General features: G+C 38.7%; 52 protein-coding genes and 1 other RNA gene (1 of these 53 running past the window's edge). 14 read left to right on the top strand and 39 right to left on the bottom strand.

Features of this window, described 5'->3' with window-relative positions; translation table 11 throughout:
* From ACW6QP_RS11345 to ACW6QP_RS11275, 15 genes are all read right to left on the bottom strand, one after another.
* Window positions 1-2664, bottom strand: partial view of an Ig-like domain-containing protein gene (locus tag ACW6QP_RS11345; RefSeq protein ID WP_457910990.1) — the 5' portion only. It extends 1620 nt beyond the left edge of the window; 2664 of the gene's 4284 nt are visible here — the first part of the coding sequence; its start codon is at window positions 2662-2664; its stop codon lies beyond the left edge, outside the window.
* A gap of 229 nt (window positions 2665-2893) precedes the next feature.
* Window positions 2894-3619 carry a response regulator transcription factor gene (locus ACW6QP_RS11340; RefSeq protein WP_457910989.1) on the bottom strand — a complete coding sequence of 242 codons (726 nt, stop codon included), beginning with the start codon at window positions 3617-3619 and terminating at the stop codon, window positions 2894-2896.
* A 4-nt stretch (window positions 3620-3623) separates the two neighbouring features.
* A complete protein-coding gene (locus ACW6QP_RS11335) occupies window positions 3624-5192 on the bottom strand; it encodes a sensor histidine kinase (protein WP_457910988.1) in 1569 nt (522 codons plus the stop codon).
* Window positions 5193-5271: 79 nt separating this feature from the next.
* Entirely contained in the window at window positions 5272-5850 is a 579-nt protein-coding gene (gene coaE / locus ACW6QP_RS11330; protein ID WP_457910987.1) for a dephospho-CoA kinase, read from the bottom strand.
* Window positions 5847-6803: a YbbR-like domain-containing protein gene (locus tag ACW6QP_RS11325; protein ID WP_457910986.1), complete on the bottom strand. Its 957-nt coding sequence runs from the start codon at window positions 6801-6803 to the stop codon at window positions 5847-5849. The genes coaE and ACW6QP_RS11325 overlap by 4 nt, the downstream gene beginning before the upstream one ends.
* Window positions 6787-7803, bottom strand: coding sequence for a glycosyltransferase (locus tag ACW6QP_RS11320; protein ID WP_457910985.1), 1017 nt, complete (start codon window positions 7801-7803; stop codon window positions 6787-6789). The genes ACW6QP_RS11325 and ACW6QP_RS11320 overlap by 17 nt, the downstream gene beginning before the upstream one ends.
* An 85-nt stretch (window positions 7804-7888) precedes the next feature.
* On the bottom strand, window positions 7889-8710 hold the full coding sequence (locus tag ACW6QP_RS11315) for an enoyl-ACP reductase FabI (RefSeq protein WP_457910984.1): 822 nt from the start codon (window positions 8708-8710) through the stop codon (window positions 7889-7891).
* Between the two features lie 78 nt (window positions 8711-8788).
* Window positions 8789-10441 carry a DNA repair protein RecN gene (gene recN / locus ACW6QP_RS11310; RefSeq protein WP_457910983.1) on the bottom strand — a complete coding sequence of 551 codons (1653 nt, stop codon included), beginning with the start codon at window positions 10439-10441 and terminating at the stop codon, window positions 8789-8791.
* Between the two features lie 62 nt (window positions 10442-10503).
* Window positions 10504-11391 (bottom strand): type IX secretion system protein PorD, encoded by an 888-nt coding sequence (porD, locus tag ACW6QP_RS11305; protein ID WP_457910982.1) that lies wholly within the window; start codon window positions 11389-11391, stop codon window positions 10504-10506.
* 28 nt (window positions 11392-11419) lie between these two features.
* Window positions 11420-12643 carry a bifunctional phosphopantothenoylcysteine decarboxylase/phosphopantothenate--cysteine ligase CoaBC gene (gene coaBC / locus ACW6QP_RS11300; RefSeq protein WP_457910981.1) on the bottom strand — a complete coding sequence of 408 codons (1224 nt, stop codon included), beginning with the start codon at window positions 12641-12643 and terminating at the stop codon, window positions 11420-11422.
* Between the two features lie 6 nt (window positions 12644-12649).
* Entirely contained in the window at window positions 12650-12976 is a 327-nt protein-coding gene (locus ACW6QP_RS11295; RefSeq protein ID WP_457910980.1) for a DNA-directed RNA polymerase subunit omega, read from the bottom strand.
* A gap of 12 nt (window positions 12977-12988) precedes the next feature.
* Window positions 12989-13813 (bottom strand): outer membrane protein assembly factor BamD, encoded by an 825-nt coding sequence (locus ACW6QP_RS11290; RefSeq protein ID WP_457910979.1) that lies wholly within the window; start codon window positions 13811-13813, stop codon window positions 12989-12991.
* Window positions 13814-13942: 129 nt separating this feature from the next.
* Entirely contained in the window at window positions 13943-14818 is an 876-nt protein-coding gene (gene dapA / locus ACW6QP_RS11285; protein WP_457910978.1) for a 4-hydroxy-tetrahydrodipicolinate synthase, read from the bottom strand.
* The gene (locus tag ACW6QP_RS11280) at window positions 14815-15285 is read right to left on the bottom strand and encodes a DUF6913 domain-containing protein (protein WP_457910977.1); all 471 of its coding nucleotides are present in this window, start codon (window positions 15283-15285) and stop codon (window positions 14815-14817) included. Before ACW6QP_RS11280 ends, dapA begins: the two co-directional genes overlap by 4 nt.
* Before the next feature lie 118 nt (window positions 15286-15403).
* A complete protein-coding gene (locus tag ACW6QP_RS11275; RefSeq protein WP_457910976.1) occupies window positions 15404-16102 on the bottom strand; it encodes a hypothetical protein in 699 nt (232 codons plus the stop codon).
* A gap of 176 nt (window positions 16103-16278) precedes the next feature.
* Here ACW6QP_RS11275 and ACW6QP_RS11270 point away from each other — a divergent pair, with 176 nt between their 5' ends.
* Together ACW6QP_RS11270 and ACW6QP_RS11265 are read left to right on the top strand one after the other, a co-directional pair.
* Complete coding sequence (locus ACW6QP_RS11270; RefSeq protein WP_457910975.1) at window positions 16279-17037, top strand: 5'-nucleotidase C-terminal domain-containing protein; 759 nt, start codon at window positions 16279-16281, stop codon at window positions 17035-17037.
* A 4-nt stretch (window positions 17038-17041) separates the two neighbouring features.
* Window positions 17042-17947 (top strand): bifunctional metallophosphatase/5'-nucleotidase, encoded by a 906-nt coding sequence (locus ACW6QP_RS11265; protein WP_457910974.1) that lies wholly within the window; start codon window positions 17042-17044, stop codon window positions 17945-17947.
* A 258-nt stretch (window positions 17948-18205) separates the two neighbouring features.
* Here the strand turns inward: ACW6QP_RS11265 and ACW6QP_RS11260 are convergent, their stop codons facing one another.
* The 8 genes from ACW6QP_RS11260 to ACW6QP_RS11225 form a co-directional block, all read right to left on the bottom strand.
* Window positions 18206-18463, bottom strand: a complete 258-nt coding sequence (locus tag ACW6QP_RS11260; protein ID WP_457910973.1) for a uroporphyrinogen decarboxylase — start codon at window positions 18461-18463, stop codon at window positions 18206-18208.
* A 6-nt stretch (window positions 18464-18469) separates the two neighbouring features.
* Window positions 18470-20269: a translational GTPase TypA gene (gene typA, locus ACW6QP_RS11255; RefSeq protein WP_457910972.1), complete on the bottom strand. Its 1800-nt coding sequence runs from the start codon at window positions 20267-20269 to the stop codon at window positions 18470-18472.
* Window positions 20270-20378: 109 nt separating this feature from the next.
* A complete protein-coding gene (locus ACW6QP_RS11250) occupies window positions 20379-20576 on the bottom strand; it encodes a hypothetical protein (RefSeq protein ID WP_457910971.1) in 198 nt (65 codons plus the stop codon).
* Window positions 20577-20615: 39 nt separating this feature from the next.
* Complete coding sequence (locus ACW6QP_RS11245) at window positions 20616-21101, bottom strand: DinB family protein (RefSeq protein ID WP_457910970.1); 486 nt, start codon at window positions 21099-21101, stop codon at window positions 20616-20618.
* Window positions 21102-21201: 100 nt separating this feature from the next.
* Window positions 21202-21888 (bottom strand): inorganic diphosphatase, encoded by a 687-nt coding sequence (locus ACW6QP_RS11240; protein WP_457910969.1) that lies wholly within the window; start codon window positions 21886-21888, stop codon window positions 21202-21204.
* Window positions 21889-22000: 112 nt separating this feature from the next.
* The gene (locus ACW6QP_RS11235) at window positions 22001-22975 is read right to left on the bottom strand and encodes a hypothetical protein (RefSeq protein ID WP_457910968.1); all 975 of its coding nucleotides are present in this window, start codon (window positions 22973-22975) and stop codon (window positions 22001-22003) included.
* A gap of 41 nt (window positions 22976-23016) precedes the next feature.
* Window positions 23017-24441 carry a hypothetical protein gene (locus ACW6QP_RS11230; protein ID WP_457910967.1) on the bottom strand — a complete coding sequence of 475 codons (1425 nt, stop codon included), beginning with the start codon at window positions 24439-24441 and terminating at the stop codon, window positions 23017-23019.
* Window positions 24442-24479: 38 nt separating this feature from the next.
* Window positions 24480-27281 carry a TonB-dependent receptor domain-containing protein gene (locus ACW6QP_RS11225; protein WP_457910966.1) on the bottom strand — a complete coding sequence of 934 codons (2802 nt, stop codon included), beginning with the start codon at window positions 27279-27281 and terminating at the stop codon, window positions 24480-24482.
* A 253-nt stretch (window positions 27282-27534) separates the two neighbouring features.
* Here ACW6QP_RS11225 and kdsA point away from each other — a divergent pair, with 253 nt between their 5' ends.
* The 4 genes from kdsA (at window position 27535) to ACW6QP_RS11205 (ending at window position 32156) form a co-directional block, all read left to right on the top strand.
* Entirely contained in the window at window positions 27535-28353 is an 819-nt protein-coding gene (gene kdsA, locus ACW6QP_RS11220) for a 3-deoxy-8-phosphooctulonate synthase (RefSeq protein WP_457910965.1), read from the top strand.
* Window positions 28354-28500: 147 nt separating this feature from the next.
* Window positions 28501-29640 carry a hypothetical protein gene (locus tag ACW6QP_RS11215; RefSeq protein WP_457910964.1) on the top strand — a complete coding sequence of 380 codons (1140 nt, stop codon included), beginning with the start codon at window positions 28501-28503 and terminating at the stop codon, window positions 29638-29640.
* A gap of 24 nt (window positions 29641-29664) precedes the next feature.
* Window positions 29665-31287 (top strand): BCCT family transporter, encoded by a 1623-nt coding sequence (locus ACW6QP_RS11210; RefSeq protein WP_457910963.1) that lies wholly within the window; start codon window positions 29665-29667, stop codon window positions 31285-31287.
* Window positions 31288-31298: 11 nt separating this feature from the next.
* Window positions 31299-32156, top strand: coding sequence for a universal stress protein (locus tag ACW6QP_RS11205; RefSeq protein ID WP_457910962.1), 858 nt, complete (start codon window positions 31299-31301; stop codon window positions 32154-32156).
* A 96-nt stretch (window positions 32157-32252) separates the two neighbouring features.
* Here the strand turns inward: ACW6QP_RS11205 and ACW6QP_RS11200 are convergent, their stop codons facing one another.
* The gene (locus ACW6QP_RS11200; protein ID WP_457910961.1) at window positions 32253-33083 is read right to left on the bottom strand and encodes an endonuclease/exonuclease/phosphatase family protein; all 831 of its coding nucleotides are present in this window, start codon (window positions 33081-33083) and stop codon (window positions 32253-32255) included.
* A gap of 99 nt (window positions 33084-33182) precedes the next feature.
* Here ACW6QP_RS11200 and ACW6QP_RS11195 point away from each other — a divergent pair, with 99 nt between their 5' ends.
* From ACW6QP_RS11195 to ACW6QP_RS11180, 4 genes are all read left to right on the top strand, one after another.
* On the top strand, window positions 33183-33818 hold the full coding sequence (locus tag ACW6QP_RS11195) for a hypothetical protein (RefSeq protein WP_457910960.1): 636 nt from the start codon (window positions 33183-33185) through the stop codon (window positions 33816-33818).
* Window positions 33815-34117, top strand: coding sequence for a winged helix-turn-helix domain-containing protein (locus ACW6QP_RS11190; protein WP_457910959.1), 303 nt, complete (start codon window positions 33815-33817; stop codon window positions 34115-34117). Before ACW6QP_RS11195 ends, ACW6QP_RS11190 begins: the two co-directional genes overlap by 4 nt.
* 100 nt (window positions 34118-34217) lie before the next feature.
* Window positions 34218-34502 (top strand): hypothetical protein, encoded by a 285-nt coding sequence (locus tag ACW6QP_RS11185; RefSeq protein WP_457910958.1) that lies wholly within the window; start codon window positions 34218-34220, stop codon window positions 34500-34502.
* Window positions 34503-34513: 11 nt separating this feature from the next.
* Complete coding sequence (locus ACW6QP_RS11180) at window positions 34514-35281, top strand: oxygenase MpaB family protein (RefSeq protein ID WP_457910957.1); 768 nt, start codon at window positions 34514-34516, stop codon at window positions 35279-35281.
* Between the two features lie 125 nt (window positions 35282-35406).
* Here ACW6QP_RS11180 and ACW6QP_RS11175 read toward each other — a convergent pair whose 3' ends face one another.
* Window positions 35407-36615 (bottom strand): NAD(P)-dependent oxidoreductase, encoded by a 1209-nt coding sequence (locus ACW6QP_RS11175; RefSeq protein WP_457910956.1) that lies wholly within the window; start codon window positions 36613-36615, stop codon window positions 35407-35409.
* 137 nt (window positions 36616-36752) lie between these two features.
* On the opposite strand from ACW6QP_RS11175, the gene ssrA reads away from it, so the two are divergent.
* Window positions 36753-37152: a transfer-messenger RNA gene (ssrA, locus tag ACW6QP_RS11170) on the top strand.
* Window positions 37153-37410: 258 nt separating this feature from the next.
* Entirely contained in the window at window positions 37411-38667 is a 1257-nt protein-coding gene (locus ACW6QP_RS11165; protein ID WP_457910955.1) for a site-specific integrase, read from the top strand.
* Between the two features lie 392 nt (window positions 38668-39059).
* Here ACW6QP_RS11165 and ACW6QP_RS11160 read toward each other — a convergent pair whose 3' ends face one another.
* The 14 genes from ACW6QP_RS11160 to ACW6QP_RS11095 all read right to left on the bottom strand — a co-directional run bounded on the left by ACW6QP_RS11160 (window position 39060) and on the right by ACW6QP_RS11095 (window position 55271).
* Window positions 39060-41600 carry a TonB-dependent receptor gene (locus ACW6QP_RS11160; protein ID WP_457910954.1) on the bottom strand — a complete coding sequence of 847 codons (2541 nt, stop codon included), beginning with the start codon at window positions 41598-41600 and terminating at the stop codon, window positions 39060-39062.
* 238 nt (window positions 41601-41838) lie between these two features.
* Window positions 41839-42576 carry a GLPGLI family protein gene (locus ACW6QP_RS11155; protein ID WP_457910953.1) on the bottom strand — a complete coding sequence of 246 codons (738 nt, stop codon included), beginning with the start codon at window positions 42574-42576 and terminating at the stop codon, window positions 41839-41841.
* A gap of 64 nt (window positions 42577-42640) precedes the next feature.
* Window positions 42641-43342 (bottom strand): GLPGLI family protein, encoded by a 702-nt coding sequence (locus ACW6QP_RS11150; protein ID WP_457910952.1) that lies wholly within the window; start codon window positions 43340-43342, stop codon window positions 42641-42643.
* Between the two features lie 63 nt (window positions 43343-43405).
* Window positions 43406-44125, bottom strand: a complete 720-nt coding sequence (locus ACW6QP_RS11145; protein ID WP_457910951.1) for a GLPGLI family protein — start codon at window positions 44123-44125, stop codon at window positions 43406-43408.
* 60 nt (window positions 44126-44185) lie between these two features.
* The gene (locus ACW6QP_RS11140; RefSeq protein ID WP_457910950.1) at window positions 44186-44380 is read right to left on the bottom strand and encodes a hypothetical protein; all 195 of its coding nucleotides are present in this window, start codon (window positions 44378-44380) and stop codon (window positions 44186-44188) included.
* Between the two features lie 433 nt (window positions 44381-44813).
* Window positions 44814-46076, bottom strand: a complete 1263-nt coding sequence (locus ACW6QP_RS11135; protein ID WP_457910949.1) for a type II toxin-antitoxin system HipA family toxin — start codon at window positions 46074-46076, stop codon at window positions 44814-44816.
* Window positions 46076-46396: a helix-turn-helix domain-containing protein gene (locus ACW6QP_RS11130; RefSeq protein WP_457910948.1), complete on the bottom strand. Its 321-nt coding sequence runs from the start codon at window positions 46394-46396 to the stop codon at window positions 46076-46078. Before ACW6QP_RS11130 ends, ACW6QP_RS11135 begins: the two co-directional genes overlap by 1 nt.
* A 281-nt stretch (window positions 46397-46677) precedes the next feature.
* Complete coding sequence (locus ACW6QP_RS11125; protein WP_457910947.1) at window positions 46678-47223, bottom strand: hypothetical protein; 546 nt, start codon at window positions 47221-47223, stop codon at window positions 46678-46680.
* Window positions 47224-47426: 203 nt separating this feature from the next.
* Window positions 47427-47714, bottom strand: coding sequence for a hypothetical protein (locus ACW6QP_RS11120; protein WP_457910946.1), 288 nt, complete (start codon window positions 47712-47714; stop codon window positions 47427-47429).
* 606 nt (window positions 47715-48320) lie between these two features.
* The gene (locus ACW6QP_RS11115) at window positions 48321-49724 is read right to left on the bottom strand and encodes a TlpA family protein disulfide reductase (RefSeq protein WP_457910945.1); all 1404 of its coding nucleotides are present in this window, start codon (window positions 49722-49724) and stop codon (window positions 48321-48323) included.
* Between the two features lie 178 nt (window positions 49725-49902).
* The gene (locus tag ACW6QP_RS11110) at window positions 49903-52557 is read right to left on the bottom strand and encodes a carboxypeptidase-like regulatory domain-containing protein (RefSeq protein ID WP_457910944.1); all 2655 of its coding nucleotides are present in this window, start codon (window positions 52555-52557) and stop codon (window positions 49903-49905) included.
* Entirely contained in the window at window positions 52544-53368 is an 825-nt protein-coding gene (locus ACW6QP_RS11105) for a GLPGLI family protein (RefSeq protein ID WP_457910943.1), read from the bottom strand. The genes ACW6QP_RS11110 and ACW6QP_RS11105 overlap by 14 nt, the downstream gene beginning before the upstream one ends.
* Window positions 53369-53373: 5 nt before the next feature.
* Complete coding sequence (locus tag ACW6QP_RS11100; protein ID WP_457910942.1) at window positions 53374-54201, bottom strand: GLPGLI family protein; 828 nt, start codon at window positions 54199-54201, stop codon at window positions 53374-53376.
* 221 nt (window positions 54202-54422) lie between these two features.
* Complete coding sequence (locus ACW6QP_RS11095) at window positions 54423-55271, bottom strand: GLPGLI family protein (RefSeq protein ID WP_457910941.1); 849 nt, start codon at window positions 55269-55271, stop codon at window positions 54423-54425.
* Window positions 55272-55402: 131 nt separating this feature from the next.
* Between ACW6QP_RS11095 and ACW6QP_RS11090 the strand changes: the two genes are divergently transcribed.
* Window positions 55403-56887: a sensor histidine kinase gene (locus ACW6QP_RS11090; RefSeq protein WP_457910940.1), complete on the top strand. Its 1485-nt coding sequence runs from the start codon at window positions 55403-55405 to the stop codon at window positions 56885-56887.
* Window positions 56880-57563, top strand: a complete 684-nt coding sequence (locus ACW6QP_RS11085; protein WP_457910939.1) for a response regulator transcription factor — start codon at window positions 56880-56882, stop codon at window positions 57561-57563. Before ACW6QP_RS11090 ends, ACW6QP_RS11085 begins: the two co-directional genes overlap by 8 nt.
* The last annotated feature ends 108 nt before the right edge of the window (window positions 57564-57671 follow it).

Genomic DNA, 57671 nt, shown 5'->3' with positions numbered 1-57671 from the left:
ATAGCATAAATCGAGATATTCCGGGCCATCAAAAACTTCTATTTCAACAAAAATTTCATCATCTATACGTTCGAAGTTTTGCTTAAAATTGGGAGTATTTTCAAAATTGGAGGTGCTTATCAGCCCGGTATAATTGGGCACCTGAAAATCGCAATTTTCATCCAACACAATGGGGTCAATATCGCTCTCATCGGGACAGGTGAAGATAGGGCCGGCTTCTTCGGATAATTCAACCTGGAAACTGCAGGGAGTGGAATTGTTACTGGCATCGGTCACGGTAAAACTCACCGTATAGGTATCGGGCGTATCCCAAATTGTACCGGGAGGCGGATTCTGCGTTACTATAAGGTCTTCTTCCTCTGTACAATTATCTGAAATTCGGCCGGCATAAAATTCGGGGACTTCGAAACTTTCGCCTTCGGCAAAACTTCTTTGAATTGGAGCAGAATAGCAATAAATCACCGGCGCCGAAGTATCTACCACGGTAACTTCTACCACACAACTGTCTTCTTCGCCGGTATCGGGATTACGGGCAGTGATGGTAAGATTATAAGTACCAATATCGGCGCAGCTAAAAACCTGGGTTTCCTGGTCAAATTCCAGATTCGAAGTATCTCCCTGAATAAACTCTGAGGTGGAAATATTAACCGAAGTCTGGTTATTGGAGAGTTCGATAGTACGGTTTTCTACGCAGGTGATTTCGAAGGGTTCCTGTTCTTTGGTTACAACAATTTCAATACTACATTGATCTTTATTTTCTGAAGCATCCTCAGCTTCAAAAACAACCGTATAGATTCCTTCAGCTTGTTGAGTTCCCGAAGCCGGTCCCGAAATACGGCTGTAAGTAGCACCTTCACAATTATCACTAATGGTGGGTGCAGGGTAGCTGATTTCTACTGTAGTCTCCCCTGTCGGGATTTCGAACTCTAAATCATCGGGACAGGTGATAACGGGGCTTTCATTATCTCCTACTCTTATGGTGTAACGACATTCTACGGGATCGTTCACGCCATCATCGGCTTCGAAAATAATTTCATAGATGCCTACAGGAAAAAATTCGCCAGATTCCGGCCCATTATCGACACGGTTAACATAGGGTCCCCCATTATCATCAATTGCAGTGGGGGTTTCAACTATTACTATTGCGCCACATTCTCCGGAATCATTGGGGATAATAACTGTAGATTGAGGGCAATTTTCAAATTGAGGAGGGAGATCTTCTTCTCCATCATCGAAAACAATGCTAAATTCACCATCAGGTTGGGGCCCACATTTAAAAAGATTTTCACCATTTAGTTCTACCTCGACCAGGCCGGGACCGTCCGGAAAAACATCAGCGGTGAAATTATCCTGGCGTTGGAATATTTCGAGATCGAATGTGAAATCAACATCTACATTTGTTGGATAACCTAGTATGAAATTTTCAGCAGTACCAGAAAATTGCATGTCTAGGACATATAAATTTCCACAAGCATTAATATTTAAATCTAGGGGAATATTTAAATTTTCATTGATTGAGGTTATTTTTTCAATTTCAGGAACTGGACTAAATACATCTATTTGATAATTTGCATTCTGAAAGCTATTAAAGTTTGTTAGTAGAACCTCCGGATTTTGATAAATATCAGTGAAATTGAGCTCTCCCAAATAATTTATCACATATAAATAACCGAATTCATCAACTATAATACTTCCTGGGGAATCTTCAGCAGAGTTTGCTATAATTTTCTCTAAATTATCAGTATTGTCAAAAACTACTATCCTTCCAGAATTTGAATTTCCACCCGCATCACTTACATACAAATTATTATTTTTATCAACAGCTATTCGGTAGGGATCATCTAAAATTTGATCGCCATATCTTCTTATAAAAACTGCATCATCTTCTTCAATCCGATATATTTTAATTTGGTCTAAACCACTGGGATCATTTCCTAAAAACGCATCGGCTACATATAGTAAATTGTCTTTATTTACCGCAAGACCTGTTGGCCCGTAAAATTCATTCCCATCCTTTCCTTGGGCCCCACCAATATCATATAAGTGATTTCCTAAAGAATTAAAAATTCTTACACGATAGTTTTCAGGGTCAGCTATAATAAACCTATTAGAATTATCTATAGTTAAATCCAAGGGTGAGGCGAAATTTTCTCCATCTATAATTGGGTCTTCTTCTCCCAATTTGAAAACACCATTACCATATGTTAAATAAAAAATATTGCCATTTGAATCGAAATCAAATGCAATAATAACATCAGCTAATTTACCAGTTAAATACTCTGCAAGTTTTGCTGGATTTGTTAAATCAAAAAATGTATAACCAGAATTAAAAAAATCTACGGAATTGGCTATAACTTTAAAACTGTCCAGATTAATTTTTTCTATAATCTCGAACCCCGGTACTCCTCGTTGCAAATTTTGTAGCGCCCCATTGGTTACCTCAAAATCATCAGAAGTCAATTCATCAACTCCGTCTTCAAAACTAATATTGATTGGAATAGGATTGGCCTGAGTAGGTCCTGGTTCTTCAGGACTGGAAATCTCAACTCCCTGCCCAAACCCCTTCAGAAAAAAAGCAAAGAAAAAAACAACAAAAAACACCACCCAATTGGGAGCCTGGAGACGGCCCGGGAAAGAAGTAATAGGGGGGTAATGGTTTTTCATAGCAGTTGTTTTCACGCGGCAAAGGGAGGTATCCTTCCCCACCCGGGTAAATATACTTAATTGAACAAAATCCTGTTAAGCCTTAAATCTGAAAATTTGATCCCGGCCTGCTATGAATTGGAGGAATAATTTTCCTCATATAAGGGTTCCCCAAAGAGAGGACTTCGTGCGCGCCTTTGCAGCCCGCACGAAATCATCTTTCAGAAACTGAAAAAGTTTATCTACTTCTCTATGAAGCCTCGGCGTTCTCGCTGTTTTTTACAACCAGTCTAAAGCCTTCACCGTGGATGTTTAAAATCTCCACGTTTTCGTCCTTTTTCAAATATTTACGCAGCTTGGCGATATATACGTCCATACTACGGGAGGTAAAATAGTTATCATCTCTCCAAATCTTAGTAAGAGCAAGCTCTCTTGGCATCAAATCGTTTTCGTGAAGCGCCAGCAGTCGTAGCAATTCGTTTTCCTTTGGAGATAGCTTTTGCGGCTCCTCGTTCTGGAAAGTTAAGAATCTCAGTTTTGAATTAAGGTGGAAATCCCCAATCTGGAATTCAAACTGCTTGCTATCGGCCACACTGTCGGTTGCCTTGCGCTGCATAATCGCCTTGATCTTCATAAGCAACACTTCACTGTCAAAGGGCTTATTCAAATAATCATCGGCTCCAACTTTATAGCCTTTAAGTACATCTTCTTTCATCGCTTTGGCGGTAAGGAAGATGATTGGCACTTCTTCGTTCTTTTCACGAATTTCCTTGGCCAGGGTGAATCCGTCTTTGTATGGCATCATTACATCCAGGATACAAAGATCGAAATCGTCTTTTTTGAATTTTTCGAAGCCTTCCATACCATTCTTGGCGTGGGTCACTTCGTAATCGTTCATAGCCAGGTAATCTTTTAAAACCGTTCCGAAGTTCGGATCGTCTTCAACTAACAGAATTTTCTTGTTTTCAGTTTCCATATATTTAAGATATTAGTGGTAATTTAATAATAAACGTACTTCCTTTTCCTTTTTCGCTATCTACGGTGATGGTCCCGTGATGGTCGTCTATAATACGCCTGGCATAAGCCAGACCCAACCCGTGTCCCTTCACATTGTGAATATCACCGGTATGTTCACGATAGAATTTTTCAAATATTTTTCGCTGTACGGGTTTGCTCATTCCGGCACCCTGGTCCCGCACCCGCATCACTATATAGTTTTTTACATTTTCAGTATAAATATCAATTTTGGGAGCGTCGGTAGAATATTTCACCGCATTATCCAAAATATTCACGATCACATTGGTAAAATGATCCCGGTTCCCTAAAATACTGGAGCGAAGGGCTCCAAAATGAGTTTGCACATAACCGCCGCGATCTTCCACGATTAGATCTACGTGTGCAATGGCTTCTTCAATCAACTCGTGCATAGAAAGCCGCTCTTTTTTAAGATCCAGCTCGTTTTTCTCGAGTTTTGAGATTTGCAGCACATTCTCAACCTGGGCGTGCATACGTTTATTCTCTTCCCGAATCATTCCCAGATACCTACTCACCTTTTCCTGATCGCTATTGATCTTCGGATTCTTAATCGCATCAAGAGCCAGGTTGATGGTAGCTATAGGAGTTTTAAACTCGTGGGTCATATTATTAATGAAATCGGTCTTGATCTGCGAAATCTGGCGCTGTTTAATTAGCTGAGATAATGCGCTCGAATAGGCGATGACTATAATTAAGGTGAAAATTATAGATAAGGCCGCCATTAGGGTAACCGACGATAATACCAGCTTTTTCTTATCGGGAAAATTCACCAGTAACTGATAAGGCGTATTCCCTGCAGCATCTATAAAAAGCGGCACCGCATAGGTCGCGGGGTCCTTAATGTCGAAATCATCTGAAGTAAGATTGGTAGCTATAGAGTTGCTAAAAACCGCATACTCGAAGCTACTTTCTATATCATTCTCTCTTAATTCTTCTGAAATTAATCGCTCTATGGTCTCTTTGCTCACCCTATCGTGCACAGGCAAACGACGGGTATATTCCGCAATTTCGTTTTTCAGGATATTTTTTTCGTATTCATCCATACGCACGATACGTTGAATGCGCTGTTCAGCCGAAAGGCCGTCGCCATCAATATTATTATTAACTATATTGGTAACCTTACGGTTAATTAGTTTTGTAAAATTGAGGCTATCTCCTTCTCTATTTTGCAAACTACCCGACTCAACCTTATATTCTTCTTCCAGCACCGCATCGCTGCTAAAGTAGGACTGGTTTTTAAATCGATCTTCATCTACAAAGAAATACTCGGTAAGGCTCACGCCTTCAAGAGTACTGTTTGTGGTATCTACATCTTTAAAACTAAACCAGTAATTTTCTATTTCCTGATTTTCTATCTTGTCGGCGACCGATAGTAAAACCTGTTTTGCGTTATATGAAAATTGTTCTTCTTTGTCGTCTACGGTGCTCTTAATCCAATACCCCTGAACGAAAATAATTCCAATAAGGGACAAACTCATCAAAATTACGAGTAGGAAAAAAAGCTTTCTATTCATAGCCCCAAAAGTATGATTTTAACATTTAGAGCATTATTGGTTTAACCAAAAGTTAACAAAAGAATCCGGAATTTTTAAATCACTTTAAGAGAATGCCGTGTAATTCGGCAACCTTAGATTTGGTAAGGCTTAGGCTGGTATTTTCTATGACGAAATCGGCGAGTTTTAGCTTTTCTTTATCAGACCATTGATTGGCCATTCGGGCTTCAATTTCTTCGATTTTGCTTTTATCCCGTTTCTGAAGTCTTTTTACCCTCTCCTTTTTAGGAGCAGTTACCAGAATATTGTAATCGCATTTTTTATATCCACCGGTTTCAAATAAAATAGCGGCTTCATAGATCACATAAGGTGAGTTTTGCGCGGCAATCCAGGTCTCGAAATCCCTGGCCACGGCAGGATGAATTACGGCATTGAGAGCTGCCAGTTGTTCAGCATCTTTAAAAACCCGGGAAGCGATATAGGCCCGGTTAGGTGCTATACCATTATAGGCCTGTTCACCAAAAATATCAATAACTTCCTGTCTTATTGCTTTTGAAGTGGCCAGCAGTCGTTTCCCCGCTTCATCGGCTATATAAACAGGAATACCCAATTCTTTAAAAAATCCGGCGACGGTAGTTTTTCCGCTCCCAATTCCTCCAGTTAATCCAACTACCTTCATCGCTTAATCACGAATTGAATTTTGCGTTCGCTTAACCTGATGTTATTTACAAACTCGGGCTTTTTCACCAGTTCGGCCAGCAAATAATCTTCCCCCTCTTCCAGCTTATTAAAATCACATACCACGCTAAAGTCCTGTGCTTCTACCATATCGTATTTATTCAAACTCACCTGATAATTCACAATAACTTCCTTTGGAAAAATACTCACATTCGTATTGGCCGGAACATTGATTAGCTTCACCGGGATTTTCACCTGGCCTTCGGTATATTTGGCAACTTCCTGGTAAAAGCTCACCGAACTGCGGTAGAAACTCAGGCGACCCAGCCCACTGGTATCCAGGGCTACTTCGCCGCTTAGATTTCGGCTAATGTTATTAAATTCTTTCGGTATGGTATTTACAAACTCCAAGCTGTCTATCATCGCCTCGGGGCCGCTAATGCTAACAGAATCGGGGATTAACACCAGGGCTTTATCGGCCGCATAACCCACTGCATAGTTGATTTGAATCTGCGGTTTAACCACAACCACTTTTTTTGTTTTTGGCTGAAAACCTACCACCACCTCAGGCACCAAAAACCGCGATTTGTCAAGATCGAGACCCAGGCTTCTGGAAACCGCCTCGCTGTTTTCTTCAAGATAATATACCAGGCTCTGCCCCTGCTCTTCGGCGCGGCCCATATTTAATTCGAGTTTGGGGGTAAACATTTTATAGTACCAGATATTAAATCCGCGATCCTGAAGGCGTAAGTCCAGACTCCTGGGGCGATCTTCGGCCAAACTCTTATCTAGCGGAACATTTACATAGCTCACAGGAACTTTGATAATTTGAGTGTATTCCTTAGACATTTGCACCATAAACCAGATAATGGTCGAAAACAGCAAAAATACCCCAAAGGTCTTTAGGCTGGATTTTCTAACTCGAAAGTTTCGTATCCTAAACTGATTTCGCATGTTTAAAGAATAACTGCGGAAATTCTTTTTCCGGCTGTTTTTGTAAAATTTTTACCTGCCAGGTCGATTCTAAAAACCCATAGCCATAACCAAAAAACTGGATAATTACTGCCTGCAGACTTAATGCTCCAATAATAAGACTTTTATTCTTTATAGCCGAACCCGTAAAAATTAAGATAAAATACATCGCATAAAGCAGTAAAGGCCACCAAATTCCAGGTTTCAGCAGTAATACCGAAAGGATTAATCCGCCGCTAAACAGGGATGGGAACCAATAGGTGATTTTTTCCGAGCCCGGGTGCCATTGGTTAAGTATAGGTCTTACCAGGCCAAATTTATATACCTGGGTATAGAATTTAGACCAACCAATTCTGCGTTTGTGATATACTTTCGCCCCGGGAATAAGGCAGGTAGTTAATCCTGCTTTTTTCAACCTCAGGCTTAGGTCGGGATCCTCGCCGGGATGAATAAGGCCAAAACCTTTACTTATTTCAAAAGCTTTTCTGGAAATCCCCATATTAAAACTTCTGGGCTGAAATTCATCTACGGCCCTGGCGCCGCCGCGAATTCCGCCGGTGGTTAAAAAGGAGGTCATGCTAAAATCGATAGCTTTTTGGATCCTGGTAAAATTTTTATGAGCCGCATCTGGCCCTCCAAAACAATCGCAGGCATTTGAAGCTAAAAAGCTGTCTACTTCCCTGAGGTAATTTTCTGGCAGAATCACGTCACTGTCCAGGATAAGAAACCAGTCTCCCCGGGCTTTTTTCATCCCGAAGTTACGGGAATCGCCGGGACCGGAATTTTTCTTGTAGAAATACTGAATATCGAGGGAGACCCCGAATTCCTTGCAAATATTTTCAGAAGTAAGACTCGAGCCATCTTCTACGATTACCACTTCAAAATTTTTCTGAAAATCCAGCTCAAGCATAGACTGCAACAACTCCCTTATCTCATCGGGACGGTTGTAAACTGGAATTACGAAAGAATACCGGGGCATCATAGGCTCAAAGATACTAAAGAAAAAAGCTGCCTGAAAGCTGAATTTTCAACTTTCGCGGCAGCTTCTCGCAAATTATTCAGGAAAATTACTCCTGGTCTTTCATAAAAGTTTCCATCACCTGCTGGCTTACTCCCATATTCGAAAAGCCTCCATCGTGGAAAAGATTCTGAAGTGTAACCTTTTTGGTAAGATCAGAGAAAAGCGACACGGTATAATCGGCGCAATCCTGGGCTGATGCATTACCCAGCGGCGACATCTTATCGGCATAGGCGATAAAGCCGTCAAACCCTTTTACTCCCTGCCCCGCGGTGGTTGGCGTTGGCGATTGAGAAATGGTATTCACCCTTACCTTTTTATCCTTTCCGAAGAAATACCCAAAACTTCTGGCGATAGACTCCAAATAAGCTTTGTTATCGGCCATATCGTTATAATCGGGAAAAACGCGCTGAGCAGCCATATAGCTTAAAGCTACTATGCTTCCCCATTCGTTCATCGCATCTTTTTTATACAAAACCTGCATGGTTTTATGGAAAGAAACCGCAGAAACGTCCCAACCTTTGTTGGTGAAATCGTAATTCATATCGGTATAGTGATTTCCTTTTCGAACGTTAACCGACATCCCAATAGAATGCAAAACGAAATCGAGTTTTCCGCCAAGAATTTCAGTAGCCTTTTCAACTAAATTTTCAAGGTCTTCTACTTTAGTAGCATCGGCCGGAATGATTTCGGCATTGGTTTTTTCGGCCAGGTTTTTAATGCTACCCATTCGCATAGCGATTGGAGCATTGGTAAGCACAAATTTTCCACCTTCGGCGTGTACCCTCTCGGCAGTTTTCCAGGCGATAGAATTCTCGTCCAGGGCTCCAAAGATGATCCCTCTTTTTCCTTTAAGCAGGTTATATGACATATTATTTGGTTTTTTAAGGTTGCTAGAGCCGGTAAAGATAGCAAAATCATCTGCACGGCTTTTGGCATTTTTTGGTTGCTATTCAATAAGCGCACGGGCGTGTGCCCTTGCCGATTCACTTTTGGTATTTCCTCCAAGCATAAGCGCCAGTTCATCTACACGATCTTCTCCTTCGAGCTCTTTGATGCGCGTGCTGGTAACCTGGCCGGTATCTTCTTTAAAAATCTTAAAATGGCTGCTGCCTTTCCCGGCGATTTGAGGCAAATGCGTAATGGCGATCACCTGCATAGAATTTCCCATTTGTTGCAGGATCTCCCCCATTTTTTGTGCGATATCTCCCGAAACCCCGGTATCGATTTCATCAAAAATAATGGTAGGCAACTTGCTTTGGGCGGCCAGAATACTTTTCACCGCAAGCATAATTCGCGACATCTCCCCACCCGAGGCAGCTTTTTTCATCTCTTTAAAACTTCCGCCTTTGTTGGCAGCCAGGTGCCAGCCTAATTTATCTTTCCCGTTGCTTAAAAATTCAGGCTGTGTTTCCAGCTCAATCTTTAACCGGGCGTTGGGCATTCCAAGATCGCTTAGAATGGCTTCCACCTGTTTGATAAACTGCGGAATGATCTTTTTTCTAAGCTGATGAATTTCTTCGGAAAGTTTTTCCAGCTCTTCCCGCTTTTTTGAGATTTGCTGCTGAATTTCTTCCAGACTTGCCTCTGCATTTTCGCTGATCGAAACTTTTTGCTGAAGCTCCTCCTTGATCTGAAGCAGTTCTTCAATATCTGCTGCAGCATGTTTTTTCTGAAGATCATATATAAGCTGCAGTTTGGCGTTAGTAGCTTCCAGCTCTTCAGGATTAGCTTCTACCCTGTCAAGAGCAGCTTCTGTTTCATCGGCTATATCGTCAAGTTCTATGATAAGACTCTGCAGGCGTTCGTGCAGCCCGGCATAGACCGGTGAAAATCCTGAAATTTTAGCCAGAGAGCTGCGCACCTCTTTCAGCAGTTCCATACTACCCAAATCTTCCCGGCGAATATTTTCCAGAGCAGCACTTAATTGTGTGGTGAGCTCTTCAACATTGTTGAGCTCCTCATAACGGGTTTCGAGATCTTCGAGCATCCCGGGTTTTAAGCGGGCTTCCTCGAGTTCCTTCAACAAAAACGCATTATAATCATACTCCCTGGTGGCGGCCGCCTGCTCCTGTTTAAGGTTTTCAAGCCGTTTTTGAAAGTCTCTAAATTCTTTCAGGTTTGATTTATACTCCAGCAAACGGCCTTCGGTCCCGGCTATGGTGTCTATCACATTAAATTGATAACCTGCATCCCCAAGGCTTAGGGTTTCGTGCTGGCTGTGCACATCGATCAAAAAATTCCCTAATGCATTAAGAGCATTGAGGTTAACCGGAGTGTCGTTCACAAAAGCCCGGGATTTTCCCGAGGGTAAAATCTCACGGCGAATTATGGTTTGGGCCTCATAGTCTAAATCTTCGGCAGTGAAGAAATCCTGCAACCTGTAATTTGCAATTTTAAAACTGCCTTCAATCACGCATTTTTTGCCGGGATCTCTTATCACTCCGTAATCGGCACGATTTCCTAACAGCATTCCAAGGGCGCCCAGCATAATTGATTTTCCGGCGCCGGTTTCACCCGTAATTATGCTAAAACCTTCCTTGAGATTAAGGTTAAGATCTTCGATAAGGGCGTAATTTTTAATCGATAAAGCTGTAAGCAATGTAGTTTGGATTTTGCGCTAAATATACGGGAGATAAGTTTGCAAATCAACCACAAAAATGCCTATTGCACATTGTTCCAATTTCGGGAATATCGCGGGGCAATGCTATTAAGGGTTTGCTTAATACCCGGCCGGTTGATATCGGGGCCACCACTAAAAATGCGGCTAACCTCATCGGCCTTTGAATCAAAAAATGTGCGCAATAGCAGGGAGTTGGGCCTGCGAGAGTTCATATTTTGCAACTTTTCAAGAGCATCGGCAATAGCGATTTTTCCCTGCTGAGTGTCCTGATGCATCACATCAAGCCCCAGGCGATGGTATTCGTATAGCGTGGTACGATATTCAGCGAAAGTATTAGACAGTAAGTCGGTATTTAGCCTGAAGCGGGAGTTGGTTCCATCAGATGCCTGCCAGCCGCGGTTTCCGCTGGATTGTGCACTGGTCAAAATCTGATTGGCCATTTGGTAGTATTGAGTGCCACCATTAGGTGAAAAAGTATCGGCGTCCATTCCCAAAATGGTGTACACATAAAACGAAATTACCGAAACCAGGTTATTGGTATAAGTATTCTGGCTGAATTCCAAAGGTTGGTATTCCCTGTAGGTAAATCCAAACTGGTTATCGTTGAAATTGAAAATTGGGGTAATCATAGTAGAACCATAAACTGGCCTGGAAGACTGTACCTGTATGGTCCCGCTGAAGCTTTCTTCTTCAAAACTATTAATCGTGATAAAAAAGCTGCAGCTAATACGCTCGGCCGGCCCTACTTCACGATTGGTCCAGTTGGTACGGTTTACAAATTCATTAAGACTCTGCTGCAAGGTGCGAAAAACCGACAAATTTGCCTGGCCGGTTTGCTCGGTATTTAAAACGATCTCGGCATTGAGTTCCTGGGCCGTAGTAAACAACGTGCCGGTAAAAAACAACAGTATGAGCAGCAGTTTAGGCATAAAATCAATTTTCTAAGTAAGCTCAGGTTCAGTTCTGTAGATCCCGATCATCGAGTAAATGTACGATTTCGTTTAGAATATCGGCAGCCACTTCAGATTTTGGTTTCAGGTCGAAGTCTTTTTGTTCATTTTCAAAAACGATGCTTATTTTATTGGTATCGTTTTTAAATCCTGCCCCCTTATCACGAAGACTATTTAAAACAATAAAATCAAGGTTTTTTCGTCTTAATTTGTCTCGCGCATTTTCAAGCTCGTTGGTGGTTTCAAGGGCAAAACCTATAAGTTTTTGCTGCTGTTTTCGCTCTCCCAATGAGGCCAGAATATCGGGGTTTTTCACCAGCCTAAGACTCATTTCGTCCCCTGATTTCTTTATTTTTTCTGAAGCAACCTCGGCCGGGCGATAATCTGAAACTGCAGCCGCGGCAATTACTACATCGCAATTATCGAAGTGTGCATTTACCTCCTCAAGCATTTCCCTGGTATTCACCACCCTGTGTAGCTCGATATTAGTTTGATCTGTTTGCAGCGCAGTAGGTCCAGAAACCAGGATTACTTTTGCACCCATTTCGGCAGCTTTTCGGGCAAGTTCAAAGCCCATTTTACCGCTGGAATGATTTCCAATAAAACGCACAGGATCTATGGCTTCGTATGTTGGCCCTGCTGTAATGAGTATGGTTTTGTCTTTTAACGGAAGATTTTTGGAAAGATCGGCTTCAATAAAAGCGATGATTTCTTCAGGTTCGGCCATACGACCTTCACCATACAGTCCGCTTGCCAGTTCTCCAGAGCCAGCAGGGATCATAATATTCCCGAAAGACTGAAGTTTCTCCAGGCTGTTTTTTGTGCTGGGGTGCTGGTACATATCCAGATCCATAGCCGGAGCGAAATACACCGGGCATTTGGCTGAAAGATAAGTGGCCAGCAAAAAATTATCTGAAGCGCCCGAAGCCATCTTGGAAAGCGTATTGGCAGTAGCGGGGGCTATAAGCATAAAATCGGCCCAGAGGCCGAGTTCTACGTGATTGTTCCAGGCTGCGTTTTCATCTTCTTCGTTGGTGAAAGATGAAATCACATCATTTTTGGAAAGTGTGGAAAGACTAAGCGGAGTAACAAAGTCTTTAGCAGCCGGGGTCATCACCACTTTAACTTTGGCCCCGGCTTTAATGAATAATCGCACCAGGAAAGTAGTTTTGTAGGCAGCAATACCACCGGTAACTCCTAACAAAACTTTCTTACCCTGCAGTACAGACATAGCTTCTTAAACCTCGCTGTCTTTAGTATTGCGGTAGTAGATCTTATCTTCCAACCACTCCTGAACTGCCAATGCGTGAGGTTTTGGCAATTTTTCGTAAAATTTTGATACCTCTATCTGCTCTTTGTTTTCAAAGATCTCATCAAGGCTGTCATTATAAGTGGCAAACTCGTCAAGTTTCTCCAACAATTCCTTTTTGATCTCACCATTTATTTGAGTTGCTCTCTTGGCAACTATAGAAATTGCCTCATAAATGTTGTTGGTAGGCGCATCTACCAGATTCTTATCTATGGTAGTGGTGTTTACAGGTGCTTCGGTCTTTTTGATATCCATCTTCGTCCTTGATTAAAAGTTTTGCAATCTTGAATTTATGTCTTCTGAGGCGGTGTTAACAATAGTATTATATTCACCTTCAGGAAAGTATTTTTTATAGGATTTGGCATAGGTCTCGGCCTGGGCCAAACGCTCCTCCATTAAATTTCTATAGGAATTGATCGCATATTGATATGCAGAATCAAACCTGTAATAATAAGCCAGTTCTCTAAACGGAGAGCCGGGGTAATCGGCGATAAAATTGGTGAACGCTGTCATAGCCGCCACGTAATTCTCGGTATGATGATATTGCTTTGCAATCTCGTAGGCCTTTTTCTCAAGCTTGGTTCGCAGTTCGGCTACTTTCTCGTTGGCATCATCAACAAATTCTCCGTCGGGAAAAGTATCTATGTAATTTTGAAGTTCTCCAATCGCCTTGTTGGTATCGGCCTGATCCAGATCGTAACGCGGGGAATTATGATAATGACTTATTGCTTTTTTATAGGCTGCTTCTTCCAGGCGTTGGCTATTGGGATAAGACTGAATAAAACGCTCAAACTGGTAGCTTGAAAGATAATAATCCCCTAACTGATAATAAGAGTCGGCAAAAAGGAAACTCAGTTTTTCACCCTGGGGCTTTCCGCGATATTCGGGGGCGATTTGCTCCAATAAGCGGGCGGCCTTGCGGTATTTTTTGTTGCTGTTTTCTTCCTGAGCCTCATTATAAAGTTTTTCGGCAGTGGTATACTTTAAACCGGTATCCTCACTTCTTAATACTTTTTGATATTCGCTGCAGGAGAGACTAAGCAAAGCTACTCCAATTACTAAAATCGCTTTTTTCTTCATTTGTAAAAACATCTGGCAAAAGTACATTTTTCCTCAGTATAAAAAAAATTTCTAAATCGCCTGAAAATCGGGAAAATCTGCTTCAGGAATTCATAAAAAAACCCGGTAAAAACCGGGCTTTATATTAAACGTAAATCGAGTTTAAAAATTTTGCAGGAAGCCTTTTAATTCTCCATCCAGCTTTTCTGATGCCGGAATTAAAGGCAATCGCAAATAATTCTGAACTATATTTTTATGGGCCAGCAATGATTTTATCCCGGTGGGATTGCCTTCAGCAAAAATAAGATCTATTGAAGCCATAATGCGGTATTGCAATTCGTAGGCTGCAGCAGCATTTCCTTCCAAACCTAGATTCACCAGGCGGCTAAATTCGGCCGGAAGACCCTGCCCTATTACCGAAATCACTCCCTTACCTCCCGCCAAAATCATTGGCAGGGTGATCATATCATCTCCTGAAATCACCAGAAAATCTGAAGGCACCAGGCTAATAAGCTTCATCGCCTGCACCATATCTCCCGCAGCTTCTTTAATCCCTATGATTTTATCGAAGTCTTCAGCCAAACGCTTTACGGTTTGAGGTAAGATATTGGAAGCCGTTCTTCCTGGCACATTATAAATTATTACGGGCAGCGGAGAGGCCTTTGCTACAGCTTCAAAATGCCTGTAAATTCCTTCCTGGCTGGGCTTGTTATAATAGGGAGAAACCGATAAAATCGCATCGAAGCCCGAGGTATCGGCAGTTTGTAATTCTTCAACCACCCCTGCAGTGCTGTTACCCCCAATGCCCAGAACCAGGGGTAGTTTGCCATTATTGGCTTTTTTGATTGTATTTTTAACCAGTTCCTTCTCCTCCTGGTTTAGAGTAGCACTTTCTCCGGTAGTGCCTAAAACCACCAAATAATCTATGCCATTTTCAATTTGAAAATGCACCAGTTTTTCCAAAGCTTCCACATCTACGCTTAAATCTTCCCGAAAGGGGGTAATAAGCGCTACTCCGGTACCTGTTAATGATCTCATTCCTTAATTTTAGTATTTAGTATTTTCAAATATTTTATCACTTCCCGTTGAAAAACCGTCCTATCTACAGTGTCTATGATCAAATTTGCTTGCCTGGTTTGCAGATTTTTAGGCACAATCTTTAGATTGGCCTTTAGGTTTTTTATCAAAAAATCAAGTTCAGGGCTGCTTTTAGCTCCCCAAAACACCAGGTGCTGAAATTGCATCGCGGCAAATTTCAGCAGTTTTTGGTTTTTAATCTTTCCGTTAATTCCTATTTGCTTCAGCTGAAAATCTTCTTCGGAAGCACTTCCACAGAAAAGCAAATTCAGACTTTCAGAAACTTCCAGGGCCCGGGCCACTTCTACTGCAAACTGCACAGCTTCTTCAGAAGCTTCAGCAAAGACAAATCCAATTTCGGGTTTTTCTTCAACCCCGGCATCCTTAATTCTTTTAGCGGCAAGGCTAAACCTTAATCGGGAAATCATCGCTGCAAAATTATCATTAAAAAAGAAGCTGGTTTACCTTCTAAAAGTCAGTTTTAAGCTGAATATTGCATATTTAACAGCTTTATTTTTTTTGTAAAAAAAGTAACAGATTTAAAATCTATAGCATGTTTAATAATCGCAGCTCCTTTTCGCGGGTAATAAAAAACAAAAATGCAAAACTAATCATCGCGAACCTAAGCAGGTTTTCGATTAGCCACACACTGGTATCCTGCATATAAAACTGCCCCATATCCCTGAAAATATCGGCAAAAATCATCGCTAAAGCTCCCGAGATAAAGAAAACCGATTTACGGGAATACGAATTGAGATAATAGATAAGCCCCACCAGCCCAAGCAACATGAGGTTTATGTAATACAGAATGTAGAGACCATAAACAAGGCTACTGGAAATGTAAGTTTCCAGTTCGAAGAGATGCAGACCCATTAACCAGGAATTTATCACCACCAGAAATAGGAAATAGAGCAGCATATACCTGCTGGCTTCCTTTCGCCGGGTATATTTTAGTGCTTCCCTGCTTAAAAAAATATAGGAAGCCATTATAAACAGCAAACTTGAAATATTAAAATACCACTCCGACCTAAAAATATGAGTGAATTCCCCTAGCAGAATAAAAAGTAAAAAAGCTGCAAAATTCAGATTATAGAAGTGTTTTTTGCTTCTGATACAAACTAATAAAGGAAGAAAAAAGCCAATTCGACTGGCGGTGACTAACCAGGTTTCCCCAAAAAGTATGGCAAAGATATTCAGCACAACAAAAAACACCAGCATAATGGCACAATAGGCGGGGAATTTCATATATAAGATTTTGGGGCACCCTGACAATAATTCAAGGAATACCACAAAAAAACATTAATTTCTGAATAAAACGCATTTTACCTCCTGTATTTTCGATAAAATGCAAAATTAATCGGGTAAAAATGCATTTCTGAAAGATGGGTTAATAGTTTAACTTTGCAGCATCAAACTTCAGTATGAAACTTAAAATTCTAAGCATTAGCCTGATTTTCTTGTTTTTAGCTTTTGGCTGTAAGCAACATGAAAGCGCCCCGATTCAAATTACGGGAGAACGCATTGGCATAGATCAGGAGATCCAGGCCGACACGGCGATTGAAAATTTTGTAAAACCCTACCGGGAGTATATCAATAAAACCCTGGACAGTAGCCTGGCTTACAACCCCACCGGGCTCAATAAACAGGACGGCGAACTAAACACGGCTTTGGGAAACCTGATGGTAGATGCTATGGTAGAGCAGGCCAACCCGGTTTTTAAGTCCCGCAGCGGAAACGAGATGGATATGGGGCTTCTCAATTTCGGCGGAATTAGATCTGGTTTGGACAAAGGCGCCGTTACTGCGAGAAGCGCCTATGGTCTTATGCCTTTTGAAAATGAAATCGTAGTGGTGAAACTTAGCGGAAAAAAAATTCAGGAAATGCTGGCCTACCTCGAAAAAGCTAAAACTGCACACCCGGTAAACGGTATCGAGATTAAAATGAATAAAAACTATGAGCTGATTTCTGCAAAAATCAATGGTGAGAATATCAATCCTGAAGCTTCCTATTTTGTAGCGACCTCCGATTATTTGCAACAGGGCGGGGACAATATGAACTTTTTTAAAGAGCCTGAAGAGCTTTATGAGCTGGATTATAAGCTGCGCAATGCGCTTAAAGATTACTTCACAAAAATCGATACGATTAAGTCCCAATCCGACCTTAGATTTACCAAAGAATAAGCACATGAAAAGAAGAAGTTTTCTTGAAAAAACCTCAGCAGCTACTGCCTTTGTTGGTCTGGGCGGATTAACCGGCCTGGCTATGAAGAGCAATTCTGCCAGGCATATCACGATACTGCACACCAACGATGTGCACAGCCATATAGACCCCTTACCGGCCAGCGATACCAGAAATCCAAATATGGGCGGGGTGGCAAGAAGGGCTAGTCTAATTGAAAAAATACGAAAGGAAAATCCGAACACCTTATTGTTGGATGCCGGAGATAGCTTTCAGGGTACGCCGTACTTTAATTTTTATGGTGGCGAACTCGAATTTAAGCTTATGAGCAAAATGCGCTATGATGCCACTACTATTGGCAACCACGATTTCGATAATGGTATAGAAGGCCTGCTGGCACAAATGCCTCACGCAAAATTCGATTTTATAAGCGCCAATTATGATTTTTCAAATACTGTTCTTGACGGAAGAGTGAACCCCTACCGCATTTATAAAAAAGACGGAGTGAAAATAGGAGTTTTTGGACTGGGAGTAGAACTGGAAGGCCTGGTAAATAAAAAACTTTTTAAGGAAACCCAATATTTGGATCCCGTTGAAATTAGCCGGGATATGAGTCGTAAACTTAAGCAGGATGAAAACTGCGATTTGGTGATATGCCTGTCTCACCTGGGCTACAAGTATAATCACGATAAGATTTCAGATGTAAAACTGGCCACAGAGACCGAGGATATAGACCTCATCATAGGCGGGCACACCCATACATTTCTGGAAAAACCCGAAATTGTTACCAACCGGGCCGGGAAAGAGGTTTTAATAAATCAGGTGGGCTGCTATGGCCTTTATTTAGGCCGAATTGATTTTTATCTTGACGATAAAGAGGTGAGAGGTACGAGGTTAGAAGTACGAAGTTAGAGGTACGAAGTTAGAAGTATGAAGTTAGAAGTTGGTTCAGTAGGCAGCTTTCAGTAAGCTGTAATCTGGCTGAATGTTCAAGGTACGAAGTTAAAATCAACCCAATTCCGAATTAATTACTCCCGTATCACCAACTCACGAATTCCCATAATGGCAGGGTGAGAGTTTCAAGCACAAAGTTAGGTCGAATATAAAGAAACATAAGGACAGGTTTCTACAACTCACAAACTAACGACTACCAACTCCCGACTCCCGAATTTACGGCTGCACTTCGTCGGCTTTTACCGGTTTCTTTTTATTGATAAAAAGGTAGTAGAAATTCACCGCGGTAATTGCGGCGTTGGTAATGATAATTGGCCAGGAATCCAGCAAGACTCCATAGACTATAAAACTAATACAACCAATGGTATTTACTATCCTTAGTGTGGTGATCTCGCGCATAATGAACGAGATCATCACAAAAAAGGAGGCAAAATAGCCAATCCATTCGGTAAGACTTACACCCAGGATTTCCATCTTACTTTATACTATTTTATTACGCTTACGATCATTTTCGGTTAGATAAATTTTTCTAAGTCGAATATGATTTGGAGTTACTTCTACATATTCATCTTTCTGAATATATTCCAGTGCCTCTTCTAAAGAGAATTTAATCGCAGGTACAATTTTGGCTTTATCGTCGGCTCCTGAAGATCGCACGTTAGAAAGCTTCTTGGTTTTGGTGATATTCACCACCATATCATCCTGGCGCGAATTCTCTCCAATTACCTGCCCTTCATAAATCTCGTCTCCCGGATCTACGAAGAATTTACCACGATCCTGAAGTTTATCTATCGAATAAGGAATAGCTTTTCCTTTTTCCATAGAGATAAGAGAACCATTTTGACGCTCTGGAATTCCACCTTTAAGAGGCTGGTATTCCTTAAAACGGTGAGCCATAATCGCCTCTCCGGCAGTAGCCGTAAGCAGCTGATTTCTCAAACCTATAATTCCTCTTGATGGAATGATAAACTGAATAATCATTCGTTCGCCACGGGTTTCCATACTTAGCATTTCGCCTTTACGCATAGTTACCATCTCTACGGCTTTCCCTGAAACAGCTTCAGGAAGGTCTATGGTTAATTCTTCAACAGGCTCCATCTTCACCCCATCAACTTCTTTGATGATTACCTGAGGCTGCCCGATTTGAAGTTCATATCCTTCTCTTCGCATAGTCTCGATCAATACCGAAAGGTGCATTACCCCTCTTCCGTAGACTAAAAACTTATCGGCACTATCGGTTTCTTCAACTCTTAGGGCAAGGTTTTTTTCGAGCTCTTTGGTAAGGCGGTCTTTTATATGACGTGAGGTAACGAATTTTCCGTCTTTTCCGAAGAAAGGAGAATCGTTAATTGTGAATAACATGCTCATCGTTGGCTCATCTATGGCGATGGTGGCCAAAGCTTCGGGATTTTCGATATCGGCCACGGTATCGCCAATTTCGAATCCTTCAAGACCTACCAGGGCGCAAATATCACCTGCTTCGGTCTTTTCTACTTTTTTGCGGCCAAGACCTTCAAAAGTATGAACCTCTTTTATTTTGGTTTTCTTAATTGTGCCGTCTCTCTTTACCAAAGAAACCTGCATTCCTTCTTTAAGAATTCCTCTTTGAACGCGCCCAATGGCGATTCTTCCTGTAAATGAAGAAAAGTCAAGAGAAGTGATGAGCATTTGAGGAGTTCCCTCTTCAACTTTTGGGGCCGGGATGTGTTCCAAAACCATATCCAACAAAGGCTCGATATTTTCGGTTTTTACCGCCGGGTCTTCGCTCATCCAGTTATTAAGTGCCGAACCATAAACCGCCGGGAAGTCCAGCTGCCATTCTTCGGCACCGAGTTCGAACATCAGGTCAAAAACCTTCTCGTGAACCTCATCGGGGGTACAGTTAGGTTTATCTACTTTATTAATTACCACACAGGGCTTTAAGCCTAAATTAATGGCTTTTTGAAGCACAAAACGGGTTTGAGGCATAGGGCCTTCGAAGGCATCTACCAACAGCAAAACACCGTCGGCCATATTCAATACTCTTTCTACCTCCCCACCAAAGTCGGCGTGACCGGGGGTGTCTATAATATTGATTTTGGTGTCTTTATACACCACCGATACGTTTTTGGAAGTAATGGTAATACCGCGTTCGCGTTCCAGATCATTATTATCAAGAATAAGATCTCCGGTGTTCTGGTTTTCCCTGAACAAGCGGCAGTGGTACATTATTTTGTCTACCAGGGTAGTTTTCCCGTGGTCAACGTGTGCAATAATTGCGATGTTTCTAATAGCTGTCATATAAGCGCCTCATTTTTAAAAGGCTGCAAATGTACGCTATTTTTGAAGAAATGTTCCCTTTATAGGCTAAAAAGGAAAATATTATTTTTCTGCTGAAATTCCCTATCTCTCAGACCTTTTGAGCTTTGCGCAGGTAAAAAAATGCAGCTGTATAGGCCAGCCCTATACAGCCAAAAATCGCAGAAAGCCACCACTGCTCTGCCCTTTGAGTGATGAAGAAAGCCACCGCAGCAAACATAATTAGCGCGTTGATTAGGCAGCGTTTTGGTGTATAATATTTTTTAAATGGTTCCTTCAGGCCCTGCATAATTTAATTTTTGTGCTAAGATAGCGCTTAAAACTAAACTCAGCGCTCATCGGCCGAGGGGCCGTAGGTGGCCGGAACCGGAAGATCGAGCAACCTGAAATAAACCCCGAGTTGTGCCCTGTGATGCGGGATTTGATTCAACACCATAGTGCGCAGCACACTAAATTTTGGCATTTCCATAAGGGTTTCTCCCTCGCGGGTCATTTTCCAGTTTTTCTCGAATTCTGAATCTGGTTTTCTAAGGGCTGCTTCGGCTTCGGCGGTATTGTTTTTCAGATATTCGATGATGTCTTCCAGCTTTTCAAAATCGGGAGATTTATAATCTTTCATATCCATTTCATCCATCAGCATGGTAGCGCTAATCCAGCTGGGAATTTCGGCCAGGTGATTGGCAAGCTGGCGCAGGCTCATAGATTTTGGATGGGGTTTCCAGCTCATTTTCTCCTGCGGAATTCGCTCCAGAAATTTTTCGGTGAGCACTACTTCGTGTTGCAATTCAGAAATAAGAAGGTCCTGAAGTTTCATAGTTTTAAAATATGCAATTGAAATTACATAAAATTCCGATGTATATTTAAAATAAAACCTAAGGGAAAATACTGGTTTTTAGCATTAAAAGAGATAAAACTCACTTATTCTTATACCCTCGAATCCCGGCCATCAAAATCTCTTTAGCTTCTCTTTGATTTCCAAATCCTATAATTTCAATCTTCGTTCCACCTTTATAATTATTAAACCAGGATTCAATAATAGCGGTTACTCCTTTGTATTTCGAATTTAGTTCATCTAAATTGTTAAGATCATAAAAGGCTGAACTCTCTACCACAGCAATCAACTTATCATCCTGTTCATTCTTATCTAATAATTTCAAAACTCCTATTAGTTTTGTTTTAACCATAGAACCTCTTTCCAGAGATTCTCCCAGTATCAAAACGTCCAACGGATCCCCATCTCCTCCGTCCTCAACTTTAAGTAATGTTTGGGGAACCATACCATAATTGCCTGGATATCCCAGGTAATTAACTCTACGTAACTCTCCCCCTCTTTTTTCTAGAGACAGATGCCCAGAGATTTTTTCAACTTCCCATTTTTCAATGGTACCAGCAGGGATTTCAACTATAACATTCATCAATGAATCTGCACTTAAAGCCGGATAGCCATCAATAAAATGCTTTTCTCCAATTATGGTATACTCCATACCTTTTTCTGTATTCACCCTAAGTTGAGTGTTTTTTTCAGCAATACTTTGGTTATTCCTCTTACAGGAAGTCAATAAAAAAAAGAAAATTATTATAACACGTGCTGCTTTTTTCATGTGCTTTATATTTATAAGCAAAGTAGTACCTGACAATGCTTTTGTTCTTATACTGAATAATCTATCTAGTAGATATTTAATTCAAAAACAATTAATCTTTAGGTATTCAAAATTAATGAGGTAAGTAATTATACTTATATAAAATTGGGGAGATAGTATTATTTAGCTCTTCACTAAGAGTGTAATAATTCAATAATGGGTCAAAACATATAGCTTCCCCTTGTGGCTCTCCTGCGTAAGGGGCCTTTACGGGAATACGTTGCAATAATTCAGCAATGCTTTCACCCTCCTGCCTTGTCCAGTAAAATATCTCCTGTCGGGTTTTTATAAGAACTTTACTCCCATCAAAGGAGACCGTTCCTGCTGATGCATTTTTAAAGGGAAATTCTCCTACCTTATAAATCGTATTCTTTGCTGAAGCATTTTGCGGAAAGGGCACAACATAAATGGTTGATCGCACATCACGCTTGGTAACAAGAAAAACATCCAGTGTAAAGGGGTCTACAAATAATGTTTCGGCATCGTGACTGCCATCTGGATACTGAAAATTTATTATTGAAAAATCTTCCGGATCCCAATTAACAGATCCGGTAGCGGTATGATCTTCCTGATATACCGGCTCCTTAAATTTATAAATAGCATAGTTTTGTCTTTTTTCAATATTGTCTCCAATATCTCCAACATACAAATATGCCTCCCCGCTTTGAGAATCAATAGTGATCTCCATATCTTCCCAATCTATATTGTTAGATCCCTTAATTGTATATCTTGCCTTAATTTTACCATTGTTGGCATCAAGTAAAAAAATAACATTTGGATGGCCCGAGTCGTTGTGTGCCCAAATCATTCCAGGGTTGTTAATGGAATAGGCCAGGCCTGAAGTTTCAGATAAGATCACTTCTCCCAATGTTTCAGGAATTCCTGAATAATCATCAGTAGTCGGCATTCCAAAGGTTTGATATGAGGTAGTAAAGGGCAGGTGGTTTCCCCAGTAAAAGTCTTCCTGGTTTTCTTTTCCTAAAATATTTTCCTTTTCGCAGGAGAGAAACAAGATTAGCAAAACAAAAACGTAGTAATTTTTTTTCATATAAAAAAATTGGGGCATTTAGCCCCAATTTGATTTTTTACTTAATTAGCTCCAAAGGCTCCAAAGAATTCTTGAGGAGAAGGAGGGGTAAATGTCATACTACCATCTATAGTAGTATAGGACTCGTGCACAAAATCAAAATCTGTGAAACCTCCGGTTAATGCAGGTGAATCAGGCTGCAATCTAAAATCGGATCCGGCAGGGATAGGGTCTATGTTATTTCTTAAAGGATCTGTACTTATATTATCGCTACCTGAAAAGGTAAATCCAGAAGGATCAAAATTCACGAACATCGGATCGTTTTCTCCAGGCTCCCCGGTTACATCTGAATCTGGAATTGGAGTTCTTGGGTCGTTACCAATTAACCCAACCGATGATGTGTTCGTTGAAGGATAAAATTCATCCACTATAGTTTGTACAGCACCGTAGTACCAGTTATACCCGTAATTGATTCTACTTACGTCCGGTTCTGCTTCACCGGCTACAAGCCTTAAACCAAATCTATTGTTTACTAAAAGATTGTTGTAAACATCGCCAAAGGCATTAGATTCATAATTTAATCCTGCACCTCTACCAGATTCTGCTCTTCTATAACCTGAACTGATTACAGTATTATTGTAGAAGTTTGTTTGGGCTCTTCCTCTCTCTCCTGGACCTGTATCGGCAGTTTTTAATGCATTGGTTGCAAGATTGTAGAAAAGGTTAAAAGCAAAATCACCTGAAGAACCAGCCTTGATATTTACTGCGTCACCACCTGTACCACCAGTAACTTCAAAAGTATTATAAGTCATCAAAGTTTTACCTCCATTAATTCTAATAGCATCATCTGGAGTGAAGGCAATGTGTGAGTGGTTCAACACAAAAATACCATCTTGTCTCAAACCATCCTCTCTAACAAAATAGAGAGCATAACTTGCATCACCGGCGTCTAATTCTCCATCACCACCAGTAGCAGGTTGAGCCATTGCATTTTCTTCTCTGGTAGTACCGCCTGCATAAAAGATGTCTGTATGTTCTATAACAAGGTCTCCTGTTGACACAGTACCTATCACACCACCCCATAATTGACCAATACCCTGATTTTTTGCAGAATTTATCAATTGATTGGAAGCTGTTAATTTCACCCGGGAACCCTCTTCTCCCATTATATACAGAGATCCAAAGACTTCTATAAACCAGGCTTCCCCATTTTCACCTTCCTGGAATTCGAGGGTTACTCCTGCTGGGATAGTTACAGATTCTCCTTCGGGTACATAAAGATCTCCAGTTACTTCATAAATAGCGTTTGCTTCAAAACCGATTTCAGTCATATTACCTGAAATCCCTTCGTCATCGGGAATGATGTCTCCCCCGTCATCATCTGGATCTGTTATAACTGTTGTAGGTAAATCACCCTCATCGTTGGAACAGGATATTACCGAAAAAACTATCGAAAATATCCAAAATAGCATTGTTAACTTTTTCATTTTAAGTTGATTTTAAATTAATGGTTTATTATTGATTATTAAAAATTATATCTGGCACCTACTCTAAAGGAAACCCCGTAAAGGTCTCTCCTTATTAATCCCATTCTGGTTGGGTCTGTTTGGTATGGATATGGATCTTCAGGCCTTGCCAAAGGCTTATTCACAACAAGCTTATATGGGGTATTTAATAAATTGTTCCCCTTAAAAAAGATTACAAAATTCTTGTTTAAACCTTTCTCCAAGGAAAAATCCATTTGTGTCATAGGTCTCATATAGTGATCGGCGTCCAGGAATGGAGAAACAAAGGCAATTCTTTCTCCTGTGTAATTCACAACCAGCTGAATATCCCATCTTTTCTCAAGATCCTTATACAGCAGGCTTATGTTACCAATGTGATCTGACTGTCCTTGTAATGGTCTGGTTTGATTAACCAGAGTTCTGGACCTGTCTTCATCGATAAGAATTTTATCAGTCCTTATTTGAGAGTTGGTATAGGTGTAATTTAGCCGTAGTCCAAACTTATTTATGTATTTTGTAAAGTCGAATTCAACTCCAAAGTTTGTGGCATCATCATAGTTTTGCGGTAATATTCTATTGGTGACCGGTCTTTCCCCTTCCCTGCTAACCAAAGGAAAACCATATTCAATTGGGTCTCTTATTCTCTTGTAGAAGACCCCTAGTAAAATTTGGTCTATTGAATTAGGGAAAAACTCATAGCGCATATCTGCACTATGCCCATACGATGGCCGTAAATCTGAATTTCCGCGTTCGCTATAAAAGGAATCCCCTCCGCCGGCACTTCTTACTGTGGGCACTATCTCATAAAAACCGGGACGACTTATACCCTTAAAATAGGTGGCTTTGAGATTTGATTTATCGGTTAATCTATGCTTCAGGCTTATCGAAGGGAAAAGATCAAGGTATTCCTGCTCCTGGCTAATTTCTACATCATTTGAAGAAGCAGATAATTCATTGATCTCATAACTTTGGTAAGTTAGTTCAGCCCTAATCCCGGCCTGAATTTCAGTATTTCCCAATTTCCAACTTGTATTAAAATACCCGGCATATACATCTTCAGCAGCATCGTAGACAAGATTACTTCTATCACCGCTACCCCTGGGGTTGGCCATAGCATTGAAATTCACCTCCCCAAAATTGTTCCAGTCTTCGCCTTTAAATTGACCAAAAATTTGAGCATAATTATAATAGTTGTAATAGTTATCTCTCACTTTATTACGCAGTACACCGCCAAACTGAAACTCGGTATTTTCATTTATAATGTTTGGCTGAAAACTAAGATTGAAGTAAAGGGATATATCATCATCTCTATTACGTTCCCAGGCTCTGGAATTATTAGTGCCCTGGAAGTATACAATTTCGTTAAGAATTCTGTCTTGAGCTACATTATAATTTCCGGCCCTTGAAAAGACACCATCATCTGGCCTGTCATTATTGGCTACAGAGTAGATGGCATTCCAGTCAAAATTGAAATAATTGAACAACCTATGCTCTCCCCCTAAGTCTAGTGTGATAATATCCTGAAAAATATTGCTGAATCTTGTGACAGGATAAACCGCATAATTATCTGTTGCGACAAAACTTTCTCTTCTTTCCTGATCTCTTACTCTAAATTCATTCAAATAATAATTTCCAAAATAAAGATCTAGTTTATGGTCTTCATTGAATCTATAATCCACCTTTGTATGAAAGGCTATTCGCTGTAGTTGTGAACTGGTCTCTCTTTCAATTAGTTCCTGCATTATAAGAGGATTTCCCACTCCTTCCCGAAAATCTACCGAGGGGTCATAAAAATAATTGCTGGTTGGCCGGTAAGAATTTTGAAAGCTCCCACCAACCATAATCCCAAGCTTATTATTGAAATATCTATTTCCATAAGATAAGTTCGCAAAAATGTCGGGAAGCGGAGTTACTCGTTCCTGGATCATATTTTCTGCGGAAAAATCGGCAGGAGTAGCTCGATAATCGTCACCAAATCTTTCTCTGGGAGAAAGCCTTTTTAAATTTGACCTGTCGTAAGTATCAAAGCCTCTTTCAAAGTTTAAATGATTCACTCCAATTTGTATATCTGCATCAAGATATTCCTTGATGGGTGCATCTTTCATTACCATATTAACCGTTCCACCAATAGCATCGGCCTCCATATTGGCAATTAAAGATTTATATACCTCCAGGCGTTCCAGAAAAACAGCTGGAAAAATATCAAGGGGTACAAATCTATTTTCGTTATCTGGAGATGGAATTTTAATACCATTAATAAGAGTGTTGTTATATCGCTTATCCATTCCCCTTATAACCGCATATTGCGGATCCCCACTGGCATTACGCTCAATAGACAGACCTGATACCCGTTGAATTACATTTGCCACAGTTATATCTGGCGATAATTCAATTTGCTTTGCTGAGATTATATTAATCACATTTGGAGATTTTCTTTCCAATGCTCTTGCCTGGGCATCTGTACCCCTATTATCTGATACTAATAGAACTTCCCCTAACATTTCATCGTTTGCCTGCAGGACTACATCTCTAAAGAATTCATTGCCTGAAACGTTTAATTTTTCCTGAACGGGGAGGTACCCTACATAACTTACATTAAGTTGATATTCTCCAGTCGGCACATTCCTTATTGTATAAGAACCATCCAAACCTGAAACAGTTTGATACAAGTTACCAGTAGATATATTTTTATAAGTTATGGTGGCCCCTGTCATCAACTCTCCACTATCTCTATCTGTAATTACACCTTTTACATTAGAAGCAGATAATCCAGACCATATGAAAACAAACACCGTAAGACTTATGAAATATTTGAAAGACATTTTAGTAGAATTTTACTGTCGCAAATATAGATTTGGCGCCCCGGGCTGGTGTCAATAGAAAATTATTGAATCTTTAACATGAAATTAGAATGGTATTAATCGAGAAAAATTTATTATCAATAATTTAATTTTGTTAAAACTAAGATCATATTGATCTAACATTCAAAGTCTTCTCGAATATGCTGAAGCTGTTTAAGGTATTCATTGCCACTACCAATACATTGCTTTATCTTTGCTTATTAATTTTACAATAATGAAACTTGAAAAAATTCCGCAGTTAAAACATATAGAATCCAATAATTTCTTTTTGCTTGCCGGGCCCTGTGCCATTGAGGGTGAGGAAATGGCCCTTCGCATCGCAGAGAAGGTGGTAAAAATCACCGATAAACTCGAAATTCCTTATGTGTTTAAAGGCTCCTTTAAAAAAGCCAATCGAAGCCGTATTGATAGTTTTACCGGAATTGGCGATGAAAAGGCGCTTAAAATTCTGCGAAAAGTTTCAGAAACTTTCAAAATTCCAACTATTACCGATATTCATGAGGTAAGCGATGCGGCGATGGCTGCAGAATATGTAGACATTCTGCAAATTCCTGCATTTTTGGTTCGGCAAACCGATTTGGTGGTGGCTGCGGCCGAAACCGGAAAGGTAGTCAATCTTAAAAAAGGACAATTTATGAGTCCTGAGAGTATGAAACACGCCGTAACCAAGGTAAAAGACTGTAATAATGAACAGGTAATGGTGACCGACAGAGGTACTATGTTTGGCTACCAGGATATGATAGTAGATTTTAGAGGAATTCCCACTATGCGCGAATTCGCCCCCACCGTACTGGATGTGACTCATTCTCTTCAGCAACCAAATCAAAGCAGCGGCGTTACCGGCGGGAGACCCGAAATGATTGAAACCATTGCCCGCGCCGGGGTAGTGAATAAGGTAGACGGGCTATTCATCGAAACGCATTTCGATCCTGCCAATGCAAAAAGCGATGGCGCGAATATGCTGGATTTAAATCACCTGGAAGGCCTGCTTGGTCGCCTGGTAGCCATCCGTAAAACGATTAATGAATTTTAAACCCACATCATAACAATAAGCTTGCTGTTCCTAACCAGGCAGGCAAACAGATTAATCAAAACTTAATATTTTCCCAAAAAAATTCCGCTGAATTTAACACCATAAATTAATGCTGTAAATTGATAAGTCTATTTCTAAATGGGGCTTATGAATTCACAAGTAACAATTGTATGGGTGATTTTCCTGTTATTTTTTTTCACAACACTGCCCCGCGCTTTAGCCCAGGACAAAGTGGAAGCAAACATAGGTGGGGCCGTTCGATTCAACTACAATTTATCTTCCTGGAAACCCGGCCAGCAGGCTCGAGGCGGTGATTTTGGGTATGATGTCTTCTTTGTAAATGTAGACGCCAGTTATAAAGGCGTTTTTCTCAATGCCGAATACCGGCTTTACTCCGAGGCATTTGGAGGTGGATTTTTGAAATTTGGCTATGTTGGCTATCAAATCGACGAAAAGAGACGTATACAGGTAGGACTTACCGAAGTTCCGTTTGGGATAGAGCGCTATAATTCCCACAACTGGTTTTTAAACCTGCCTTATTACGTAGGTTTGGAAGATGATTACGATATGGGAGTAGATTATATCTACGATACCGAAAGGTTTGAAATTCACGCCGGTTTTTTTAAAAATGCTGAAGAATTCGCTTTTGGAAGCAATACCCCCTCCTCTTCAAGCAGGTATTCCTATGATGTGGTAGGCCGAAATAAGGAAGTGAATCAACTCAACGGAAAAATCATTTACAAACCATTATCTGATAACACCCATAAAATTGGTTTTTCAGGACAGTATGGCGGCCTATATAATATAGATACCGAAGATACCGGCAATCATTATGCACTTGCCTTGCATTATGAATATCAAAGTAACGACTGGTCTGTAAAAACCCAGGCAACTAAATCTAAACTCAATCCAAAAAATGCCGAGGGAGAATCCAGGGATGTAGTAACGATGGGTGCTTATGGAGCCCCTTATGAAGTAGCGGCCGATTTCGAAATTTATAATCTGGGAGTGGCTAAGAAACTGCCCTTTGAGAAAGGCGTGATAAAATACCTGGAAATTTATAATGATTTTGGCTATATGAACAAACAAAAAGCAGAGTTCAACGACAGCTTTATGAATGTAGTTGGAGTTTTAATAAATACCGGGCCTATTTTTATTTATGTAGATTATGCCGCCGGGCTTAACCATTCCTGGCTGGGGGGAGACTTCACCAACGAATTTGCCGCAGGAAAACCCGATGCCAAATGGGAAGCCAGGTTTAATATAAACATTGGCTATTATTTTTAATTTTAAAAGACGAAATCAAGAAGTATGACTAAAAAAGTAGTAAGAAGCGACGAAAGAACAAGCATATTTGGCCTGGAACTCAATGGGCCGGTTTTCTTCACCTCGGCCTTTATCATTATAGTAAGCATAGTACTTACTTTAATATTCAGAGAACAGGCTGAAGCTTACTTCGATAAAATTCAAAATTTTGTAGCCGATAATGCAGGTTGGTTTTTTATACTTTCTGTAAATGTCTATCTGATTTTTATGCTTTACCTGGCCTTTAGCAAATTCGGAAGTTTAAGAATAGGAGGTCCTAAGGCAAAACCTGAATTTAAAACCCTGTCCTGGTTTGCCATGCTTTTTAGTGCCGGAATGGGAATAGGTCTTTTATTCTGGAGTATTTCTGAACCTGTTTTTCATTTCAACACCCCTCCTATGGCCGAGGGAGGCACGCCTGAAGCGGCCAGGCAGGCAATGAATTTCACCTTTTTACACTGGGGTTTCCACGCCTGGGCCATCTACGCGCTGGTGGGCCTGGCCCTGGCTTATTTCGCCTATTCCCGGGGACTTCCATTAACCATACGCTCGGTTTTTTACCCGTTTCTGGGAGATAAAATCTATGGAAAAATTGGAAATGTGATAGACATATTTGCGGTTCTGGCTACCCTATTCGGCCTGGCCACTTCTCTTGGCCTGGGAGTAAAACAAATCGCTGCCGGCCTGGAACATGTGTTTGATATCGACAAAGGGATTAACACCCAGGTTTTCTTAATCGCCGGGATCACCCTTATCGCCACGATTTCTGTAGTGCTGGGGGTAGATAAAGGAGTTAAGGTGCTTAGCGAATGGAATATGCGCATAGCTGTGCTACTTCTGTTGCTTGTTTTGGTACTGGGCCCTACAATTTTTATTTTTAAGTCCTTTGTTCAGAATACAGGCAATTATTTCTATAGTTTCCTGGAAATCTCTACCTGGACCGAGACCTATACCGGCAGGGACTGGCAAAATAGCTGGACGGTATTTTACTGGGGCTGGTGGATCGCCTGGTCACCCTTTGTGGGGATGTTCATCGCCCGAATTTCAAAGGGCCGAAGTATAAAGGAGTTTATTTTGGGAGTATTGATTGTGCCATCGCTAGTAACCTTTTTCTGGATCTCTGCCTTCGGAAGTTCTGCGATTCAGGAGGCACTGCTGGGGAATAATGCCATTGTAGATGCAGTTAATGAAGATGTGGCCATCGCTCTCTTTATCTTCCTGGAAGAATATCCGCTGGCCATTGTATTAAATTTGGTGGCTGTACTTCTCATTGCCGGATTCTTTGTGACCTCTTCAGACTCTGGTTCGCTGGTGATAGACAGTTTAACTTCAGGCGGAAAAATAGATGCCCCGGTAGGCCAACGTGTTTTTTGGGCCATCACCGAGGGTACCGTAGCTGCTGTTTTATTGATTGGAGGAGGGCTGCAGGCTTTGCAAACCGCTTCTATAGTAACAGGGCTCCCCTTCGCATTCATACTGCTGTTTATGTGTTATTCTTTGTATAAAGGCCTTAATGAAGACATGAAAAAAATTCAGCAGAAAGAATCTCAAAAAGAGCTTGAAAACTACGAAGACATAGTAGCCAACATCGTTAAGAAACGAAAGGAAGATTCGATTTCTAAAAAATAAAAGCTATTGCAATGAAAACAATTAAAAATATACTGGTTGGCCTGGATCTCACGGGCCTGGATCATAATCTAATTGAATACGCCTCGTTTATTTCAGATTTACTTGGTGCCGAAAAAATATACTTTGTTCATAATATCAAAAAATATGAAATCTCTGAGCTATTTAAGGAAGAATTAAAAAACCTAAACCTCGACAAAATGATTGGAGATGAGCTGGAAGAGAAAATTTCCACTACTTTTAAAGGGAGTACCCCCTGGGAAGTTTTAACTTCAGAAGATCCCTACACCGAGTCGCTTATCAATTACATCTCCCATAAATATTCCATAGATCTTGCCATTTTAGGCAATAAATCTGCCGGAAAAGGAAGCGGGGTGGTTAGCAGTAAATTGTTGAGAATGCTTAAATGTGATTTATTAAGCGTACCGCAAAATGCCACCTCCAAAATTTCAAATATTTGGGTGGGTACAGATTTTTCAAAATTTTCTCAGGAAGCGCTTCGAACCGGGCTTCAATTAAAGGAGCTTAGCCAGGCGCAGGTTAATTTGGTACATATCTATAATATTCCTGTTCAGTTCACCCCCTACCTTATCAAAGAAGAGATCGCGCCTAAAATTGAATCCCATATAAAAGAGAAAGCTTTGAAATTTCAACGAAAACTGAACGCAGAAGATAACAGCAGTTTAAAAATCTTCCCGGGTCGGGAGGCCAGTATTGGGGAAAGATTTTTGAAAGAAGCAAAAAAAGATAATGCCGATTTGCTGGTGATAAGCGACAGGGGGAATAACGCTGTTTCAGCTATGATGGTGGGCAGTGTAACCGATGAAATTTTTGACGAACAACTCCCGGCACCGCTTTGGGTTAGTAAATAGATATATTGTTTTTGAATTTAAACTCTAGAAAAATCCATAAAAAAACCGGAATCGATTAATTGGCGATTCCGGTTTTTTTATAATTCCAAAGGTCAATTACTCCACTTCCAGGCTAACCAATACCGGAAGGTGATCTGATGGATATTTTAAATCCCAGTTATCGCTTAAAACCGCATATTTCAACACCTTGATGTCATCACTGGTAAAAATGTAATCGATTCTACGGGTTACCGGTTTGCCGAAATTATAGGCATTAAAAGTCCCCTCTGGTCCAAAATCAAGGCCGGCCACTGTTTTGGAATCATTCAGTTTTTCTGAAAGATATTGAATTCCGGGGGCATCGGGTTCCAGATTAAGGTCTCCCATTAAAATCACCGGAAGATTTTCAGAATTCATTTCAGAAATTTTATCATAGATAAGTTTTGCACTATTCTCACGGGCTTTTTCTCCCACGTGGTCGAAGTGGGTGTTAAAAACCCAAAATGCCTTTCCAGATTCTTTCTCTTTAAACTTTCCATAGGTACAAACCCGCTCCATGGCGGCGTCCCAACCTACCGAAACTTTTTCGGGGCTTTCTGAAAGCCAGAAAGTACCCTGGTCAAGAATGTCTACCTTTCGCAAATCATAAAAAATAGCACTGAATTCTCCGGCTTCTTTCCCATCATCACGGCCAACACCTATATATTTATAATTGGGCATTTGAGCCTCAAAATGTTTTAGCTGGCTTACAAGCGCTTCCTGCACCCCCATAATTTGAGGTTCGTAGAATTTGATCTGATTGGTAAGGTGGTCTTTGCGTTTAGACCAGGAGTTTTCACCGTCATTTTCGGTTTGAAATCGAATGTTATAGGTCATTACTTCCAGGTGCTGCCCCTGCAGGTTAACCTGAAAAGACAGTAGCGCGATAAAGACTAGAATAAATTTCATAGCAGATAAAATTAATTTTTAAACAAGAACCTAAATTTTAGCCTGAAATGCAATTGGTATTGAATTTTTAACTTACTTTGTATCTCAAAGTACTTTAAAATGGAAAACGAAAAGTATCTTAAAGACATTAGTGAGATTAGGAATATGATGAACCGCTCTTCCCGGTTCATCTCACTAAGCGGGCTTGCCGGGGTGTTCGCAGGATGTTATGCGATAGCAGGTGCCATTCTTGCGCAACTGGTCCTGGGGGAGAAAGAATCTGTATATGAGCATTCCTTAACGACCGGAAATATGAATGCCGAAGTGATACAGCAGTTGATCTTTATAGCCATAGCAGTTTTAGTGCTGGCCATTGGAACAGCAATTTTTCTCACCACCAGAAAAGCACGGAAAAATGATAAAAAAATATGGGATCATACCAGCCAAAGATTGGTGATTAATTTTTTTACCCCGCTAATTGCGGGTGGACTTTTTTGCCTGGTGCTTTTGCAATACGGGCTGGTAGGGCTTATCGCTGCCTCTATGCTAATTTTTTACGGACTTGCTTTAATTCACGCCAGTAAATATACCTTTGCAGACCTGAAAAGCCTGGGTTATGCCAACCTTGTTCTGGGACTTATCGCCACTCAATTTATAGGCTATGGCATTTTATTCTGGGCAATCGGGTTTGGAATCTTTCATATTATTTACGGCATTTGGATGCATAATAAATATGACAGGAAAACTGCTGAATGAGGAGTATTATAGGTAATATTAATAAGGCATTCGATCACAGAATTAGGCTGGGGATCATGAGCGTACTAATGGTGAACGATCACGCCGATTTTAAAACCCTGAAAGAGCTGCTGGGAGCTACCGACGGGAATGTTGCCAGCCATACCAAAGCCCTGGAGAAAGAGGATTATATCAAAGTGGAAAAATCGTTTATAGACCGCAAACCGAATACTAAATATATAGCCACAGCCAAAGGCCGAAAGGCATTCCAGGAACACCTGAACGCGCTGGAAAAACTTTTAAATCGGGGGATGAATTGAATCAATAAAAAATGAACTAAACCATTCCTATATTTTTTTGTCGATTCACTTTGTATTTCAAAGTACTTAAAATTAAACATCAACAATAAATCAATGAATTATGAATGCAAACCGATTATTTACAATTCTAATGGTCGTAGCGGCCCTGTTATTAATTCCTTTTATAGGAATGCAATTTTCGAATGAAGTAAACTGGTCAATTTTTGACTTTTTGGTCATGGGAACGCTGCTTCTCTTCACAGGGCTCGCGATCAATTTTGCTTTAGGCAAATTGAAAACCCGCCAAAATAAAATTATCGCCTGTTTAGTGATATTGGGAATATTTTTGCTGATCTGGGCTGAACTGGCCGTTGGCATCTTCGGAACCCCTTTTGCAGGAAGTTAATTAAAAAGCTCATGGAAAATTTTGTAAATCAAAACTCGGTTGTTAGGGAGATTTGGGGAAAAAGCGATACCATTTTGTTCATTTTCGCCGGAGCTTCGGCAGAATTTGCCCTGAACAAGGCGGTAGACTGGTTATTCTATACCGGGAAATTACCAAGGGATCCTTTGGGTAGATTATTCTCTACGGTCACCTATGCCCGGGAGATTGTATTTGCTTCCTACTCACAGGCCATAAGAGCGATTAAAAACATTAACGCAATCCACGCTTCCATAGAAAAAAGCCGGGGTAAAGCAATTCCAGACTGGGCTTACAGGGATGTTTTGTTTATGCTTATAGATTATTCCATCAGGTCTTACGAAGTCCTGGAAAGACCTCTAACTAAAGCCGAAAAAAAGGAAGTTTTTGAAGTATTTACCCGGGTTGGCGAAAAGATGAAGCTAAAAGATTTGCCTACCACTTTTGATCAATATGAAATCATGAGAAAGAAGCATCTTGAACAAGATTTAAGATTCGGGGAGTTTTCGCATCAACTTTATAAACAATATAGAAAAAACCTGGGCTGGCTGCGATACCGGCTTTTGATAGAAACCCAGGCCCTCATCTGTCCCGGGCAGGTTAGAAAGATGCTTCCTTTTAAAAGTTTTTCAATAGTAAGACCACTTCTGTTTTTTTATAAGACCTTAAGGAAATTCAGCCTTGACGGGTTGCTAAAATCTGCTCTGCTGCCTTCAGAATATAAACAACAAATCAAGTCTATGGATCATTCTCCTATTTCTTAATCACTTAAATCAATCAAAAAATGAACACTAACGAACAATCTACCGGATTCCGTCCCAATGTTCATCATCGGGGAACAGACAGATAGTTCAATCTGTTTTTTGAAGGATTTTAATTTAAAAACGAATTAGGATCGATTTTCTACAAAATCCTGCAAATACGAAAACCTGGACGAAAGTTTGCCATCCCTGGTCATTCGGGCCCGCTCCAGGATGCCATCTTTATCTTCATTAAAAAATGCCGGGATTACGTGCTGGGCAAACATCTCTCCAAAGCCTTCACTGGCATCTTTTGGAAGTTCGCAGGGCAAATTATCTACGGCCATAACCAAAATGCTATCTTTCTCTCTAAAATCTACTTCGGCTGAAGATTGTGCATCGTAACCGTAAAATGGTTCAGCAATGGTTGAGGGTCTTATGGTGCTGGCGATAGGTTTATGAATATCGCAGGAGATATCGGCTATATATTTTATGCGGAAGTTTTTTGATTTGGCATCTTCAGCAGTGAAAAACACGGGAGCATTATCGCCGTAAAAATGTCCGGCTATAAAGAAATCTGAAACCTTTGCAAACCGCATAAAATTGGATTCATACAATTCTGGCCGGGTATAAAATTCTGAATTTGAGCCCTGGCCGCCGTCCTTGCGTTTATTATAATCCAGCACATCGATGAGACAGTACACAGGCTCGTCAAAGTTTTCAGACAGATATTCCTCTACCTCAACTTGCCTGATTTTTAAATGATCCAGGATTTCCTTAGCGCCGTGGGCCACTTTCCCGCTTCCGGTAAGCAGGATCTTAAGCTTCGGAATTTGAATCTTATCCAATTCGGCACACATCGCATCGAGATCGGGAAGATTTTCAGCTTTGGGCAGCTCATACAGGCCGTCTTTTAAGCCAATTCCGCGAAAACCATTATAGGCACCCACCAACCCTGCATAACGACCAAATCCGATTAAGCGATGACCCTTCTCGTTGACGATTACCTCGTGATCATATAACTCGATATTTCTATTCAGAATTTCCCGCAGCAAATCGCGATTATAGGCCTGTTTTTTAATGGTATGGGAAAAGAAAAAGTACTTTTTATTTGGAATTAGCGCTGGCAGCGGCACTTCTTTTACGCCCAGGAACACATCACAATCTGAAACATCATTTGATACCTCAAAACCTGCTTTGCGGTATTCTTCATCCGAAAAAATGCGGATATCAGAACTTTCGACTTTGAAGCTGGCTTCAGGAAATTTCTGAACCACTTCTTTGAGTTTTTCGGGTGAAAAAACCACGCGGCGATCGGGCGGGGTTTTGCGCTCTTTGATAAGGGCAAATTTTATCATTTCTGGTATGCGTTTTGTGTAGTTTAAGCTGAGTTTCCAAAGATATAATTTTATTGGTATCTTTGCAGGCTCAGGTCATAGGAATGACCTGATAGATTGGATTTTCGTTTTGACGGAAATGACGTTCTTTTAATAATGGGGTCGACTTGGTTTTGACAGCGAGTCTAATTGAGTTGTAAGCACGTCGAGCGCTGGGATATAGCTCGTAAATCTCATATTTCACACTTTTTTAAACGGCGAGAATAACTACGCCTTGGCTGCGTAACCGAATCATAGTAGGTTTTGCTTAGTCCCTACAAGGTAGGGAGCCAAGATGTCTCGTGAAGGCCTTGATTTACGGCATTCACATTAGAGGCACCGATAAAGTAAATATAGAGACCGCAGGGCCTTGATGCGGTTTTGAAATTTAAGTAAGGATACGTGTAAGATTGGTGGTTTTCGGCCGGTCTTGCATCGACAATCAAACGAAAACTAAGCGTGTAGAAAGCTGCTTAATTGCTTGTTTGCACGAGGGTTCGAACCCCTCCGACTCCACTTTTTGAGCATCAAACTCAATCTAAAACCCCGTAATCCTAGTGTTTACGGGGTTTTTCATTTTTAAGGATGTCATTTAATATCAAATAAAATCATCTTAAGCGAGACCAATACGGTGACCTATTTTAAAATAAAAAAAGGGGTCTCGCTAAGCCTTCAAGTAATTGTTTTTCAAATCTTTACACTAAGTTAAAGTTTTAAATTATATACACTTTTTAGGTACTTTGCGAGACCAAGCGAGACCTAAAATTAGAAAAACTTATGAGAACTGATTTTCACATCCACTTTCACCTACTAGGAAAAAAGAAAAATAAACGCGGATTAGCACCAATTTATTTGAGACTTACTGTTGACAGAAAAAGGAAAGAATATAGTATTTCCAGAAGGATACAGCCAGAAATCTGGAATTCTAAGTTGCAAAAGGTTATGGGTAATAATCCAAATGAAAAGGAAATCAACACCCATATCAATAACCTTCGGCATAAATTGAATAAAATTCATCAAATATTTTCTGATACCGATAAAACAATTACTGCCGAAGGAATGATCGCTGAATTAAAAGGCGCTAACAAACCGCGGCCAAAGATGACTCTAGAGGTCTTTAAAGAACATAATGAGCAGGTAGACCGTCTTTCAGGAAAAAGCATCACTAAAAGCACCGCTAAGCGTTACTGGACCTGCTATAATCATGTGAAACAATTCATCACAGAAGAATACAGAGCTTCTGATTACCCGATGAATGATATTAACCATCAGTTTATTTCAAAATTTGAATACTTTCTCAAGACAAGACGTGAGTGTAATCATAACTCTGCTTTGAAATATGTAAATAATTTTAAAAAAATTATTCGTATTGCCCTGGCGAACCAGTGGATGGATCGCGATCCTTTTTATAATTATAAGGTGCAGTTCGAAACTGTAGAACGGGAGTTTTTAACACAGGATGAAGTACAATCCCTCATGGAAAAAGATCTTCATTTCGACCGGCTTAAGCTGGTTCGGGATATGTTTATCTTTAGTTGTTATACGGGACTGGCGTATGCCGATGTAAAAAATCTTGGTAAAGACAATATAGTAACCGGAATAGATGGGGGAAAATGGATTAGAATTAAGAGGACAAAAACAAAGTCTTTAAGCAGTATTCCTATCCTTCCAGTAGCACAGGAAATCCTGGATCGATATGCCGATCATCCAGAAGTTCAAAATGGCAAATACCTGCTCCCCGTACTTAGCAATCAAAAATCCAATGCATTTTTAAAGGAAATCGCTATGATGTGCGGAATAACAAAACCATTAACTACCCACCTGGCCCGGCATACTTTTGCCACTACAATCACCCTTACCAATGGCGTTCCCATAGAATCTGTAAGTAAAATGTTGGGACATCAGGACCTTAGAACTACCCAGCATTATGCTAAGATTGTGGACAGGAAGATTAGTGATGATATGAAGGCATTGAGAATAAAGCTAGAATCGAAAGAAACCAAACACTCAGAGCAAAAAAGAAATCTGGATTAAGATAATTAAGGCACTACCCTATAGCCAGTTCTGGCATTCTCTAGACGTTCAGATGTATATAGCGGAGGGAAATCTCATATCACCAAATTAAATTTTTCATAAAAAAATCTCCCGTCGTTTCAGAGCTGGGAGAGTTTGTTCATAAAAAACGTATAAACTAGGGGTTAAGAACATCCATTTCTGGATTGATCTTGTTGAAATTAAAATTATATATTTCTCATTTTTCCGTGAAAAATTTAGCAATTTATAAGGGCTAAGAGCAGCTTTTCACGGAAAAATACGAATATTGCAAAAAAATAATTAATTTAATATATTGATAATCAGCAATTTAAATTTTGTAACATCGCGCAGCGTGTTACCCTCTTGCTATTCAGATTCATTTCTTTAACTGGTTATAACTTATATACTATCTTTAGTAAACCTACACGGGGTTGTATAAAAATTCTCTGATCGGTGATGATGAATTCAGTGAATGAGTTACTGCGTCGAAATTGGGCATTAAAGATGTTATGGATGGCAAGTTCAAAGCCCCAGGGACTATCTTCCTTATTATAAAACAATGAAAAATTCCCAATTTCAAATCGGTTTATATCCCCTGAAGTTTTATTTTCGAAGTAGTTATATTGATAATCTGCCTTCAATATAAAGCCATTCCAAAAATCGTATTCCAAAACGGCATAGGGATTTAACTGTACGAAATCATTATTAAAATTATCATTACCGAACTTACTTAGACGCTGCTCAACCCCCAGATCCAGGTTTGGCAAATTCTTAAAGGAGGTTTCCGCCTTTAAAGTATATGCGTAATTTTGAGATTCATAGTCCAAAACCTCTTCATTAATTATCCTGGAATAATCTGAAAAATTTAGATTGGTTTGAAGCGTAAACTTATAATCACTGATTTTTTGGGAAAATGAACCACTAAAACTATAAGTTTCTTCGGGTAAACTGGTATAAATTGAGGAAGTGATTTGATCTATTCCCTCAATTATCGTGGTATTTCTAACCGATCTTAAGCGTTTGATATAATTGATACTGGTATTGAGAAAAAGCCCTTTAAATAAACTGAATTTATAATAGGTTAAAGAGGCAGAATGAAAGAGTTCATTCTCTAAGTCCTGATTCCCCTGAAATAATCTATTAAAACTAATTAGACGTAATCTATTGGCAAAGGTTCCGGCATCTGTGAACCGAGAATTCAACCTGTATTTAAGTTTTATCTTTTCTGATTTGTGAATTTCGTATTCTCCTTCAAATTCGGGAAGTAAAACCGGTTTGGTTTTATTGGTAATTTGTTCATTCAATTGATTGATGTTCCATAAATAAAAGTGGTAGAAAAGTCCGGGTTTAATAATAAGATCGCCTACTTTCTTTTTATACTGAAGACCAAAATATTGATCTATGATTCTAAAATCCAAATCATTATTTAATCCAGCCTGAGAAAAATCATTTATCTCCCCCTCATTTAAAACCTGAGCATCAAAGGTTTTAAATTCCTGATTTAAAAAATCAAATCCTACGACTGGGTAAATATGATTGGTATTGTTTAAAATCCAATAATGCTTTAGTTCTACGGCAGCTTTATTTATTTGAGAAGAAGTATTTTGAAGTAATTCATAGGTGTCATCTTCAGCTAGTAAAGGTAAAATCCCGCTAAAAAGGGGACGGTTGAAATTCCAATTCCGGTAATTACTGTCTTTGTTGTACTTGTAATTTACAGTAGCTGTGGTAGTGTGCTTATAAGAAAATTGTTTGCTGTACTTTAAGTTTTGTGTGAAGTCAATAGCATCTGGCTCATTTTGAGTATTTACGAAGGTTGTGCCTTGGGGGCTTTGAGAGCTGATTTGTTCCAGACCATCTGCCCGGGAGGTTTTCACATAAGCATCATAAGTAAGATCTGATTCGGAGTGAGGGATAAATCGCAATTGTAATTTGCTCAGGGAAAAGAATAGATTATTATTGGTCCTGGTTTCTCTAAACTCATTAAATCCGTCGTTATTTACATAGGTGATATTATTCTCCTGCAGCATTTCCATTCTGTTTTTAGAAGCTATGGTATAAGCGTTTAGATCTAAATTGTCACTAATTCGCTGAACTACATTAAAAGCTCCAAAATCATTTTTACTAAAGACAAAATCTTCATTACTCAGAAAACGAGCAAAATCGTCGTTATAAATACTAAAACCTCCTGGGTTATCCATTAGCGAAAGAATACCACCTTCAAAATTTATATAATCATCCATAGAGAATGATCGCTTTCCTATATTATTAAAATCACCAATTACATTTACTGAAGTATTGGGGCTGTAGTAAAACAGGGTGGGGTGAACAATGTATCGTTCTTCAGGACCGCCACCGGCTTCAATATCTCCGAAAACAAATTTTTTCTTTCCCTCAGAGAGTTTAATATTCATAGCCATTTTATCACTGTCTTCCAATCCCTTTAGAAATGGAACTTCGCTGTAATTATCTAAAACCTCTACTTCGTCTACCGCGTCTGCAGGGATATTTTCTACCGCGAGCTTGGTATCACCTGTAAAAAAAGTTTTCCCATCCACCATTAGTTTATCCACTTTTTTGCCATTTACGGTTACATTACCATCCCGGTCTACCTCTACACCCGGTAATTTTTTAAGCACTTCTCTAAGTTTTCTTTCCTCACCGGTTTTAAAAACCTCGGTTCTGTATGTAATGGTATCTTCTCTAACCAGGACAGCCATTTTTTGTTTAATGAAAATTTCATCTAAACTCTCGTTGCTGGCCTGCATTTGAAAATTGCGCGATACATCCTCGTTAAGCCTAAGTGTATCGGTGATTTTTTGATAGCCTAAATAACTTAATTCGAGAATATATATACTGTCTCTTTCAAGGTTGACTCGATAACGGCCTTGCTCATCGCTTATCGAAAATTTCATCGATAGCTGGTCACTCACTGGAATAGCAATAAGGTTGGCCCCGGAAAGTGGTTTATTAAGTGAATCGGTTACTTTGCCGGCAAGTTCGCTCTGAGCATAAGTAGTTGAGCAATAAAATATAATTAATAGCAGGAAGTAGAATCTTGGAGTCAATATAGCTTGTATGCTTTAAAATTTTAAAAAATAGAAACATTTGAGATAAGTCTTAACCCATCTGTAAGAGGTTTGTTTACAGATCAATTAAAGCAAATTAATGTCAATTTCGATTGTCCTCCATAAATTCTTCAATTTGTTTGTAGGATTCTTCTTGTGATATATATTTCTTATTCCCAATACCTTTAATTTTCACTTTTTCTTCTTCTGGACTGAGATTAATTTCGGTCGCCGAAATAGTAAATTCATCTCTGTTAATTTCCAATATAAGCCCGGGAAGTCCCTTATAGTGTTTAGGTCCGAAATTCAATGGAATTTCTGGTGCAAACCAGGCCACTACATCTCTATAATAGAAATGCCCCTGTCTACTGTAGAGTTTTTCAGTTGATGTAGCTCGATAACAGGTAAATCCAATTATATTTTTTTTCTCCTGGCTTAGCTCCCATTCAAGTGCTTGGTGATTAATATTTCCCAGAGCATTGCTAAATTCAATTATAAGATCATTAGAATTGTTTGTAAAATAAGCAGTCGTCCCAGCTTTGCTACCAACATTGTAGGACTCAGCTGATAGGTCAGACTCAAGAGTTTTATCCAAATAGTAATAGGATTGATCTCCGTCTATATTTAGAAAAAAGTGGTCTGGAGTGGCGTTCTCATACATTTTAATAACACCTTGTTTTGCACTCATAGGAATATCTTTTTCCTTTAACTCATTTAAAAAACTTTCAACATACTTTTCATTAATAGCCCCCTCATATTTTATTATGGCCTGATTAATTTGCGCATTAATTGTGGAAGAAATCCCAAAAAGAAAAATGCTTATAAAATAAAAATATCTCATCTTAAACGCTTTAAAAGTTATAATTGGAAGTAAAAAAGAGCTGCCTTTCAGTTAGCAGAATTAATCATCTGGAATTCATTTTGCTGAACCTCTCATTAAATTCATCTATTGTAAAGTGCTTGCCTGTATGGGGTGCATCAATTTTTTGAAAATTCTTATAAAACTCAATTTTTTGAAATGTGAATTTTTCTCCTCTAATTTTTAAACTTAATATTAGGCCGGGTAATCCATTATAACCCAAAGGCCCATAATTAAGAGGGATTTCGGAAGAATACCAGGCAATTATAATATTATTGTTAACTTTTGTTGTTGCTTTATAACAGGAATAACCATTAATTATCTTATTCTCATTTACAAGCTGCCATTCAGGAGATTTAAGGGAAATGAGATATGTTCCATCATAAGAATCTAATTGCCATAATATTTTTCCAGACTTGTTGTTTTGATAATATGAACCTTGAAAAGGGCCCGTTGCTAAAGCTAAAATTTGAGAATTATCCTTTTCCATCATGTCATCAAGAAAAAATAAGGATTCACTTTCATTAAATCGCAAATTATACTTTAGCTGTTTGGTTAGCTCTGCCTGTTGCTTTTCAATTTCTTTATATTCTTTATAAAGTTTAGGATCCCTATTTTTTAATTCTTTACCATCCTTCGAAGCCGTAAATAAATCGACCCACTCTTTTTCGTAAAAAACTGAACCATTTAATTGAGCAGTACATAAATTATGAACTAAACATATTAATAGACAAAATTTGAATTTCATAATTATCAGGTTTTATTGCTACCTGTACTTTACCAACTAGGAATCACATATAGTAGATTCACATTAATATTGTGATCTTATTTGTTTTAATTTTTCCCTAACCAGGTTATCAAGTTCATTTTGAGTTATTGTTTTTCTAGCTTTCGGCACCTGGATATCAAGATCTTTTTTAGTAATTCTAATATTACTGGCGTAAAAAGTATATCTTTTGTTCTTTGTAGCTTCCAGGATAAGACCTGGAAGGCCTTCCAAGTCTAGGGGCCCGGAAGAAATATTTATTTCGGGTGTGAACCAGGCTGTGATTTCTCTTTCAATTGATTTACCTTCTTTACTAATAATGCTATAAGTCGTCAATGCTTTAAAGCATTTGTAGCCCAGAATGGTTTTTGTTTCTTTTTTGATATCCCATACAAATTTTTCAGTATTTAAAACATTTACATTTGGATCGCCTAAGATATCCATATTACGAATTTTCCTATTTTCATCTTTATAGAATATACCGTTTCCGCCTAAAGTAATTATTGCTGAACGTCTATCACCTTCTTCAAAATCTGCAGCTAATTTATCCTCTACTTTAAAAAGACTCTCATCTGGGGTGGACCATAAAATAAAGTTTATGTTCGGAATGGTATTTTGAACCCTGCGTATTTTCCCCGCAGCATTCGGTGGAATAGAACCAAATTCATCGTGATTGATTCTCACCTTATATATCGCTTCAACATTTTTTGATTCGATATCTAACTGAATAAATGAGATAATAAGAAGTAATATTAACACTCTCATGATAATTTGAAATTTAAAGTTTGAGGTTATTTAATTAAGTTAAATAACCTCAATTTAATACTACATATGGTTCTCACATTGATTATATGCCTCCATATAGTCATTACTGTATTCTAAACCTTCATTACCTTGGTACTCGGCGTAACCTACAGCTATTTCATGACAAATTCTGCTTTCTTCTTCAGCTGCATTAACTGAACTGAACATCGGGGCCATAAAAAAAGTCATAGCTAAGGGTAAAACTAATTTTTTCATAATAAAAATTTTAAAATAATCCCTACTCTTTAAAGGATTTTCAGGTTTCTCCTTAATAATTGATCAATTATATACTGCAACTTAGCGGAATAAATCAAATAAGCAAAAAAGTTAACCGTAATAAAAGTATGGTTAAACCGTACTTTTATTGTAAGATTCTGTTTAACAGTATATTGAATGTTGATAAAGTTCAGAATTTTGAAACAAGGTCTTTAAATTCACCTTTTTTTATTGATTAATCATCAATATCATACCCTTAAAAATGTATAATAATTATTTTTGTTAGATAATTTTTTGAAATTATCTAATTCTGAGTTTGTCAAATTCTTAATAATTAAAACTGTGCAGAATAATTATCTTGGAGAACAAGTCAAGGAGACTCCGCATTTCCTTAATAAAACAAGCTTCGGGAAAATAATAGTATTTAAAAATTTTAAAATCTGAATGCATTCTCCATTAATTCCATTTCATTTCTTGAAATACCCAGGTCTAAAGCTACTTGTCGCCACTCCCCCACATTCTTCTGAATTTTATTTATTATGGCATTAGCTTCCTTTTCCTTCAACCGAAAATAAGGTGCGACTTCGCGTACCAATTCGAAGTCTAATGCATTATCGGTTTCTGAAATATTTAATTTTAAACCTGAAGCAATTGGAGTCGGATTGATATCAAAAGCAGGAGAAAGTATCCATCCGGAATCAGTTAAAAGAAACCCGTGATTACGGAGGTGATCGTCGGTGTTGGAAATGGCAATATTAAAAACCATGCGACTCCATAATTTTTTGAGATCGTTGTCGATGTCGGCCCCGTTCTGCATTAAAAATTCCAGAAGCTCTAAATAACTAACTCCATCTTGATAGTCGGTGCCATCGGTATAACCTAATAGAGTCATTGCTGAGGCAAAATGGATACGAGTCCCATCTTTACTTCTATCAAAGCGTTGGGTCAGAAAGGTGTGTTGATGATGCGAAAATTTTTCAATTTTTGAAGGTGCCATTTCAATACCGCATTGAATAGCCAATTGATAAGCCAGCATTTCCCAGGCACCCATATCCTGCTGATCGTTTTGACTGGGGAATTTAGCAATCCACAAATTACCATCTGTATCCTGTATATTTGCCTTAGGTCTTGCTCCTCCTAATGAAGATCCTGGTGCCATTAGCATATTAAGCCATTTGATATATTCAGGATTATCAGTGGCATCCTCTTTCTCCAGCTCTAAGCTCGCAAACTCAAGATCTCTAAGTGCAGCAAAAGGTGGGGCGGCCATCGCTTCATTATCATCAAGAAAAACATCACTATTTGCTGTTTTAAAACGTAGGCCTCCCATTCGGTTATTATCAAAAACCCCCAATAGATAATCCGACTCCATTAAAGTTTTAGGGCGACGGTCTTCTTCCCTTGCTATAGCAGCCTCTTTGCGCATCATTAATACCCGGCCCCAACGGTCAGGTGAGGAATCTAAAAATATACCGAAATTAGATTTCTCATCATTGAGATACTGCGCTCCTTCGAATAATTGTAAATCGGGATCTATGATCTGTGCATATTCTGATTTTAACCATTCTCTATTGTATTCAAAAGAAAATATTTCTTTTCCTCTGGAGGGCGTTGCATATAAACTTCCCATTAAGAATGGCGATTCAATTCCTTCCCAATGTGCAAAAACCAATATCTCTTTTCGTTGCGGTGCCATTATTTCCTGTTGTGTTTTGGACCACGTTCTTTAATAGTTAAATCAGCATCCTGAATTTTTCTACCTAATACATCATCCTTGGCTAAAAACAATATATCCTGTTCGAGATTTAATACCACTAAAACCTGTAAAACTATGCCTAAAGAAACCGCCGGGCTTCCTTTCTCCAGGGAAGATAGTGTGGGACGAGATATCCCTGCCCGTTCTGAAACCTGATCCATTGTTAGTTTCCTTCGTAAACGTGCTAACTTAATATTTTCACCTACAGCTTCTAAAAGCTTTTTGTTCTTTGGCAATAATGCTACATTCTTTCCAGGCATAACGTAAAATATTTTTTACAAATATACACCTTTATGTAAATAATACTTCCTCTTATATTAATATTCCCAAAGGATGAGTCTATATACGGAACAAGCTAAGAGACTCCGCAGTCCCATTTTAGAATAAGCTCCAGGACTGCTATGTCCCATTTTAGAATAAGCTCCGGGACTGCCCTATCCCATTTTGACCCCCACTTTTAATTTTAAACTTTCAAACAGGGCTTTCGCCCTTGTAAGTAAAAGGAATTAATATTTTTTGATATTTATATATAGCCTTTTCTTTATGCATTCAGTTTTTTCCTGGTAATAAAGGGAAATAGAGGGAAAATAGTGTCAATTAGCTGCAGTCTGTAACCACCATCGATATATACCAGGTTTTTTGAAGTATCATTATACTTCAAACAGCGCTGCATTGCTTTTTGATTTAAAGATTCCTTGGAATACTGCTTTTTTACTTCGATTAAACCGGAAGTATCTGCCAGCTTTTTCAGCCGGCTTGCAGTAGCTTCTGAAACTTTAAATATAGACGCCAAACCCGATAAGGCAATAGGAGCTCCCTGTTCTGAAAAATTAAACCTGGGGGAGAGAAAATGATAGGTACTGCCTTTTATCTGTACGCTTTTCTTCCTCCTGGTTTTTCTCCAGAAACTCAAATGCAAATAAGCATAGATGGCCGCTCCGGTAATAGCCTTAATGTCATGGTAGTTGAAAATATCAATAGGAAATGCTTTTCTAACCGTCCAGTCTTCCTCTTCCCTGATTTTATCCAGGGATTTAAGAATGTAATAGCCAGTCTTCTCATTTTTACGTATCCAGCCCTTTCCCATTAGAAAGTTCAAGTACTTTTTTGTGGTCTTATTAGATTTAATCATCGAGTAATGCTGCAGGGCGCAAAGATCAGAATCTGCTAATTCAGTTTTCCCGTGGGAAAAGCAAAGTTTTAGAAATAGAAAAAACCGCAAAGGTTTAAGGTAGCCATTTAGCTGAGCGTCTATAAGCATTTGAATAGGCACAGAAATTTGAAAAGAACTCAAGGCTGTCGTCGTTGTTGGCGATACCGGTCTATAAAGGTTTTAACATCGCTGATTTTGTAATAGATCTTTCCCTTAATTGGAATGTATTCAATAAGACCTGACTCCCGCCAATGCTTAGCCGTTTTAGGCGTAATCTTAAACAGTTGGATAAAATCGGCGTTATCCAGCAGAAGATATTCGGTTTGTGAAAAAGGATGAACCTTTTGAAGCCTTATAAGCTCTTCCATCTTACGCTCTAAGGCGTGCAGACTAAGTAAAAAAGGATGCAGAGATTTCTTGTCCATCGAATAAAATTAGCCTAATCCGAACAAATAAAAAACCCTGTCTATGTTGATAACTTATTGATAAAAAGCCTGTTAAATGCAATTTACAACAACAGAATACAAATAAAATGAAGGCTAATTTTAATTGTATTGAATTGTGCTGATTTGATGGATTTTGGATAAAGAAGGATTGTTGATAAAAAATAATCCGGGTTAAAGTATAATCCAAAATTGAATCATTTACTTTTTTCATCCTGAGCCTTTTCCTTTAGAAATTTCCAAAAAATACGTACTGAAATCTTAATAGCTGAACATCAAAATCAATTAATCATTTACTTCTTCCAGAGCCTTCGCCTTACCTTTAGATGCATTCGACTTTCAGGAATTGAAATTACAGAGGAATTATAAATAGGCTTTAGCCGGCTTTATGCATTCCGGGTAATTTCAATTACTGATTATTTGGCATCTAAAGGGGAGGCAACTATAGGCAAGGGTTTTTGGTGAACCTATAAAGTTCTTATAGCAGTATAAGCGAACGGGACTGGAACAGTCTGGTTCAAGATATGGTAGCGCACCGCATTGGCTGTAGTGTAACAAAAGGAAATGGGGTAAGCGGGAGAATTGGAATTAATTTAATCCTAAATTAAAAACTCCTTCAAAATCTACATTGGAAGGCTTAGGTGCATCTAAAGACACTATTTTTCCTTCTTTATCGATTAAAATATACCTGGGTATTTCTACGACGGCATATTGTTTTTGAAAATCGGATTTATCATAAGCTATCAGTTGGGTATTGGTTAAGCCATATTTTTTAATCACTCTCTTCCATTTTTCATAATGTTCCTTTTTATCGATTGATATAGATACAAACTCTATATCTTCATATTTTTCTGCCATTCTTTTAAAAGCAGGGAGTTCTTTAATACAGGGGCCGCACCAGGTGGCCCAAACATCTATATAAACATTTTTCCCTTTTAAGCTCTCTAAACTTATAATTTCATCATTCAAACTTTCCAAAGCAAAATTTGGAGCCTCTTCGCCAATATGTAAGTTTTTTAAGGCCATATATTGTGCAGTAATATTATCGATGTATTCCTGATTTCTAAGTGCATTTTTATAAGTATTGTAAATATTATCCAGGTTTGGCCCCTTTTTCAAATCATAAATCATCATATGTCGAAATAGATCATCTTTTACATCTCCGTTTGGAAAATCCTTATCTATTTCTCTTAGGTAAGCAAGAATTACATTATTCCCGTATTCTTTGCGTTTATCTTTTGCTGTTTTCTCGTAATAATACTTCACCATCGAAGGATATCTACGGGTCTGGGAAGAGGAATAATTCAAAGTGTCAGTGAAGTTTAGTGAAGTCAGGTTCTTATAAAAATCGTCACTCAAGTCTGGATATGCACCTTTTAGGTGAGCTTGTATTTTTGGATATAGAAGTTGCTGTGTAGCTATTTCATAATCAATTTCCTTTATTTCCTGCTTTTTAAAATCAGTCTGGACATCGGCATCATTCAAAAATTTAACGATATTTTCCTTGTACTTAAATAATTCCTCTAAAAATTCAGCCTCTTTTTTAGCAAAAATTGGCCTTTCATTAAATGCCTTTTTTAGTTTTAATTTTTTAAGCAGGTATTCATTTTCTTCTTTAGAATCTCCTGAATATGAGATTTTGTTATAGAAATATGGATCAATTTGAATTTTAGTTTTTGTTCCGCGCCTTAAGTATAAGGGAATACTGTTTTGGTTAAAATAAAGCCTGTAGTATCCAGAGGAAGGCAGGTTAAGTGTATCCACTAAAGTAATTGTTCCTTTACTATTACTTTTAATTTTTTGTTGATAATCATAAAATCGATTTGATATTTGAATTTTTTCGGTGGTTATATTTGCAATTTGAAATTCAACAACTGTTTTATCTTCATCTATAGATTCACAGCTTACCGCAAAGAAGATAAAACCGAAATAAATTAGAATTCTTTTCATTTTTAATTGGGATTCAAAAAGCGCAGGTTCTGTCAATCTCAAAAACCACACATTTTTTAATTAGTATTTTCAATTAGAATAGCGATTAACCTTAAACTAGCTATAAACTCGCATATGGTTAAGTTACATAAATTTAACCGGCATCTTTTTTCGAATTAAATTCAAAATGGGAATACCAGAGGGCAGTCCAATTTAAGGGTTTCTTTTATTTTTAATTTCTCTAAAAAGAAAATTTCAAACTTACAAGTATCTGGCTGGGCCTCAGCCTATAGGTGCTTTGAATATATGCAAATTCATTATTGGCCACTCGCACAAATTCATCAGTATTTAAAATATTATTCCAGCTCGCCTCGAGATCTATTCCTGAATCTTTAAAAGTATACTGGTAATTGAGATTCATAAAATAATTGTTACGGTTTAGAGCCGAAATATTGTTGAAGTAATATTCTGAATTAAGACTGAAATATTGATTCTCTGCCACGTAAAAAAACAAATCCAGGCTGTGCTGTTGGGTTTTGATTGCATCTATATTCCGTTGTTCAATGCTGGTTTGTAAAAAGCTTAAATTCCCGGAATAAGAAGCGCTTAACCAATCCGTCAATTCAGATTCAAGGTCGAGATCTAAGCTTAGATTTTCATTGTAGACTTCAGCCAAATTTTGATTTAAAAGCTGTTCTCTTTCAAAAATCGAAAATGTAGCTCCCAGACTCAAGGTAGTATTTAATTTACTAAAATATTTACTGGCCTTTATATTCCAGTTATGGGAGAATGAATAATTTTCCTTTTCAACGGCCTCCAAAACTGTGGCCGCATTGTTACCAATTAAATTGCTATATAATAAATTTCTCCTGGTTCGGTTATGGGAATATGAGGTGTTGGCAAAAAAGGAGGTAAGCGGATTCCTGTAGGTAAGACGCCAGCTATAATTTTGACTTAGATCTTCGGGGAGGGGGGAATTATAACGCTGAAGGCTTCGGTAATTATTGAGGATAAAGCCGTAATACATTCTGTTGATCTCACCAAATTCGTTACTCACTCCTGCAGAAACACTGGTTTCCCAAAAAGCTGAGAGTTTATTGCGAATGTAAATATCGGGTTCAAAAGTCAAACGGTTCAATTGCTGATTCTCATTCAAAGTGGGATCTTCAATATTAAAAGATCTATAGTTGACCGGAGTATTTAGTCTGAAATTCCAGTTATCCTTTTCATACGCAAACCTGCTGGTAAAGTAAATTCGGGAGGAGAGAAAGTCGAGGTTATTTCTGAAATTTCCATTGAGTGTTTCCATTTCAGTCTCATCAAAAATGCTGAGTTGACTCTTGAGATATTGATTTTGTAGAGAAAAACCAACTTCAGGTGAAAGGGTTACCCCACTAATCTTTTTGGTCATTCCGGCAGAGTTATCGGTAAAAAAGGCGGTAGAGCTTACCTCCTGTCCTACTTCAGTAAAAGATTGTCCCGAATTGAGCAGAGCTTCAAACTGGCCTGGTTGTACCTTCAGGTTTTGGTTGGCTTTGGTATAGCCGGTATTTGACCTAAAGGTTATAAGCTGCTTTCCAATAGGTTTTAGCATACGCAGTTTATTGCGTATTACAGAAAAGGGATTGGAAAGCCGCTGCAGGACTTCTGAATTCCCGATATCTATAAATCCTCTATGGGAATCCCAATGACCGTTAAATTCCAGTTCGTTCTTCAGGTAATTTTCATCTGAATTTCGCTCGAGGATGAATTTAGATTGAAGGGTACTATAGAATAAGTCGTTGTTTGTGTTTTCAACCAGATCAATAGTATCGGTAGGTGTAAAGAAGCGGGTTTGGGTATTCCCTATTTGCCGTTGCGCATCATTGAGGTAGGAAATATTGGTTTTTAGATCCACATCCTTTTTCAATCGGATAAGATAATTGGCTGACCCCAGATGAACATTGTTATCCAGCCAGCGTTGCTGGGAAAAAGGCGGTTCTGCAAGACCTCGAATAGAAAGCCAATCCCTTTTATTGATATTGAATTCTTCCCGCCCAAAATCGGAAAACGAAAAATCCCGAATTTCTCTCGAGACATCGTGGCCCGTATTATTTGCCTGATAAGTGACAATCGCCTGGTTCTTTTTTGTAAAGATCATTGGGGTGGCTTTGACTTTCCAGAGCAAAGGTGAAAAGCCGGTACCTAATTCGGCAGTACCACTGGTGGTGACCTCCTTTTTTAGTTTAATATTCAGGGAAGCTCTTTCTGAAAATTTCAAACTATCCAGGAGCTTCACCGGCTGGTGGTTTTCCAGAATCTGCACTTTAGAAACATCATCGGCCGAGATATTATTATTAGCAAGACTGTAGCGTCCTTCTAAAAGGTCCAGTCCCTCTATATAGTATTTCTGAATGGGTTTTCCCTGGTATTCAATTTGTCCTCCGGGAAGGATCTCAATCCCCGGCATTTTCCTTAAAACATCAGCAATTACCCTATCCTTCTGATCTTTAAAGGCCGCTACCGAAAAATTTAAGGTGTCGCCCCGTTGTTCGATAATTTTTGATTCGACCAGGACTTCCCTCAATTCTTCAGATGATGGGGAAAGCTTAATCTCCAGATGTTGATCTTTATTCTGAATTCTTTGCTGCGAAGTGGTGTAACCTATGTAAGAGATTTTTAGAAAAAGGGATTCAATATCGCTTTTAAGCTTTATGCTGAAGTTTCCGTTGCCGTCTGAAATTCCGTAGGCCAGAATAGAGCTTGTGGAATCCCGGCTTATCATTATTGTTGCGCCACTAAGGCTTTGGTTATTTTCACCCAGCACCTTGCCTGAAAGAATCGACTGCGACTTTGCTTGGGACGTCAGAAGTAGAAAAAACAGGATGAGTAAAACCGCGCTTTTATTCAATTTCAATAGGATTATTCCGCTTCTGCAGTGTTTCCTTATGTTCCTTCATCATTTTCTCCTTTTGGCCTGGTTTGAATTTCATAGTGATCCCAACACGTTCCAGGGCATCAATAGGGCTCCGGTCATATTCTGATAGAGCATGAAGGTATTTTTCTCTGCTGGTAGCAATATAATCTTTAGGCTCAAACTCAAATGGAACCGGTTCTTTTAGAATTTTAAAATCGGTTAAGCGAAAGGAATAATAATCTTGATCATCACTTACTTCCACTATTAACCCGGGCAACCCGTTAAATTTATATGGGCCATCTGAAATAGGTATCTCCGGAGTGAACCAGGCGTTATAATTCCTCCCGGCAAAATTTGTGGTGGCTTTTTGAACCTGATATCCCTTAAATTCCTTCGTTTCCGGAAGTATTTCCCATTCAAATTGATCCAGGTTCTGGGTGTACATCAGGTTATCCTTGACTATCTTTTGAGTAAATGCGAGCTTTCCATCGCCTACTCCCTTGTAGATATAATAATCAAATTCTGTTTGAGGTGCTCCCCTGAATTTTCCGGTGAATTCTTTGGGGTTTTTTCTTCGTGCCTGCAATAAGGAATCCCCGGCCAATCGCTCCCGGCTGGAAAACCTGGAAACCTTGTCTCCAAGGTATAGGTCCATAACTTCAGTTTGAACTGATTCCACATTCGTAGAATCAATTTGCCAGGTAATTTGATAAGTTGCTTTGTATTTAAACGCATCTTTCACAGAACCTTGCGAAAAGGCCGTCTGGCAAATTATCAATAAGATCAAGGTTAGGCTGTAATTACTTGTCATAGTATCTAATTTAGTTCAATAGGATTATTCTCCCGGGCAACTTGCTCTCTTGCCTCCTTGAGAAGCTTTTCCTTCTGGCCTTCCTTAAAATTGATTGTTATGGTTTTATCTGGAGTATTGCTGCGCTCCAGAGTGGCAAACGGATTAAGCTTGTAATCTTGAATGAGTGATCCTAATTTATCCTTATCTGTTTTTATTAATTCTGAAGTATTAAATTCCAGCTGCGATGTATTTTTAAGTTTCTCCAATTCAAGGAAAGTAAAAACATAGTGATCCTGGCTATCGGCGACTTCAAGAATCAGCCCCGGCAGACCGTTGAATTTATAAGGCCCGTCGGGAATCGGAATTTCAGAAGTAAACCAGGCCTCATAATCTCTCCCTGCATATGAAGTTGTAGCTTTTTGCGCAGTAAATCCTTTTATTAACTTGGTTTCTGGCAAAATTTCCCAGGCGAATTGATTCAGATTTTCTTCATATCTAAAATTATCCCGAATTATTCTATAGGTATAGGAAATCTTATTTTCAGGAATTCCTTTATAGATCACATATTTGAAGTTCGTTCTAATCCTTTCCATTCTTTCACTAATATCCAGGCTACCTGTTCCTTTTCTTTTGAGAGAATCCTGCAAGATTCTGCCTTCGCTTGCGAACATAGAACTATTCCCACCCCGGTAAAGAAAGAATTTTTCATTCTTAACATCATCCAGGTTAGTGCTATCTAATTTATAAGTTAGATCATAGGTGATTTTATAATCCAGGTTTGAACTTTTTTGAGACTGAGCAGAAAAATCGAAAAAGATTATAATAAAGAAAAGCAAAAATAAAACTCGCATAGATGAAAGATTTAGAATAGATGACTGAAAAATCTGAAAATTTTTCACAATATGTGGAAAAAATATCTAACCAACAAATTATGAACTACAAAAATAGTGATTAAACTACAATTTAAGTTATTATTCAAATTCTAAGAATTAGAATTCCTACTCAGGAATATACTAGATGCTAAAGTCATTAAAAATTGAACAATGTAAAATTTAAGGTAATTTCCTGTAGCCTATTCCAATTCAATAGGGTTATTATTTTTCTTCCGTTTTTCTTTCCGTCGACTTTCAATTCTGTTCTTATCTGCCGGGGAGTCATAAGATACAGAGATGGACACGTCAGGAATATTGTTAATATATGCTATACGATCTCTTTCGAATTCATTTTTTGCTTTTAAAAATTTGCTCTTTGTAGTTTGGATGTAATCTTTCTCAGTAAATGTAAAAGGAAAAGGCTGGGGAATTCTTTTAAACTCAACCATCTTAAATGCATAATGATTTTTAGCATCGCTTATCTTTAGAATTAACCCGGGCAATCCATAGAATTTGTATGGACCCTCAGGTATTGGAATTTCCTCGGCAAACCAGGCAGTATAACTTCTACCTGCAAAAACGACGGTTGCTTTTTGAACGGAGTACCCTCCAAGGGTGTCGACCTCGGGCAGAATATTCCAATTTAATTTTTCATCTTCAATGTATTCAAAATTATCCATTACAATTTCTTCAGTGTAGAAAGTTTTTCCTTCTGGCCTTTTCTTATAAATGTTGTAATTGAAATCTGTTTTCGGCATCTGAGATTGGATTCTTTGAAAATCTGCAGGATTAAATGAAGGCTTTTTTAAACTTTTTTGTAAAGAATCATTTACGGTTTTACCTAAACTTGAGAATCTGGAAAAATTTTCTCCTAAATATAGAATCATCTCTTCTGTTCTTCTGGAATCAACATCCGTGGAGTCTGTTTGATAATGAAGATCATATATGACCCTATACTGAAAAAGACCTTCCACCTCCTCTTGGTTTTGAGATAAAAGATTGGCCTGAACAAGAAGGAATGCCAAGATTAGTAATATATTATTTTTCATTATTCATGGGATTTTAAATACAATGGTAAATCTCCAAGAATATTTAGGTTTTCACCGTTACCTGCTGTTATTTAGTGTTAACTAGTGTTAACCCGAAATTTAAAGTTGTTCTATTTAAATTACTTTTGGGTATGAAGATTAACAGTTACAGAACGATTCTCTATTTTATTAGTCTTGTGACTTTATGTACAATAGTTATCCAATTTTATTGGAATTACAGGAACTATCAGGAAGGGAAGCAACAGCTATCCAATGAAATACTAAGCAGCCTTGACAGTGCAATAGATTCCTACTTTATAGATTTAGCCGAAAAAAACACTTTAGCCATAACATTAAAGGAAGGCGACGAAAATGTAATGGAAAACGCTCAGGTAAAGAACCTTTTTAAATACATAGATAATTCCGACAATGGCTTAAAAGCTATTGAAAACATAGAGCCAGAAAGAATTTCCGAAATTAATGTTATTAGAGGGTCTCAAACTCAAATACAGGACTCCTTATCTGCTTCTGTACTGCCTATTGATGAGAATGGAGGAGATTCTAATAAACTCTTAAAGGCTACTCATTCTTCTGAAGCAGTACAATTAGCCAGTAGGGTGATTTTATCTCTTTCTACAGACACTTTGGAATTAGATGTAATTAATGAGTATATAAAGAAACAGTTGGAAGCGAAGAACCTAGACATTAAATATTACTTTGTATATACGAACCCATCAAAGGAAAAACAAGATTTTAATCAGGCTTTGGAAAAGAAAGACACCTTACACATAACCTCCAACTCAGCCTACCTTCCAAAAAAAAGTCATTTTGATTTTTATTTCACAAACATTGGAGCAACTGTTATTAAGCGGAATCTCTTAGGATTATTTTTATCAACAATGCTAATAATGGCCGTTTTTGGCTCATTACTGTTTCTTTTGAAGATCATCAATCGCCAAAAAAATCTTGCAGAGCTTAAAAACGATCTTATAAGCAATATAACTCATGAATTTAAAACTCCAATTTCAACGGTAAAAGTAGCTTTAGAAGGAATTGAATTTTTTAACCCAGAGAATGATCCAGTAAAGACAAAGACTTATCTTCAAGTCTCAAACAACCAGCTCAACAAGCTACAGGTTATGGTGGAAAAACTTTTGGAAACAGCTACCCTTGATGGAGATAACTTGGAATTAAAAAAAGAAGAAATTTCCTTAACTAATCTCATTTCAGATTTAGTTGAAAAATACAAAATAGCGACAGTTGATAAAAATTTCACTCTAACTGTTCAAAAAGATTTTTTTATTAAAGTAGATCCATTCCATATTGAGAATGCGATTAACAACATTTTAGATAATGCGGTTAAATACGGAGGAAATCAAATTGAAGTCCAAGTGATTTCAGAAAATGAGATGGTTCAAATCATAATAAGCGATAATGGTAGAAACCTATTAAAATCTCAAGCTGATCAAATTTTTGAAAAATTTTATAGAGTTCCAAAAGGGAACACCCACGATATCAAAGGCTTCGGGATCGGACTATATTATACAAAAAGCATTATTGAAAAGCACGGTGGAACTATCGATATAGTGCTGAATAAAAAAACGAATTTCGAAATAAAACTTCCAAAAAATGCTTGAAAAGATTAAAGTTTTATTTGCTGAAGACGAGCCGGCCCTGGCGCAAATCGTAAAGGAAAGCCTCGAGACAAGAAATTTTACAGTAGTTCCGGCGAGGGATGGTAATGAAGCGTTACTAAAATATAGGGAAAATAATCCACACATTCTCGTTCTTGATGTGATGATGCCTAAAAAAGATGGTTTTACCCTGGTTAAAGAAATTCGCCAGGGCGATAAAGATATTCCTATACTTTTTCTAACAGCAAAATCCCAACCGGCAGATGTTGTAGAAGGATTTGGGGTTGGTGGTAATGATTACTTAAAAAAGCCCTTTAGTATGGAAGAATTAATTGTACGCATCCAAAATTTGCTTGATCGGAGAAAACTTCTCGAAAGAACGAAAATAATTGAAATAGGAGAATTTGTGTTTAACTTTCCGAAGCAAACCCTTGTTCACCGAAATGGAGAGGAAGAGCTCCTTACACATCGCGAAACCCATCTTCTATACCACCTTTGCAAAAATAAAAATGAGGTAATGGATAGGTCCGTCATTCTTAAAAAACTTTGGGGGAATGATGACTTCTTTAATGCCCGAAGTATGGATGTCTTTATTTCCAAACTACGAAAAAAACTAAAAAAGGATGAGAATATTCAGATAGTAAATGTGCGAGGATATGGTTATAAATTAATCGTTTAATGAACGCACTCTATTTTTCGATTGTATTAGATGAAATAGACACGATAAAATCTGACAGTTAAGGATTATATTTAAAGAGTTGAAACAAGAAATATTAACCCTTAAAAC

The sequence above is a fragment of the Salegentibacter haimaensis genome (assembly GCF_054121495.1).
The sequence above is the reverse complement of the archived record's forward strand: the minus strand, read 5'-3'. Positions and strand labels throughout refer to the sequence as shown.

Coding starts and splice junctions, on each gene's coding strand:
- ACW6QP_RS11325 (WP_457910986.1), bottom strand. CDS start 6,803: ATGCGAAATCAGTTTAGGATACGAAACTTTCGAGTTAGAAAATCCAGC.
- porD (WP_457910982.1), bottom strand. CDS start 11,391: ATGCCTAAACTGCTGCTCATACTGTTGTTTTTTACCGGCACGTTGTTT.
- ACW6QP_RS11085 (WP_457910939.1), top strand. CDS start 56,880: ATGCTTGAAAAGATTAAAGTTTTATTTGCTGAAGACGAGCCGGCCCTG.
- ACW6QP_RS11235 (WP_457910968.1), bottom strand. CDS start 22,975: ATGAAAAAAAATTACTACGTTTTTGTTTTGCTAATCTTGTTTCTCTCC.
- typA (WP_457910972.1), bottom strand. CDS start 20,269: ATGACAGCTATTAGAAACATCGCAATTATTGCACACGTTGACCACGGG.
- ACW6QP_RS11145 (WP_457910951.1), bottom strand. CDS start 44,125: ATGAGAGTGTTAATATTACTTCTTATTATCTCATTTATTCAGTTAGAT.
- ACW6QP_RS11140 (WP_457910950.1), bottom strand. CDS start 44,380: ATGAAAAAATTAGTTTTACCCTTAGCTATGACTTTTTTTATGGCCCCG.
- ACW6QP_RS11185 (WP_457910958.1), top strand. CDS start 34,218: ATGAATGCAAACCGATTATTTACAATTCTAATGGTCGTAGCGGCCCTG.
- ACW6QP_RS11275 (WP_457910976.1), bottom strand. CDS start 16,102: ATGAAATTCCCCGCCTATTGTGCCATTATGCTGGTGTTTTTTGTTGTG.
- ACW6QP_RS11260 (WP_457910973.1), bottom strand. CDS start 18,463: ATGGAAATCCTGGGTGTAAGTCTTACCGAATGGATTGGCTATTTTGCC.
- ACW6QP_RS11280 (WP_457910977.1), bottom strand. CDS start 15,285: ATGATTTCCCGATTAAGGTTTAGCCTTGCCGCTAAAAGAATTAAGGAT.
- ACW6QP_RS11125 (WP_457910947.1), bottom strand. CDS start 47,223: ATGGGAAAGGGCTGGATACGTAAAAATGAGAAGACTGGCTATTACATT.
- ACW6QP_RS11295 (WP_457910980.1), bottom strand. CDS start 12,976: ATGGATATCAAAAAGACCGAAGCACCTGTAAACACCACTACCATAGAT.
- ACW6QP_RS11315 (WP_457910984.1), bottom strand. CDS start 8,710: ATGTCATATAACCTGCTTAAAGGAAAAAGAGGGATCATCTTTGGAGCC.
- coaBC (WP_457910981.1), bottom strand. CDS start 12,643: ATGTCTGTACTGCAGGGTAAGAAAGTTTTGTTAGGAGTTACCGGTGGT.
- ACW6QP_RS11320 (WP_457910985.1), bottom strand. CDS start 7,803: ATGATGCCCCGGTATTCTTTCGTAATTCCAGTTTACAACCGTCCCGAT.
- ACW6QP_RS11270 (WP_457910975.1), top strand. CDS start 16,279: ATGAAACTTAAAATTCTAAGCATTAGCCTGATTTTCTTGTTTTTAGCT.
- ACW6QP_RS11120 (WP_457910946.1), bottom strand. CDS start 47,714: ATGGACAAGAAATCTCTGCATCCTTTTTTACTTAGTCTGCACGCCTTA.
- ACW6QP_RS11155 (WP_457910953.1), bottom strand. CDS start 42,576: ATGAGATATTTTTATTTTATAAGCATTTTTCTTTTTGGGATTTCTTCC.
- ACW6QP_RS11095 (WP_457910941.1), bottom strand. CDS start 55,271: ATGAAAAATAATATATTACTAATCTTGGCATTCCTTCTTGTTCAGGCC.
- ACW6QP_RS11240 (WP_457910969.1), bottom strand. CDS start 21,888: ATGAAAAAAGCAGCACGTGTTATAATAATTTTCTTTTTTTTATTGACT.
- ACW6QP_RS11175 (WP_457910956.1), bottom strand. CDS start 36,615: ATGATAAAATTTGCCCTTATCAAAGAGCGCAAAACCCCGCCCGATCGC.
- ACW6QP_RS11090 (WP_457910940.1), top strand. CDS start 55,403: ATGAAGATTAACAGTTACAGAACGATTCTCTATTTTATTAGTCTTGTG.
- ACW6QP_RS11130 (WP_457910948.1), bottom strand. CDS start 46,396: ATGCCTGGAAAGAATGTAGCATTATTGCCAAAGAACAAAAAGCTTTTA.
- ACW6QP_RS11340 (WP_457910989.1), bottom strand. CDS start 3,619: ATGGAAACTGAAAACAAGAAAATTCTGTTAGTTGAAGACGATCCGAAC.
- ACW6QP_RS11215 (WP_457910964.1), top strand. CDS start 28,501: ATGAATTCACAAGTAACAATTGTATGGGTGATTTTCCTGTTATTTTTT.
- coaE (WP_457910987.1), bottom strand. CDS start 5,850: ATGAAGGTAGTTGGATTAACTGGAGGAATTGGGAGCGGAAAAACTACC.
- ACW6QP_RS11225 (WP_457910966.1), bottom strand. CDS start 27,281: ATGTCTTTCAAATATTTCATAAGTCTTACGGTGTTTGTTTTCATATGG.
- ACW6QP_RS11165 (WP_457910955.1), top strand. CDS start 37,411: ATGAGAACTGATTTTCACATCCACTTTCACCTACTAGGAAAAAAGAAA.
- ACW6QP_RS11200 (WP_457910961.1), bottom strand. CDS start 33,083: ATGAAATTTATTCTAGTCTTTATCGCGCTACTGTCTTTTCAGGTTAAC.
- ACW6QP_RS11245 (WP_457910970.1), bottom strand. CDS start 21,101: ATGAAACTTCAGGACCTTCTTATTTCTGAATTGCAACACGAAGTAGTG.
- ACW6QP_RS11250 (WP_457910971.1), bottom strand. CDS start 20,576: ATGCAGGGCCTGAAGGAACCATTTAAAAAATATTATACACCAAAACGC.
- ACW6QP_RS11150 (WP_457910952.1), bottom strand. CDS start 43,342: ATGAAATTCAAATTTTGTCTATTAATATGTTTAGTTCATAATTTATGT.
- ACW6QP_RS11180 (WP_457910957.1), top strand. CDS start 34,514: ATGGAAAATTTTGTAAATCAAAACTCGGTTGTTAGGGAGATTTGGGGA.
- kdsA (WP_457910965.1), top strand. CDS start 27,535: ATGAAACTTGAAAAAATTCCGCAGTTAAAACATATAGAATCCAATAAT.
- ACW6QP_RS11105 (WP_457910943.1), bottom strand. CDS start 53,368: ATGACAAGTAATTACAGCCTAACCTTGATCTTATTGATAATTTGCCAG.
- ACW6QP_RS11335 (WP_457910988.1), bottom strand. CDS start 5,192: ATGAATAGAAAGCTTTTTTTCCTACTCGTAATTTTGATGAGTTTGTCC.
- ACW6QP_RS11290 (WP_457910979.1), bottom strand. CDS start 13,813: ATGTTTTTACAAATGAAGAAAAAAGCGATTTTAGTAATTGGAGTAGCT.
- ACW6QP_RS11230 (WP_457910967.1), bottom strand. CDS start 24,441: ATGAAAAAGTTAACAATGCTATTTTGGATATTTTCGATAGTTTTTTCG.
- ACW6QP_RS11210 (WP_457910963.1), top strand. CDS start 29,665: ATGACTAAAAAAGTAGTAAGAAGCGACGAAAGAACAAGCATATTTGGC.
- ACW6QP_RS11195 (WP_457910960.1), top strand. CDS start 33,183: ATGGAAAACGAAAAGTATCTTAAAGACATTAGTGAGATTAGGAATATG.
- ACW6QP_RS11100 (WP_457910942.1), bottom strand. CDS start 54,201: ATGCGAGTTTTATTTTTGCTTTTCTTTATTATAATCTTTTTCGATTTT.
- dapA (WP_457910978.1), bottom strand. CDS start 14,818: ATGAGATCATTAACAGGTACCGGAGTAGCGCTTATTACCCCCTTTCGG.
- ACW6QP_RS11190 (WP_457910959.1), top strand. CDS start 33,815: ATGAGGAGTATTATAGGTAATATTAATAAGGCATTCGATCACAGAATT.
- ACW6QP_RS11265 (WP_457910974.1), top strand. CDS start 17,042: ATGAAAAGAAGAAGTTTTCTTGAAAAAACCTCAGCAGCTACTGCCTTT.
- ACW6QP_RS11135 (WP_457910949.1), bottom strand. CDS start 46,076: ATGGCACCGCAACGAAAAGAGATATTGGTTTTTGCACATTGGGAAGGA.
- ACW6QP_RS11205 (WP_457910962.1), top strand. CDS start 31,299: ATGAAAACAATTAAAAATATACTGGTTGGCCTGGATCTCACGGGCCTG.